Origin of the sequence: Brevundimonas sp. (assembly GCF_032055285.1) — a bacterium.
Taxonomy (GTDB): domain Bacteria; phylum Pseudomonadota; class Alphaproteobacteria; order Caulobacterales; family Caulobacteraceae; genus Brevundimonas.
Map to the genome: position 1 here is coordinate 168158 of NZ_DAMBRE010000002.1, position 55301 is coordinate 223458.

At 69.3% G+C, this 55301-nt stretch carries 56 protein-coding genes and 1 tRNA gene (1 of these 57 cut by a window edge); 19 read left to right on the forward strand and 38 right to left on the reverse strand.

Annotation, left to right across the window (positions count from 1 at the left end; all coding sequences use genetic code 11):
- The 4 genes in view from RTY13_RS06330 to RTY13_RS06345 are tightly spaced (at most 2 nt apart) and all read left to right on the forward strand, a layout consistent with a single transcriptional unit that may run on beyond the window.
- Positions 1 to 654, forward strand: partial view of an ABC transporter substrate-binding protein gene (locus RTY13_RS06330; protein ID WP_312781961.1) — the 3' end only. It extends 1926 nt beyond the left edge of the window; only the last 654 of its 2580 coding nucleotides appear in the window; its start codon lies beyond the left edge, outside the window; its stop codon occupies positions 652 to 654.
- Entirely contained in the window at positions 651 to 1508 is an 858-nt protein-coding gene (locus RTY13_RS06335; RefSeq protein WP_312781962.1) for an ABC transporter permease, read from the forward strand. The genes RTY13_RS06330 and RTY13_RS06335 overlap by 4 nt, the downstream gene beginning before the upstream one ends.
- A 2-nt stretch (positions 1509 to 1510) precedes the next feature.
- On the forward strand, positions 1511 to 3127 hold the full coding sequence (locus RTY13_RS06340) for a dipeptide ABC transporter ATP-binding protein (protein WP_312781963.1): 1617 nt from the start codon (positions 1511 to 1513) through the stop codon (positions 3125 to 3127).
- Positions 3124 to 4245, forward strand: a complete 1122-nt coding sequence (locus RTY13_RS06345) for a P1 family peptidase (protein ID WP_312781965.1) — start codon at positions 3124 to 3126, stop codon at positions 4243 to 4245. Before RTY13_RS06340 ends, RTY13_RS06345 begins: the two co-directional genes overlap by 4 nt.
- A gap of 155 nt (positions 4246 to 4400) precedes the next feature.
- Here RTY13_RS06345 and RTY13_RS06350 read toward each other — a convergent pair whose 3' ends face one another.
- The gene (locus RTY13_RS06350; protein ID WP_312781967.1) at positions 4401 to 6872 is read right to left on the reverse strand and encodes a zinc-dependent metalloprotease; all 2472 of its coding nucleotides are present in this window, start codon (positions 6870 to 6872) and stop codon (positions 4401 to 4403) included.
- 27 nt (positions 6873 to 6899) lie between these two features.
- Positions 6900 to 8639, reverse strand: a complete 1740-nt coding sequence (gene ggt, locus RTY13_RS06355) for a gamma-glutamyltransferase (protein WP_312781968.1) — start codon at positions 8637 to 8639, stop codon at positions 6900 to 6902.
- Positions 8640 to 9032: 393 nt separating this feature from the next.
- Between ggt and RTY13_RS06360 the strand changes: the two genes are divergently transcribed.
- Positions 9033 to 12014 (forward strand): TonB-dependent receptor domain-containing protein, encoded by a 2982-nt coding sequence (locus RTY13_RS06360; RefSeq protein WP_312781969.1) that lies wholly within the window; start codon positions 9033 to 9035, stop codon positions 12012 to 12014.
- Positions 12015 to 12096: 82 nt separating this feature from the next.
- Entirely contained in the window at positions 12097 to 13548 is a 1452-nt protein-coding gene (locus RTY13_RS06365; protein WP_312781971.1) for an amidohydrolase, read from the forward strand.
- Positions 13549 to 13788: 240 nt separating this feature from the next.
- On the opposite strand, the gene RTY13_RS06370 is transcribed toward RTY13_RS06365, so the two are convergent.
- Complete coding sequence (locus RTY13_RS06370) at positions 13789 to 14211, reverse strand: low affinity iron permease family protein (RefSeq protein WP_312781973.1); 423 nt, start codon at positions 14209 to 14211, stop codon at positions 13789 to 13791.
- Between the two features lie 50 nt (positions 14212 to 14261).
- Positions 14262 to 16511: a S9 family peptidase gene (locus RTY13_RS06375; RefSeq protein ID WP_312781975.1), complete on the reverse strand. Its 2250-nt coding sequence runs from the start codon at positions 16509 to 16511 to the stop codon at positions 14262 to 14264.
- 138 nt (positions 16512 to 16649) lie between these two features.
- On the opposite strand from RTY13_RS06375, the gene RTY13_RS06380 reads away from it, so the two are divergent.
- Both RTY13_RS06380 and RTY13_RS06385 read left to right on the forward strand, forming a co-directional pair.
- On the forward strand, positions 16650 to 17465 hold the full coding sequence (locus RTY13_RS06380) for a ferredoxin--NADP reductase (RefSeq protein WP_312781977.1): 816 nt from the start codon (positions 16650 to 16652) through the stop codon (positions 17463 to 17465).
- A gap of 4 nt (positions 17466 to 17469) precedes the next feature.
- Positions 17470 to 17802, forward strand: a complete 333-nt coding sequence (locus RTY13_RS06385; RefSeq protein WP_312781979.1) for a chorismate mutase — start codon at positions 17470 to 17472, stop codon at positions 17800 to 17802.
- A 130-nt stretch (positions 17803 to 17932) separates the two neighbouring features.
- Here RTY13_RS06385 and RTY13_RS06390 read toward each other — a convergent pair whose 3' ends face one another.
- Positions 17933 to 18286: an Hpt domain-containing protein gene (locus RTY13_RS06390; RefSeq protein ID WP_312781980.1), complete on the reverse strand. Its 354-nt coding sequence runs from the start codon at positions 18284 to 18286 to the stop codon at positions 17933 to 17935.
- Positions 18286 to 19695, reverse strand: a complete 1410-nt coding sequence (locus tag RTY13_RS06395) for an amino acid permease (RefSeq protein WP_312781981.1) — start codon at positions 19693 to 19695, stop codon at positions 18286 to 18288. The genes RTY13_RS06390 and RTY13_RS06395 overlap by 1 nt, the downstream gene beginning before the upstream one ends.
- A 196-nt stretch (positions 19696 to 19891) precedes the next feature.
- On the opposite strand from RTY13_RS06395, the gene RTY13_RS06400 reads away from it, so the two are divergent.
- Positions 19892 to 19967 (forward strand) — tRNA-Lys (locus RTY13_RS06400).
- A gap of 130 nt (positions 19968 to 20097) precedes the next feature.
- Here the strand turns inward: RTY13_RS06400 and RTY13_RS06405 are convergent.
- The 25 genes from RTY13_RS06405 to RTY13_RS06525 all read right to left on the reverse strand — a co-directional run bounded on the left by RTY13_RS06405 (position 20098) and on the right by RTY13_RS06525 (position 45334).
- Entirely contained in the window at positions 20098 to 20601 is a 504-nt protein-coding gene (locus RTY13_RS06405) for a hypothetical protein (RefSeq protein ID WP_312781982.1), read from the reverse strand.
- 2 nt (positions 20602 to 20603) lie between these two features.
- Positions 20604 to 20924, reverse strand: a complete 321-nt coding sequence (locus RTY13_RS06410) for a hypothetical protein (RefSeq protein ID WP_312781983.1) — start codon at positions 20922 to 20924, stop codon at positions 20604 to 20606.
- 4 nt (positions 20925 to 20928) lie between these two features.
- Entirely contained in the window at positions 20929 to 21255 is a 327-nt protein-coding gene (locus RTY13_RS06415; protein ID WP_312781985.1) for a hypothetical protein, read from the reverse strand.
- Positions 21167 to 21646, reverse strand: coding sequence for a hypothetical protein (locus RTY13_RS06420; RefSeq protein WP_312781987.1), 480 nt, complete (start codon positions 21644 to 21646; stop codon positions 21167 to 21169). Before RTY13_RS06420 ends, RTY13_RS06415 begins: the two co-directional genes overlap by 89 nt.
- Positions 21646 to 22032 (reverse strand): M15 family metallopeptidase, encoded by a 387-nt coding sequence (locus RTY13_RS06425; protein ID WP_312781989.1) that lies wholly within the window; start codon positions 22030 to 22032, stop codon positions 21646 to 21648. The genes RTY13_RS06420 and RTY13_RS06425 overlap by 1 nt, the downstream gene beginning before the upstream one ends.
- Positions 22029 to 22220: a hypothetical protein gene (locus RTY13_RS06430; RefSeq protein ID WP_312781991.1), complete on the reverse strand. Its 192-nt coding sequence runs from the start codon at positions 22218 to 22220 to the stop codon at positions 22029 to 22031. The genes RTY13_RS06425 and RTY13_RS06430 overlap by 4 nt, the downstream gene beginning before the upstream one ends.
- Positions 22220 to 22612, reverse strand: a complete 393-nt coding sequence (locus RTY13_RS06435; protein WP_312781993.1) for a hypothetical protein — start codon at positions 22610 to 22612, stop codon at positions 22220 to 22222. Before RTY13_RS06435 ends, RTY13_RS06430 begins: the two co-directional genes overlap by 1 nt.
- Entirely contained in the window at positions 22612 to 23433 is an 822-nt protein-coding gene (locus RTY13_RS06440; protein WP_312781995.1) for a hypothetical protein, read from the reverse strand. The genes RTY13_RS06435 and RTY13_RS06440 overlap by 1 nt, the downstream gene beginning before the upstream one ends.
- A gap of 8 nt (positions 23434 to 23441) precedes the next feature.
- Positions 23442 to 25481, reverse strand: coding sequence for a hypothetical protein (locus RTY13_RS06445; protein WP_312781997.1), 2040 nt, complete (start codon positions 25479 to 25481; stop codon positions 23442 to 23444).
- Complete coding sequence (locus tag RTY13_RS06450) at positions 25481 to 26071, reverse strand: hypothetical protein (protein ID WP_312781999.1); 591 nt, start codon at positions 26069 to 26071, stop codon at positions 25481 to 25483. The genes RTY13_RS06445 and RTY13_RS06450 overlap by 1 nt, the downstream gene beginning before the upstream one ends.
- A 48-nt stretch (positions 26072 to 26119) precedes the next feature.
- A complete protein-coding gene (locus RTY13_RS06455; RefSeq protein ID WP_312782001.1) occupies positions 26120 to 28786 on the reverse strand; it encodes a hypothetical protein in 2667 nt (888 codons plus the stop codon).
- Positions 28783 to 31323, reverse strand: a complete 2541-nt coding sequence (locus RTY13_RS06460; RefSeq protein WP_312782002.1) for a hypothetical protein — start codon at positions 31321 to 31323, stop codon at positions 28783 to 28785. The genes RTY13_RS06455 and RTY13_RS06460 overlap by 4 nt, the downstream gene beginning before the upstream one ends.
- Positions 31320 to 34151, reverse strand: a complete 2832-nt coding sequence (locus RTY13_RS06465) for a hypothetical protein (protein ID WP_312782003.1) — start codon at positions 34149 to 34151, stop codon at positions 31320 to 31322. Before RTY13_RS06465 ends, RTY13_RS06460 begins: the two co-directional genes overlap by 4 nt.
- Positions 34148 to 34657: a hypothetical protein gene (locus RTY13_RS06470; RefSeq protein WP_312782004.1), complete on the reverse strand. Its 510-nt coding sequence runs from the start codon at positions 34655 to 34657 to the stop codon at positions 34148 to 34150. The genes RTY13_RS06465 and RTY13_RS06470 overlap by 4 nt, the downstream gene beginning before the upstream one ends.
- Entirely contained in the window at positions 34658 to 35095 is a 438-nt protein-coding gene (locus tag RTY13_RS06475) for a hypothetical protein (protein ID WP_312782006.1), read from the reverse strand.
- Positions 35092 to 37263 (reverse strand): hypothetical protein, encoded by a 2172-nt coding sequence (locus RTY13_RS06480; protein ID WP_312782008.1) that lies wholly within the window; start codon positions 37261 to 37263, stop codon positions 35092 to 35094. The genes RTY13_RS06475 and RTY13_RS06480 overlap by 4 nt, the downstream gene beginning before the upstream one ends.
- Positions 37264 to 37306: 43 nt before the next feature.
- The gene (locus tag RTY13_RS06485) at positions 37307 to 37924 is read right to left on the reverse strand and encodes a hypothetical protein (RefSeq protein WP_312782009.1); all 618 of its coding nucleotides are present in this window, start codon (positions 37922 to 37924) and stop codon (positions 37307 to 37309) included.
- Between the two features lie 150 nt (positions 37925 to 38074).
- On the reverse strand, positions 38075 to 38542 hold the full coding sequence (locus RTY13_RS06490; RefSeq protein ID WP_312782011.1) for a hypothetical protein: 468 nt from the start codon (positions 38540 to 38542) through the stop codon (positions 38075 to 38077).
- Positions 38543 to 38608: 66 nt separating this feature from the next.
- Entirely contained in the window at positions 38609 to 39550 is a 942-nt protein-coding gene (locus tag RTY13_RS06495; protein ID WP_312782013.1) for a phage capsid protein, read from the reverse strand.
- Between the two features lie 248 nt (positions 39551 to 39798).
- Positions 39799 to 40755 carry a hypothetical protein gene (locus RTY13_RS06500; RefSeq protein WP_312782014.1) on the reverse strand — a complete coding sequence of 319 codons (957 nt, stop codon included), beginning with the start codon at positions 40753 to 40755 and terminating at the stop codon, positions 39799 to 39801.
- A complete protein-coding gene (locus tag RTY13_RS06505; protein WP_312782015.1) occupies positions 40673 to 41059 on the reverse strand; it encodes a hypothetical protein in 387 nt (128 codons plus the stop codon). Before RTY13_RS06505 ends, RTY13_RS06500 begins: the two co-directional genes overlap by 83 nt.
- Entirely contained in the window at positions 41056 to 42741 is a 1686-nt protein-coding gene (locus RTY13_RS06510; protein ID WP_312782016.1) for a portal protein, read from the reverse strand. Before RTY13_RS06510 ends, RTY13_RS06505 begins: the two co-directional genes overlap by 4 nt.
- 3 nt (positions 42742 to 42744) lie before the next feature.
- Positions 42745 to 42930, reverse strand: coding sequence for a hypothetical protein (locus RTY13_RS06515; RefSeq protein ID WP_312782018.1), 186 nt, complete (start codon positions 42928 to 42930; stop codon positions 42745 to 42747).
- A gap of 10 nt (positions 42931 to 42940) precedes the next feature.
- A complete protein-coding gene (locus RTY13_RS06520) occupies positions 42941 to 44461 on the reverse strand; it encodes a hypothetical protein (RefSeq protein WP_312782020.1) in 1521 nt (506 codons plus the stop codon).
- A gap of 246 nt (positions 44462 to 44707) precedes the next feature.
- A complete protein-coding gene (locus RTY13_RS06525; protein WP_312782022.1) occupies positions 44708 to 45334 on the reverse strand; it encodes a hypothetical protein in 627 nt (208 codons plus the stop codon).
- Between the two features lie 338 nt (positions 45335 to 45672).
- Here RTY13_RS06525 and RTY13_RS06530 point away from each other — a divergent pair, with 338 nt between their 5' ends.
- Positions 45673 to 45870, forward strand: a complete 198-nt coding sequence (locus tag RTY13_RS06530) for a hypothetical protein (protein WP_312782024.1) — start codon at positions 45673 to 45675, stop codon at positions 45868 to 45870.
- Between the two features lie 71 nt (positions 45871 to 45941).
- Here RTY13_RS06530 and RTY13_RS06535 read toward each other — a convergent pair whose 3' ends face one another.
- The 6 genes from RTY13_RS06535 to RTY13_RS06560 are packed head-to-tail and all read right to left on the reverse strand — an operon-like array spanning position 45942 to position 50219.
- Positions 45942 to 47834, reverse strand: a complete 1893-nt coding sequence (locus tag RTY13_RS06535; protein ID WP_312782026.1) for a hypothetical protein — start codon at positions 47832 to 47834, stop codon at positions 45942 to 45944.
- Complete coding sequence (locus RTY13_RS06540) at positions 47831 to 48937, reverse strand: toprim domain-containing protein (protein WP_312782028.1); 1107 nt, start codon at positions 48935 to 48937, stop codon at positions 47831 to 47833. The genes RTY13_RS06535 and RTY13_RS06540 overlap by 4 nt, the downstream gene beginning before the upstream one ends.
- Entirely contained in the window at positions 48934 to 49326 is a 393-nt protein-coding gene (locus RTY13_RS06545; RefSeq protein WP_312782030.1) for a hypothetical protein, read from the reverse strand. The genes RTY13_RS06540 and RTY13_RS06545 overlap by 4 nt, the downstream gene beginning before the upstream one ends.
- Positions 49327 to 49330: 4 nt before the next feature.
- Positions 49331 to 49732 carry a hypothetical protein gene (locus RTY13_RS06550; protein WP_312782032.1) on the reverse strand — a complete coding sequence of 134 codons (402 nt, stop codon included), beginning with the start codon at positions 49730 to 49732 and terminating at the stop codon, positions 49331 to 49333.
- Positions 49729 to 50067: a hypothetical protein gene (locus tag RTY13_RS06555; RefSeq protein WP_312782034.1), complete on the reverse strand. Its 339-nt coding sequence runs from the start codon at positions 50065 to 50067 to the stop codon at positions 49729 to 49731. The genes RTY13_RS06550 and RTY13_RS06555 overlap by 4 nt, the downstream gene beginning before the upstream one ends.
- Positions 50064 to 50219 (reverse strand): hypothetical protein, encoded by a 156-nt coding sequence (locus RTY13_RS06560; protein ID WP_312782036.1) that lies wholly within the window; start codon positions 50217 to 50219, stop codon positions 50064 to 50066. Before RTY13_RS06560 ends, RTY13_RS06555 begins: the two co-directional genes overlap by 4 nt.
- A gap of 298 nt (positions 50220 to 50517) precedes the next feature.
- On the opposite strand from RTY13_RS06560, the gene RTY13_RS06565 reads away from it, so the two are divergent.
- On the forward strand, positions 50518 to 51204 hold the full coding sequence (locus RTY13_RS06565; RefSeq protein ID WP_312782039.1) for a helix-turn-helix domain-containing protein: 687 nt from the start codon (positions 50518 to 50520) through the stop codon (positions 51202 to 51204).
- Here RTY13_RS06565 and RTY13_RS06570 read toward each other — a convergent pair.
- Entirely contained in the window at positions 51201 to 51554 is a 354-nt protein-coding gene (locus RTY13_RS06570; protein WP_312782040.1) for a hypothetical protein, read from the reverse strand. The genes RTY13_RS06565 and RTY13_RS06570 overlap by 4 nt on opposite strands.
- A 168-nt stretch (positions 51555 to 51722) precedes the next feature.
- On the opposite strand from RTY13_RS06570, the gene RTY13_RS06575 reads away from it, so the two are divergent.
- The 8 genes from RTY13_RS06575 (at position 51723) to RTY13_RS06610 (ending at position 55183) form a co-directional block, all read left to right on the forward strand.
- Complete coding sequence (locus tag RTY13_RS06575) at positions 51723 to 52085, forward strand: hypothetical protein (RefSeq protein WP_312782042.1); 363 nt, start codon at positions 51723 to 51725, stop codon at positions 52083 to 52085.
- Entirely contained in the window at positions 52085 to 52354 is a 270-nt protein-coding gene (locus RTY13_RS06580) for a DUF2312 domain-containing protein (RefSeq protein WP_312782044.1), read from the forward strand. The genes RTY13_RS06575 and RTY13_RS06580 overlap by 1 nt, the downstream gene beginning before the upstream one ends.
- A gap of 3 nt (positions 52355 to 52357) precedes the next feature.
- Positions 52358 to 52777: a helix-turn-helix domain-containing protein gene (locus RTY13_RS06585; protein ID WP_312782046.1), complete on the forward strand. Its 420-nt coding sequence runs from the start codon at positions 52358 to 52360 to the stop codon at positions 52775 to 52777.
- 1 nt (position 52778) lies between these two features.
- Positions 52779 to 53117 carry a hypothetical protein gene (locus RTY13_RS06590; protein ID WP_312782048.1) on the forward strand — a complete coding sequence of 113 codons (339 nt, stop codon included), beginning with the start codon at positions 52779 to 52781 and terminating at the stop codon, positions 53115 to 53117.
- Positions 53114 to 53242: a hypothetical protein gene (locus RTY13_RS06595; protein ID WP_312782050.1), complete on the forward strand. Its 129-nt coding sequence runs from the start codon at positions 53114 to 53116 to the stop codon at positions 53240 to 53242. Before RTY13_RS06590 ends, RTY13_RS06595 begins: the two co-directional genes overlap by 4 nt.
- Complete coding sequence (locus tag RTY13_RS06600) at positions 53239 to 53463, forward strand: hypothetical protein (RefSeq protein WP_312782052.1); 225 nt, start codon at positions 53239 to 53241, stop codon at positions 53461 to 53463. Before RTY13_RS06595 ends, RTY13_RS06600 begins: the two co-directional genes overlap by 4 nt.
- A gap of 14 nt (positions 53464 to 53477) precedes the next feature.
- The gene (locus RTY13_RS06605) at positions 53478 to 53813 is read left to right on the forward strand and encodes a hypothetical protein (RefSeq protein WP_312782054.1); all 336 of its coding nucleotides are present in this window, start codon (positions 53478 to 53480) and stop codon (positions 53811 to 53813) included.
- 179 nt (positions 53814 to 53992) lie between these two features.
- Positions 53993 to 55183 (forward strand): hypothetical protein, encoded by a 1191-nt coding sequence (locus RTY13_RS06610; RefSeq protein ID WP_312782056.1) that lies wholly within the window; start codon positions 53993 to 53995, stop codon positions 55181 to 55183.
- The last annotated feature ends 118 nt before the right edge of the window (positions 55184 to 55301 follow it).

The window sequence follows — 55301 nt, forward strand, 5'->3', positions numbered from 1 at the left end:
CCGCTGGCCCTGATGGCCACCGTCCTGTCGCTGCTGGTCGCCCTGCCCATCGGCGTCACCGCCGCCAGCCGCAGGGGAACCGCCGTCGACACCGGCCTGATCGGCGTCACTCAAGTGGGCGTCGCCCTGCCCAACTTCTGGATCGCCATGCTGCTGATCCTGCTGTTCTCGGTGAACCTCGGCTGGTTCTCGGCCGGCGGCTTCCCCGGCTGGAGCAGCGGCTTCTGGCCCGCCTTCAAGGCCCTGATCCTGCCCGCCGTGGCCCTGGCCGCGCCACAGGCCGCCATTCTCGCCCGCGTCCTGCGCACCGCCCTCTTGGACACCATGAACGAGGACTATGTCCGCACCGCCCGCGCCAAGGGCCTGTCGGTCAATCAGGCTCTGTGGCGTCACGCCCTGAGGAACGCCTGGATCCCGGTCCTGACCATTCTGGGCCTGCAGTTCCCCTTCCTGCTGGCGGGCGGCATCATCATCGAGAACGTCTTCTCACTGCCCGGCCTCGGGCGACTGGTCTTCCAGGCCATCACCCAGCGCGACCTGATAGTGGTGCAGAGCGTGGTGGTGGTCCTGGTCTTCGCCGTGGTTCTGGTCAGCTTCCTGATCGACCTGGCCTATCTGTTCGCTGATCCGCGCCTGAGGGGACGCCGCGCATGACCGACGCCCCCGCTATCACCGCCCCCGCCAAACCGCGCGTGCGCTGGCCCCTGTCGCTGATCGTCGGCGCAGGTCTGACCGCCGTCGTCCTTCTGACCGCCCTGCTCGCCCTCATCTGGACGCCCTATGACGTCGAGGCGGTCGACATCGCCGCCAAGCTGGCCGCCCCCTCGGCCGCCCACCCGTTCGGCACCGACCACTTCGGCCGCGACGTCCTGTCGATGATCATGGCGGGGGCGCAGAACTCCCTCGTCGTGGCCTTCGTCGCCGTCGGCATCGGCGTCGCGATCGGCACGCCTCTGGGCCTGACCGCGGCGGCGCGCGGCGGCTGGATCGACGAACTGGTGATGCGCGGCAACGACCTGATCTTCGCCTTCCCCGCCCTGCTGCTGGCCGTGATGATCACCGCCGTCATGGGACCGGGCGCGATCAATGCGATCATCGCCATCGGCGTCTTCAACATCCCCGTCTTCACCCGCGTGGCGCGCGGCGCAGCGCAGGGCCTGTGGACCCGCGAATACGTCCTGGCCGCCCGCACCGCGGGCAAGTCGAAAGCCCTGATCTCGGTTCAGCACATCCTGCCCAATCTGATGAGCCTTCTGGTCGTGCAGGCGGCGATCCAGTTCGCCGTCGGCATCGTAGCCGAGGCGGGCCTGTCCTACGTCGGTCTCGGCGCCCAGCCGCCCGCGCCCAGCTGGGGCCGGATGCTGGCCGAGGCCCAGACCATGATCGGCTTCGCGCCCTGGCTGGCGATCATGCCGGGCCTGGCCATCTTCGTGACCGTGCTGGGCCTCAGCCTGACCGGCGACGGTCTGCGCGACCTGTTCGACCCGCGCGTGCGGCGGGAGCGTTGACCATGACCGTCCTCGACATCCGCGACCTCAGCCTGTCGATCGGCTCGACCCCGATCCTCAAAAACGTGTCCCTGTCCGTCGCCCCCGGCGAGATCCTCGGCCTTGTCGGCGAGAGCGGCTCGGGCAAGTCCATGACCTCGCTGGCCGTGCTGGGCCTGACGCCGCCGCGCGCGCCCCTGACCGGCGAGATCCGTCTGAACGGCCAGTTGGTCTCGAACGCCCCCGACGCCGTGATGCAGCAGGTGCGCGGCCGCGACGTGGGCATCATCTTCCAGGAGCCGATGACGGCCCTGAATCCCGTCATGACCATCGGCGATCAGGTCGCCGAGACCGTGCGCCTGCACAAAAAAGCCTCGCGCAAAGAGGCCCTCGCCGTCGCCCGTTCCGTGCTGGATCGGGTCGGCCTGCCCCCCGAACGCTTCCCCCTGAGCCGCTATCCGCACGAGTTGTCGGGCGGCCAAAGGCAGCGCGTCGCCATCGCCATCGCCATCGCCCTGACGCCCAAGCTGCTGATCGCAGACGAGGCGACGACGGCGCTCGACGTCACGACCCAGGCTCAGGTGCTGGACCTGCTGAAGCGGCTGGTGCGCGAGGACGGCATGGGCCTGATCCTCATCACCCACGACCTCGCCGTCGTGGCCGAAACCGCCGACCGCGTGGCGGTGATGAAGGACGGCGAACTGGTCGAGGAAGCGCCGGTCAAACGCATCCGCACCGGCATGGCCCACCCCTATTCCCGGCGCCTGCTGGCCAACGCCACCCACGCCCCGACGCGTCACAGCGTCCCGCAGGCCGACGCCGCCCCCGTGCTTCAGGTCGAGGGTCTGGTGCGCGAGTACGGCGGCGCGCCCGCCCTGTTCGGCAAGTCGAAGACCTTCCGCGCCGTCGATCAGGTCAGCCTGTCGATCCAGCCGGGCGAGAGCGTCGGTCTGGTCGGCGAAAGCGGCTGCGGCAAGTCCACCCTGCTGCGCGCCATCCTGGCGCTGGAGACGCCGCAAGGCGGCCGCGTCCGGGTCAAGGGTCGCGACATCACCGCCGCGCGCGGCGCCGCGCTGAAGTCCATCCGCCGCGACATTCAGGTGGTGTTCCAGGACCCCTACGGCAGCTTTGATCCGCGTTGGAAGGTCAGCGATCTGGTCGCCGAGAACTTCCACCTGCTGGACGCCCGCCCCAGCCCCGCCGAGGCCCGCCGCCGCGTCGATGAAATGCTGGAGCGCGTGGGCCTGACCAGCGCCGCCGCCGACCGCTATCCGCACGAGTTCTCGGGCGGCCAGCGCCAGCGTATCGCCATCGCCCGCGCCCTGATCACCGAACCCTCGGTCATCTGTCTGGACGAGGCGGTGTCGGCCCTGGACGTCTCGGTCCGCGCCCAGGTGCTGGACCTGCTGGCCGACCTGTCGGATCGCCTCGGCCTGTCCTACCTCTTCGTCACCCACGACCTCAGCGTGGTGCGCACGGTGACGGATCGCCTGCTGGTCATGCAGGCCGGAAGGATCGTCGAACAAGGCGCGACCGCCGCCGTCTTCGCCGCCCCGTCCCACCCCTATACGCAGAAACTTCTGGCGGCGACGCCGGATCTGGTCCGCAATCACGCTCTGGAAAAGGAAACCGCCGGATGAACCGCAGAACCGTCCTCGGCTCAGCCCTGATCGGCGCCGCCGCCTCCGCCGCCGGCGTCGCAAACGCCAAGCCCGCCGCCCAGAGCGCCGCCCGCGCCTCAGGCCGCACCGGTCCGCTCAACCTGATCACCGACGTCGAGGGCATCAAGGTCGGACAGGCCCACGACGCGGGCGTCCGCACCGGCGTCACCGTCATCCTGGCCGAGAAGCCCGCTGTGGCCGCCGTGGACGTGCGCGGCGGCGGTCCCGCCGGGCGCGAGACCGACGTCCTGCGCGCCGAAAACCTGGTGCAGGAAGTGGACGCCATCATCCTGTCGGGCGGGTCGGTCTATGGCCTGGGCTCGGCCGACAGCGTCGCCGCCTGGATGGGGATGCGCGGGCGCGGCTACGGCATGGGCGGGGCGCCGGGCGTGCCTCCCTCGCCCATCATCCCGACCGCCTGCCTCTATGACCTGGCCAACGGCGGGAACAAGCGCTGGGAGATGGAGCCGCCCTATCGCCGCCTGTCGGTTCAGGCGCTGGAGGCCGCCAGCGACCGCTTCGACCTGGGCACCGCAGGCGCCGGCTATGGCGCCGAGGCCGGCGCGCTGAAGGGCGGGATCGGCTCGGCTTCGGCCGTCATGGCCTCCGGCTGGACGGTGGGCGCCATCGTGGCGGTCAACAGCGTCGGCTCGGTCGTGGCGCCGGGCGGCAAGAGCTTCTGGGCCGCCCCCTATGAGATCGGCGACGAGTTCGGCGGCCTCGGCTCATCCGGCCTGCACGCCTCGGCCGAGGACTGGGGCCTGTCCAAGTTCGGCGCCCGTCCGCGCGAGAACACCACCATCGCCTGCATCGCCACCGACGTGGCCCTGACCCGCGTCGAGCTTCAGCGCATGGCCATCATGGCCCAGGACGGCATGGCCCGCGCCATCCGCCCCGCCCACGCCCCCTTCGACGGCGACACCCTGTTCTGCCTGTCCACCGGCAAGAAGGTCATTGAGAACCCGGCCATGCGTCAGGTCGCGGTGGCCCAGCTCGGCAACGTCGCCGCCGACGTTCTGGCCCGCGCCGTGGCGCGCGGCGTCTATCACGCCACCAACTATGAGGGCGTCACCGGCAAGACCTGGCGAGAGATGTGAGCATTCTTTCCTCCCCATTCTATGGGGAGGGGGACCGCGAAGCGGTGGAGGGGGCGGCGCGAACGGTTGACGTGGAGTCGCCCCCTCCGTCTCATCGGCTGCGCCGCCGATCCACCTCCCCATTCGCTACGCGAACAGGGAGGAAAGAGATCTCGTCAATGCCACTCGCCGCCGCCAATCGGGGCGCCCGGCGGCACAGGCTGAGCGACCGGCAGGGTCTCGCTGAGCGCCTTCAGCCCGTCGACCGGCCCGGTCAGAGCCTCGGCCAGCCAGGCGCACTGGGCCGTCTCCAGCCGGTCGCCGCGGCAGCGCTTCAACTGCTCGCCAAAGCGCCGCGCGCTGTCGCGCACCGTCCCTTGCGCCGTGGACGACAGGTCATTGCCCTGGATCAGGGCGGCCAAATAGGCGGCGTAGCGCGCCCGCGTCACGCGGCGCAGTTCAGCCTGACGCCGGCTCAGCCCCGCGCCCGGCCCGACCGCCGTCGCCACCCGGTCAAGCACCTCGGTCAGACCCAGCTGCCCCGCGTCTCGACGCTGCTGCTCGACCAGACGGTTCAGACGCTCGGGCGCCAGCAGGGTCTCGAACACGACTTCCGAGGCCGCCGCCGCCGCCGATGACGGGTCGAACACGGCGTCGGTCTTGCCCTCGAACAGCTCGATCTGCATCTGCCGATCGGGATTGCCCGACTGGGCCGAGGACAGCAGGTCGATCAGGTCGTCGCGCAGGTCCAGCTCGGCTGGCGCCAGCGCCTGCATCAGGGCCTCCAGCGCCGCCCGCTGCCTGTCCGCCGACACGACCTCGGCCCGCTCATGGCCGTCGCCGCTGATGGCGTAGCCATAGTCCACGCCGCCGATCTGCCGCCCGACCGCCGTGGTCTGATAGCGGTGATAGAGATAGATCGGCACGATGACGCGCCGCAGGTCCGCCGCCGGCGCGCCCGCCGGCAGATTGGCCAGGCCGAAGCGCGACAGGGCGATGCGCCGCACCGCCATGACATTGGCGAATTCGGCGACCGGGTCCGTCCCGTTGTCCCACATGGCGGCGTAGGGCTGCAGACTGCCCAGGGGCCGGGTGTCCGTGTCGTTGACGAAGCGATAGCCCTTGGCCTGCGCTTCCGCCGCCAGTCCGGCGCGCCGCGCGACCGGGTCCTGCCCCGGCGCATCGCCGTACAGCCAGTCCACCACATAGCGGTCCCAGGCCCCGACCCCGGTCGTATAGGCGCGGCTGAAGTCCAGACGCTCGCCGTCGGCGATCACCCAGGGCGCCGGATAGTCCATGACCGAGGCCCGGTCCTCGAAGGTCGAGGCGGCGAAGTTGTGGGCGATGCCCAGAGCATGGCCGATCTCGTGCGCCGACAGGTGACGCAGGCGCTGATAGGCCAGACGGTCGGGATCGTCCTCGCCGCCCGTGCCGGCGCGGTCGGCGCCGACCAGCCCCTCGAAGATCATCTTGTCCTGACGGTCGCGCAGCGAGCCCAGTTGCACCACGCCGCGCACGATCTCGCCGGTGCGCGGATCGTTGACGCTGGTGCCGGTGGACCAGCCGCGTGTCTCGCGGTGAACCCAGGACACGATGTTGTAGCGCGCGTCCATCGGGTGCGCGCCCTCGGGCAGCAGCTCGACCCGGAAGGCGTCCACGTATCCTGCCTTATCAAAGGCTTGCGCCCACCAGTTGCCGCCCTCGATCAAGGCTTGGCGAATGGCGGGCGGGGCGGCGCGATCGACATAGAAGACGATCGGCTTCTTCACCGTCGAGCGCGCGGCGGTCGGATCGGTCTTCTCCAGCCGGAAACGACGCGCCAATCGGCTGACCACCGGCTGGTCCAGATCGGCGGCGAAATCCGTCACCGTCACCTGGGCCGAGGTGCCCGAGCGCGGATCGTGCAGGACGGTCTGGAAGCCGTCGTCCGGCAGACGGATGAAGGAGTGGCGCACCGTCAGGGTGACCGAACGCGATTCCGGCGAGACGCGCGACAACTCGGCCCCCGGCTCGTCGCTGGTGAAGGTCTGGACGGTTTGGAACTCGACGTTGTCCGGGAAGACCAGGGTCTGGTCCGCCTCCAGATAGCCCAGGGTCGGCGCCGCCTTGAACGTGCCCAGCCGCGCCCGCTTCAGGCGACCGACGGCGTTGACCGCGTCACGCTCAAGGAAGCCCGACAGGTCGACGCTGACCGATCCGTCCGCCCCCGTCTCGACCACCTCGCCGGACCAGACCACCGACGGGGCGAAGGAGGCGGCGACCGCGTTCACCTGATCGGCGTCGGCGTCCACGGCGCGGAACCGGGTGTTCTCGAACGCGGCGAAGACGCGATTGCCCACCTTGCGGAAGGCCACGACCTGGGCCGAGCCCAGACCCGACCGGTCCAGCCCGGCCCCGTCCATGCCCAGCCCCGCCGACAGCCCCGGCTGATAGAGGTAGCGACCCAGCACCCCGTCCGCGCCCGGCGCCGGCAGACGCACCGTCGCCTTGCCCTTCTGCCGATCCAGCTTCACCCCGAACAGGCCGTCCTGCCAGGCGGAAGCCGACGACGCGGCGGCGGCGGGGCTTCCCGTTTGCGCCAGAACCGGCGCCGCCCCGGCGGCCACGACCAGACCGGCGACGCTCGCCAGCAGAACCTTGCGCAACATGAGCCGCCCCCCGCGGTTGACTGAGATCTACTGGACGCCAAGCGCCAGGGCGTCGGGCCGACGGGTATCCGCCGCGCCCAGGAATCGATCGCCCTCGATCATGATGGACTGGGTGCTGCCCATTGTCATGGACGGGCGGACCGTGTGGCCGCGCTCGCGCAGCAGGCGCTCGACGTCGGGTGAGAAGCCGCCTTCCAGCTCCAGCGGGCTGTCGCCGCCGCCCTGATTCAGGCGCGGACGCATGGCCGCCTCGGCGATGTTCAGCTGATGGTCGATGACGTTGGAGATCAGCTGCACCATGGTGGCGATGATGTAGCCGCCGCCCGGCGTGCCGGTGACCAGCCAGGGCTTGTCGTCGTCAAACACGATCATCGGCGTGATGGTCGAGCCCAGACGCTTGCCCGGCGCCGGCGAGTTCGGCTCGTCCCGCGTGCCCCACGAGAAGTTGTCCAGCGAGTTGTTCAGCAAGATGCCCGTCCCCACCGGGGCGACATGCGCGCCGTAGGAGTTGGACAGGGTGTAGGTGTTCGACACCGCATTGCCGTGGGCGTCGGCCACCGAATAATGAGTCGTGTCCTGGCTCTCGTAGGGATAGGGATTGCCCTCGGGGATGTCGGCGGCGGCCAGGGAGCGATCCATGCGGATCAGCTTGACCCGCTCTGCGGCGAACTCCTTGCTGGCCAGCCCCTGCGCCGGCGTCGTCCACTGGGGCGCGCCGCCGATCAGGCGACGGTCCGAGGAGACGATCTTCATCGCCTCTGAAATCAGATGCAGGCTGTCGACGCTGCCCCAGCGCAGGTCGCGCATGGGGAAGTGCTCCAGCAGGTTCAGCCCCTCGGCCACGCTGACGCCCGAGGCGGTCGGCGGCATATAGGCGATGCGGTGATCGCGATAGGTGGACCAGATCGGGGCGGTCACGTCGGCGCGGTAATCGGCCAGATCCTGCGCGTCCATGATGCCGCCGCGCGCCTGCACGCCCTCGACGATCTTCTGGGCCAGCGCACCGCGATAGAAGGCGTCGGCGCCGCCCTGCTGCACCTGACGCAGGCTCCAGGCCAGTTGCGGCTGCCTGAACAGCTCGCCCGCGCGATAGGGCGTGCCATCGGGCTTCAGATAGGCCTCGCGTGCGCCGGGATCGGTGGCCAGGACCGTGGCGCGACCGGCCGTGGCGTCGGCCTCGCCGTCCGAAAGGATCACACCGTCCTCGGCCAGCTTGACCGAAGGCGCCACCACCTGGGCCCAGGTCAGGGCGCCGAACCGCTTGTGCGCCTCCCACATGCCCGCGACCGTGCCGGGCACCGAGACGTTGCGGAAGCTCGACGGCGCGCGGCGGTCGAACTTGCCGCTGTCGTCCAGCAGGAAGTCCGGCGTCACAGCGCGCGGCGCCGTGCCGTAATAGTTGATGGCGATGTCCTGGGCCGGGCGATCCGCCGTCGCCGCCATGTGGACGATCATGTAGCCGCCGCCGCCGATATTGCCCGCGCGCGGCAGGGTCACAGCCTCGGCGAAGGCCACGGCCACGGCGGCGTCCACCGCATTGCCGCCCTGCTTCAGAATGTCGACGCCGACCTGGGTCGCCAAGGCGCTCTGGCTCACCACCATGCCGCCGCGACCGATCGTCGGGCTGTGGATCTGGCCATAGTTGATGATGTCGCCGCCGCTGCCGACCGCGGGCCGGGTCTGAACCGGCGCCTGCTGCGCCATCGCGGGCGCCGCCGCCAACAGAGCCGCCGCAGCAACCGCCAGAATTTTCACGTGAGAACGCATAGCCACCCCGTCACAATTCGCGTCAAATTCATCGAAACATGAAGCCTGAAACCAGGCCGCGCTCGACGAAGAACGCCCGATCAGAGCGATAGCATTGCCGAAAGAGCGAACTCAAGGCCATTTCAAGGTGATTACCTTGCTCAAAATCTTGAACAACAGCAATATTTGACCTTGAACGGTTGACGACGCGATTGTGGCGGCTTCTAGTCCACTCTGAGACGGACCCTCCGGGCCAAGCGCAATCTCAAGCGTGCCGCCCGGCGTGCGTTTCACGCCTGCCATAAAGACGACCGCCACCGTTCGGGCCTCGGGGGGATACCGAGTCCGATGACCACTACAGGGGATAACCAGACCATGCGTGCAGCCTTCGCTCGTCGAAACTTGAAGACGGCCATGTTGGCCACCACGGCCCTGTTCGGCGCCGCGACCGGCGCCGTCGCTCAGGAAGCCCCCGAAGAACAGGCCACCCAGATTGACGAGATCGTCGTGGTCGGATCGCAGATCCGCGGCGCCAAGGTCACCGCCGCCCTGCCCGTCACGGTGGTCGGCGAAGAACAGATCCTGGCCTCGGCCGCCACCTCGGGCGATGAACTGCTGCGCTCCATCCCCCAGATGGGCGATGTGACCTTCAACGCCTCCTACCTGCCCGCCACCTCCAACTCGGCGCGCGGCGACACCGGCTCGGTCAACCTGCGCAGCCTCGGCATCGGCAACACCCTGGTGCTGCTGAACGGGCGCCGCGTCGTCGGCCACCCCACCAGCCAGGCCAACGAGCACCTGGTCCCGGTCCTCACCTACAACACCAACGCCATCCCGGTGTCGGGCCTGAAGCGGCTTGAAGTCCTGCGCGACGGCGCCGCCGCCATCTACGGTGCGGACGCCGTGGCCGGGGTCATCAACACGGTCCTGCGCGACGACATGACCGACTGGACCGTTTCGGCCCAGTACGGCTTCGCCGAAGGCACCGACATGTGGGAGACCAACTTCTCCCTCTACGGCGGCCAGGACATCGCCGAGGGACGCGGCAACGTCTCGCTCTTCTTCAACTACGACCACCGCGACGAGCTCTCGACGCAGGATCAGTCCTTCACCGCCTCGGACGACAAGCGGCCCCTGTTCGACGGCACGGGCTTCAGCGGATCGGCCCTGAACGGCCTGTCGTCGCTGACGCCCTGGGGTCAGTTCACCCTGCCCAGCGCGGCCTCCTACGGCGGCCAGAGCTTCACCACCTTCACCATCCAGCCGAACACCCTGGCGGGGTGCGCCGCCGCCCTGGCCGACGGCCTGTGCCTGAAGCGGACGACCAATGTCGACGCCTCCCTGCTGGCGGACACGGCCCAGGAAGACCTGACGGTCATGCCCGAGGTCGATCGTTTCAACCTCTTCCTGACCGGCCGCTATCAGATCAACGACGCGGTCGAGGCCTTCGGCGAACTGGGCGCCTACTACGCCCAATCCCACGCGCGTCAGGCCCCGATCAACACCCTGTCGTCGGTCGTCATGACCATAGCCGGGACCAACTACTACAACCCATTCAAGCGGGATGTGCGTCTGACCGGCTATCGCTTCAACGACATGGGGCCTATCAATGTCGAGGTGACCAACCAGCAGTATCGCGCCCTCGGCGGTCTGCGCGGCGAATGGCGCGGCTGGAACTGGGAATCGGCCCTGCTCTGGTCCGAGGCCACGGCCAAGGACGTGTCCGACAACATCTCGACGACTCGGCTGGCCGAATGGGCGGCCAAGTCCACGCCCGACGCCTACAACTTCTTCAACGGCGGCGACCCGGCCAATCCGCGTTTCGGCGACGCCACCCCGTCCAATCAGGAAGCTCTGGACGCCATCCGCGTCGACATGGTGCGCAAGACCAAGACCGAACTGGGCCTGTGGGACTTCAAGATCTCGCGGCCTGACCTCTTCACCCTGCCCGGCGGTCCGGTCGGCATGGCCGCCGGCATCGAGGCGCGCACCGAGACCCAGCTGGACGATCGCGACAGCCGGATCGACGGCACGATCCGCTACACTGACAAATCCGGCGCGACCTACAGCGACCTGATCAACTCCTCGGAAAACCCCGACACCTACGGCGAGCGCGACGTCTTCTCCGCCTATCTGGAGTTCGCCGCGCCCCTGGTGTCGCCGGAGATGAACATCCCCCTGGTTCACAATCTGGAGGTGCAGGTCGCGGGCCGCTTCGAGAACTATTCGGACTTCGGCGACGTGGCCAAGCCCAAGGTCGCCGCCGCCTGGGACATCGTCGACGGCTTCCGCGTTCGCGGCTCCTGGGCCCAGGGCTTCCGCGCGCCCAACCTGGAGCAGATCAACGCCACGGTGATCACCCGCTCCAACAGCTCGAACGACTACATCTACTGCGAGGCCCTGCTGCGTCGCGGGGCTATCACCAGCATGAGCCAGTGCGGCGCCAGCACCGTCTCCGGCATTCCCAACAGCTTCGCCGACAAGGCCAGCGCCAGCCAGACCCACGTCCGCAAGCTCACGGCCGAGCGCCGCTCCGGCAATCCCGACCTGCAGCCGGAAGAATCCGAAACCCTGTCCTTCGGCCTGGTGGTCCAGCCGCGCTTCCTGCCCGAACAGTTCGGCGACTTCACCTTCACCGCCGACTGGTGGCAGGTCGAGCAGACCGGCATGGTCGGCCTGTTCCGCGGCCAGAACGCCCTGATCCTCGACTATCTGCTGCGCAAGCAGGGCAGCTCGAACCCCAATGTCGTGCGCGCTGATGCGACCGCCGCCGATCAGACCATCTTCGCCGGCACCGGCCTGGCCGCCGTCGGCGAGGTGCAGTACATCACCGACGCCTACACCAACCAGCAGCCCCAGACCGTCGAGGGCCTGGACCTGGGCGCCATGTGGAGCCTGCGCGACACGGCTTACGGCGACTTCAGCCTGAACCTGAACGTCTCGCACCTGCTGAAATACTATCTGGAGCTGGCGCCGGGCGCTCAGGCCCTGGTGGACGCCAAGGAGAAGGGCGACATTGATCCCTCCATCTCCCTGGGCGGCAGCATGGGCGACATGATCCGCGATCTGGGTCGCCCGGAATGGAAATGGTCCCTGTCGGGCACCTGGCGCAAGGATGCCTGGACCGTCGGCGCCTTCACCCAGTACATCTCGTCCCTCTATGACGACAGCCTAACCAACTCGGCGGGCGACTACTGGACGGTGGACGCCACCATCACCGCCAACCTCTATGGCGAGTATCAGTTCGACGAGGGCCGTCTGGCCGGAACGGCCGTGCGCGTCGGCGTGCGCAACCTGACCGACGAGGAACCGCCCCTCTCGGCCGCAGGCTTCGTCGGCACCGTCTATCAGCCCTACGGACGCTACTGGTACGCCAGCTTCCGCAAGACCTTCTGATCCGGTCTTGATCCTCTCGGGCGGAAGGCGAGCCATCGCCTTCCGCCCTTCGTCTATTCGCCGTCTGTTTGTGGAGTTCCCGATGAAACCCGTCTCGATGCGCGCCCTGGCGCTCGCCGCCGCCCTGTCCGGCCTCAGCCTCCCGGCCCTCGCCGGCGAACTGTCGCCGCAGGCCCGCGCCCAGATCACCAGCACGGTCGAGCGCAACCAGCCCGCCCTCGATCACGCCGCGCTGGAAATCTGGAAGTTCGCCGAGCTGGGCTATCAGGAGACCCAGAGTTCGACCCTGCTGCAGGGCCAGCTGCGCGAGGCCGGCTTCCAGGTCACGCCGGGCATCGCCAACGAACCCACCGCCTTCCTCGCCAGTTTCAAGAATGGCGACGGCCCGGTCATCGCGGTCCTGGCCGAATACGACGCCCTGCCCGGCCTGTCGCAGACCCTGAACCCGGTGCAGGAATCGGCCGGCGGCCACGCCGGTCACGGCTGCGGCCACAACCTGTTCGGCGCCGCCTCCGTCCATGCCGCCATCGCCGTCAAGGACTGGATGGTCGCCAACAACATCAAGGGCGAGCTGCGCGTCTATGGCACGCCCGCCGAAGAGGGCGGCTCGGGCAAGGTCTACATGGTCCGCGACGGCCTGTTCAACGACGTCGACGTCGCCGTCCACTGGCACCCCGGCAACGTCAACAGCGCCCGTCAGGGCGACACCATGTCCAACGTCTCGGGCAAGTTCCGCTTCTACGGCACCGCCGCCCACGCCGCCGCCGCGCCCGATCGCGGCCGCTCGGCCCTGGACGGGGTCGAGGCCATGAACGCCATGGTCAACCTGATGCGCGAGCACGTGCCCGACCGCACCCGCATCCACTACGCCATCACCGACGGGGCCAAGGCGCCCAACGTCGTCCCGGCCTTCGCCGAGAGCTATTACTACGTCCGCCACAACGACCCGCAGATCGTCCGCGACGTGCTGGAGCGGGTGAAGAAGGCGGCCGAGGGCGCGGCGCTGGGCACCGGCACCCGCGTCGAGTTCGAGGCCATCGGCGGCGTCTATTCCATGCTGCCGAACGAGGCCCTGATGAACGTCATGGACCGCAACCTGCGCCATGTCGGCGGCATCACCTGGACGCCCGAGGAAATCGCCCTGGCCACCGAGATCCAGAAGACCCTGCCGACCAGGCCCGACCTGGCCAGCGTCGGAACGATCGAACCGGCGGTGATCGGCGGCGACTTCGGCGGCTCGACCGACGTCTCGGACGTCTCCTGGGTCGCGCCGACGGTCGGCCTGTCCACCGCCACCTTCGTCCCGGGCTCGGCGGGCCACTCCTGGCAGAACGTGGTGGCCGCCGGCTCGACCATCGGCCTGAAGGGCGCCCATCTGGCCGCCAAGACCCTGGCCCTGACCACCGCCGAACTGTTCCAGAGCCCGGACACCATCGCCACGGCCAAGGCCGAGTTCGAGCGCCGTCGCGGCCCGGACTTCAAATACGAGGCCCTGCTGGGCGACCGCGCCCCGGCGCTCAACTACCGCGACTAAGCTCCAAAGCCCCTTCTCCCCTTGTGGGAGAAGGTGGCCCGTCAGGGCCGGATGAGGGGTGTCGGCGCAATCGTGAACAGATCAACTCGCCTGGCATCCCTCTCCAACCCCGATAAAACACGGCGATTGCGCGTGTCTTGCCGCGATAAGCCCGCCGCCTCCCGTCCGTCCGCCATGATGCGCGCTTCGCCAGCGGCCCGGAGGGATTTCAGACGATTCAGACGAATTGGACTCTGTTTTTCAGGTCTCGCTCTCCGCCGCGCGCCTGGCCGGTCGGCTCCTGACCGGCCGCGCCGGCTGCCCCGCATGGATGTCGCGCCCGCGCCGCTCAACCTCCTGCAGGATGACCGCCAGCTCCTTGTCGGTCAGGTGCTCGATGCCGATGAAGCCCGCGTCGGCCTTCTTCACCGCATAGACCAGCTCGTCCAGCTTGGCGTGCATGGCCGCCGCGTCACGGTTCTGGGTGTTCTGGATCAGGAAGACCATCAGGAAGGTGATGATGGTCGTGCCGGTGTTGATCACCAACTGCCAGGTCTCGCTGAATTTGAAGACCGGGCCCGTCACGGCCCAGCCCAGCACCAGCAGCAGACACAGGATGAAGGTCCACGGACGACCCGCCACCTTGGCCGTCGTATTGGCGAAATGGTTGAACAGCTTTTCCATTCCGGCGGAACGGCGGCGCTTGCCGCTTGTTCCGCCGGAACGGGACCGGATCAGTTCGCCTTTTCAGCCGCCCGCGTTCCAATCGTGCGATCCAGGAAGTCGAGGTAGGTGCGCCACAGGTGCAACTGACGCTCGTTGCCGCGCACGCCGTGGCGCTGACCGGGATAGAGCATGGTCTCGAAGGGGATGCTCTTTTCCTGCAGCGCATTCAGCACGCGCGTGGTGTTCTCGAAGATGACGTTGTCGTCGGCCATGCCGTGCAGCAGCAGCAGGCGCCCGGTCAGGTTGTCGAGACGACCCAGCACGTCCGAGGCGGCGTAGCCTTCCACATTGGCCTGCGGCGTGGACATGTAGCGCTCGGTATAGGCGGTGTCGTAGAGGCTCCACTCGGTCGGCGGGGCGCCGGCCAGGGCCGAGGCCAGACCCATCTTCGGCTCGGTCAGGGCCATCAGGCTCATGAAGCCGCCGTAGGACCAGCCCATCATGGCGATGCGGCTGTCGTCGACATAGGGCAGCGACCGGAGATAGTCGGCGGCGATGACCTGATCCTCGATCTCGGGCTGGCCCATCTTCAGGTAAAGCGCCTGCTTGAAGGCCGCCGAACGCTCACCCTCGCCCCGGTTGTCCAGGCGGAAGACGATGTAGCCGGCCTCGGTCAGCAGTTGGTTGGTCGCGCCCTGCCAGGCGTTCTTGACCCCGCCGCCCGACGGGCCGCCGTAAACCTGCATGACGACCGGATAGGTCTTGGTCGGATCAAAGCCCGGCGGCGTCGTCATCTGCCACACCAGGGTCTCGCCGTGGCTCTGCAACGTGCCGAAGGTCGGCTTCTGCTGGCGCTCGGCATAGGGCCAGAAGGGATGGCCGGGCTGGAGCTTGTTCTCCTCGATCCAGCGCAGACGCGTGCCGTCGATGCCATAGAGAGCCGACTGCGATGGCGTGTTCACGTCGGTATAGTTGCCGACATAGGCCGTGCCGGTCCGGTTGACCGAAGCGCTCCACCAGCCGCCGCGCGGGGTGATTTCCGTCGGCGTCGTGGTCCGCTTCAGGCTGGCGCGGAACAGCTGCTGCTCGATCGGGTATTCCTTCCCATCGCGCATCGAGGCGGTGAAGAAGACCTCGCCCGTCGCTTCGTTGACGCCGTCCAGCGCCTTGACCGGATAATCGCCGCGCGTGATCGCGCGCAGACGGCGACCGTCCCTGTTGTAGAGATACAGGTGCTTCCAGCCGCTCTCTTCCGACGCCCAGATGAAGTCGCCGTTCGTCAGCGGCTTGAAGTCGTGGGTCAGCGGCACCCAGGCGTCCGAGCGCTGGGTGGAGATGACGCGGCTGGCGCCGGTCGTCGGATCGACGCTCAGCAGGTCCAGGGTCTTCTGGTCGCGAGACAGGCGCTGGACGTACATCGTCCGTCCGTCCTTGGCCCAGTTGACGCGGGCCAGATAGATGTCGGTGTCGGCGCCCAGGTCCACCTTGACCCGCTTGCCCGCCTGCACGTCCTGCACATAGAGCTCGACCACGGCGTTGGGCCGCCCGGCGCGCGGGTAGCGCTGCTCGATAACCGAAGCGCCGCCGCCGGTGATGTCGAGGCGCGGAATGACGTCGACCTGGGTCTCGTCGGTGCGTTGCAGGGCGATGAAGCGCTCGTCCGGGCTCCACCAGTAGCCGGTGTCACGATCCAGCTCTTCCTGGGCGATGAACTCGGCCGTGGCCCAGGTGATCAGGCCGTCGCCATCCGTGGTGATCGCCTGTTCGGCGCCGGAGGCCAGGTTCAGCACGACCAGATCCTGATCACGCACGAAGCTGACGAACGAGCCTTTGGGCGAGACCTTGGCGTCGATCTCGTCCGCCGTGGTTTCCGTCAGGCGACGCACGGCGCCGTCAGCGCGATTAGCCAGGAAGATGTCGCCTTCCAGCGGGGCCAGGATATAGCGGCCCTGCTCGTCCCACGAATATTCGACCACGCCGCGCGCCGAGATACGCATCCGCTCGCGGCGCGCCTTCTCGGCCTCGGACAGTTCGCCGGCGTCGGGCACCAAGGCGCGGGCGTCGATCAGCTTGAACGGCTCGCCGCCCTTCACCGGTGCGGCCCACAGGTCCAGCACATCCACATCGTCGGGACGCGAGCGCAGGAAGGCCAGCAGTTCGCCGTCGGGCGACAGGCTGACGCCCTTGGCGACGGGCCCGGCCAGGGACGGATTGGCGAAGACCCGCTCGACCGTCAGGATCGAGGACGCGGGGGCCGTGGCGGCCGGCGGCGTCGCGGGCTGCGGAGCGGATTGAGCGAAGGCCGAGGTCGCAGCCATCAGGATCGTCGAAGCAAGAAGGAATGTGCGCATGGCGGCGAAGCTAGAGGCGGATTCTTCCGCCGTCATCCGCAAATCTGCGCGGCTGCGACGCCCGCGAGCCTTTCGCATTCGCCCGCGACCGCCTAGTTAGGCCCCATGTCCGACGCCTCCCTCGCCGCGCCCCCCGTCAAGGCCAGCCCTTTCCACGACCTCGAGGTCCTGTGGGTCCGCCACTGGAACGACCAGCTGTTCAGCTTCGGCGTGAAACGGCCCGAGGATTTCCGCTTCCGCTCAGGCGAGTTCGTCATGATCGGCCTGCCCGGCGAAGACGGCAGCAAGCCCATCCTGCGCGCCTATTCCATCGCCTCGCCCTTCTGGGCCGAGGAGCTGGAGTTCTTCTCGATCAAGGTCGAGGACGGCCCGCTGACGTCCCGCCTGCAGAAGATCCAGCCGGGCGACAGCGTCCTGATGGGCAAGAAGCCGACCGGCACCCTGGTGCTGGACGCCCTGACCGGCGGCGAGCGTCTGTGGCTGATCGGCACCGGCACGGGCCTGGCGCCCTGGCTGTCGGTGGCGCGCGATCCCGAGACCTATTCGCGCTTCAAGCAGGTGATCGTCTGCCACACGGTGCGCAACGTCGCCGACCTGGCCTACCGCGACTTCTTCAGCCACGAGATCCACGACGATCCGCTGATCGGCGACGAAGCCAAGGCCCAGCTGACCTATTATCCCACCGTCACCCGCGAGCGCTTTGAGACGCCCGGCCGCATCACCGACCGCATCAAGTCGGGCGACGTCTTCGCTGACCTGCAACTGCCCATCGGCTTCTCGCCCAACAGCGACCGCGTCATGCTATGCGGCTCGATGGCGATGATCAAGGAGACCGGCGAACTGCTGGAATCCTACGGCCTGAAAGAAGGCTCGAACGCCGAACCCGGCGACTATGTTCTGGAGCGCGCCTTTGTCGGCTGACCTGATGACCGCCCCCCGCTCCGTCGCCATCGACGACCGCAAGGCCCCGGAAGACTGCGTCACCATGATCGACGTGCGTCAGGGCGTGGACGCCCTGGACCGCGCCCTGGTGACCCTGCTGGCCGAGCGTCAGCGCTACATGGACGCCGCCGCCCGCATCAAGCCGAACCGCGACGCCGTCTTCGACCAGGCCCGCATCGACGACGTGGTGGCCAAGGTCCTGACCGCCGCTGAACCCGCCGGCCTGTCGCCCGACATCGCCGAGCCGGTCTGGCGCCTGCTGATCGACCGCTGCATCGCCCACGAGTTCGCCAAGTACGACGCCACGCGGGGCTGACACCCCTTTCCTCCCCACGCGTGGGGAGGGGGACCGCGTAGCGGTGGAGGGGCTGTCGCGCCTGTGGATACGGCCCCTCCGTCTCGACCGCTGACGCGGCCGATCCACCTCCCCATTCATGGGGAGGAAATCACCCCTTCAGGCCCCTCAGCATCAATTCGTGGCGATAGGCGGCGATGTCGCCCAAGGCGACGTCCAGCGCCGTCCTGACCCGCTCCAGCCCTGCCGCGGCCAGCGCCTGCTCGCCGTGCTCGACCTCATGGCAGACCGCAGCCAGATCACGCGCGCCGATGCCGGCGCTGGCCCCGCGAATGGTGTGAACCGCATCGCGCCAGCCCTCGGACGCGGCGTCCAGCAAGGGCGACCACAGGGCCGCCTGCTGGACGAACAGGCCCAGGACCTCTTCTGTGACGTCGTCCATGCCGCCGGTCATGGTCTCGAGGACGGTGAAATCCACCGCCCCCGTCAGATCACGCGCCGCCATCAGGCTTCCGGGCTCTTGGCCAGGCGGGCGTTCTTGGACGACCACAGCAGATAGATGGCCAGGCCGAACAGGTTCCACAGCAGGAAGTAGAACTGGGTCGAGGCCTTCAGGCTGAAGAAGAAGACGATGCAGCCGATGATGGCGACGCCGCCGACCAGCCACCACAACGGCGCCTTGAACTTGCGCTCGCGGTTCGGCTCGCGCACGCGCAGGACGATCAGGCTGACGCCCACGGCCATGAAGGCCATCAGGGTGCCGGCGTTGGCCAGCGAGGCCAGTTCGTCCAGGCGCATGATGCCGGCCAGGAAGGCCACGACGATGGCGGTGAAGACGGTCACGACGACCGGGACGCCGCGCTTCGAGATCTTGGCCAGGCGGTTGGGCAGCAGGCCGTCGCGGGCCATGCCCAGGAAGATGCGGCTCTGGCCGAACAGGAAGGCCAGCAGCACGGTCGGCAGGGCGATGACGGCGGCGGCGGCGATCCACTGGGCCGCCACGCCCTGCCCCAGACCGCGCATGATCAGGGACAGGGGTTCAGGGCTGTCCGAGAAGCTGGCGACGGGCGCAGCGCCGATCGCGGCGGCGGCGACGACGATATAGAGGACGGTGCAGACCACCATCGAACCGATGATGCCGATGGCCAGATCGCGCTCGGGCTTCTTGGTCTCTTCCGCCGCCGTGGCGATGGCGTCGAAACCGTAGAAGGCGAAGAAGATGATGGCCGCCGCCGCCATGACGCCCGTCTGGACGAAGGGCGCGCCGAAGCCGTGCGGCATGAAGGGGGTGAAGTTGGCGGCGTCGAAGTGCGGCAGGGCGATGGCCACGAAGGCCACCAGAGCGGCGATCTTCACCAGCACCAGGATCGCGTTCAGCGTGGCGCTCTCCTTGGTGCCCATCAGCAGCAGGCCGGTCACCACGGCGATGATGAAGACGGCCGGCAGGTTGATCAGGCCGCCCTCGACGTGCGGGCCGACCGTCAGGGCCAGCGGCAGGTCGATGCCCAGCCCTGCCAGGAAGGGAATGGCGTAGCCCGACCAGCCCACGGCCACCGCCGAGACGACCAGAGAATATTCCAGGATCAGGCTCCAGCCCACGACCCAGGCGAAGATCTCGCCCAGCGACGCATAGGAATAGGTATAGGCGCTGCCCGAAGCCGGCATGATGGTCGACAGCTCGGCATAGGCCAGGGCCGCGCAGGCGCAGACCAGACCGGCCAGGGCGAAGCTGATCAGCACCGCCGGCCCCGCCAGCCCCGCCCCGACCCCGATCAGCGTCAGGATGCCGGTGCCGACGATGGCGCCGACGCCCAGGGCCATCAGGTGCGGCCAGCTCAGGGTCTTCTTCAGCGCCGGCCCGTCATGCGGGGCCAGCATGGCATCGATCGATCGCCGACGGTTCCAGAACGCCATGTGCTCATTATTCCCCAAGGCCGCTCTACCGGCGGCTGATTCCGGCCGCGACCTTAGCGCGCGGAACAAACTTTAGAAAATCCCGCAATCAGCCCTTGCGCCCGCTCCGCTTCCTGAGTAATAGGACGGCCCTTCGGGCAACCCAGCGGGTCGCTGCGAAGAGCCGGCGCCACACCAAGGGCGCAGACGACGGTACGGGTGATTAGCTCAGTTGGTAGAGCAGCTGACTCTTAATCAGCGGGTCCACAGTTCGAACCTGTGATCACCCACCATCGAATTCCTTGAAAACATTGAAACTTCCCCTTTCGGGGAGACGTGCGTGCCAGAACATTTCGGCAACCGTGAGACCTTGGCGAAGTCTCACGTGAGACCTTGGCGACTTTCGTTCTTCTTGCGTTCACCTCAGGGCCAGACGTATTCCATCTCGGCCGCGCCGATGCTCGGCCGGCCCCTGAACGCCTTGCCCAGCACCCGGTCCCAGCGCAGGTATTCGGTGCAGACGTAGGCGGCGTCGGCCACCCCGTCGTCCTCGGAGAGCGACACATAGCCGTTCCTGTCCGTGCTGTTCCACACCAGGACGGGCGCATCCGCGACGATCCTCATGAACACCTGCTGACCATTGGCCGCCAGGGCGTTGAAGACGACCAGCGAGGGCATGGCGTGCTGGACCGCGCGGGCCACGGCCGAAGCCGCGTAAAATCGATCCAGCCAGCTGGACCCGAACATGGCGCCCGTCGCCGCCGCCGCCGTGGTGCGAAAGGCGCCGCTGCCCACAAAGGCTCCCGCCCACGTCGCCACGCCCTGCGCCGCCAGGGTCGCGATATGGGCGTCGAACTCCGCCTCCGTCCGAGCGGGCGCCCCGCCGGCGTCCGGCGCAGCCATCAGATAGCCCGGCTGGACCAGCATGGTCAGGCCACCGGCACGATCAGCAGGAAGCCGTCCGCCGTCGCCCGCAGGGCCGCAATCTTGTCGCCGCTCTTGATCTGCAGATGGAACTTCTCGCCGGCCTTCAGAGGAATGCCGGTCGTCGCCGCCGCCGTCGGCGCGGGACCATGGTCGAAGACCAGGTCCGTGGTGGCGCACAACAGCACCTCGTCCGCCGTCACGACGGCCGAGGCGGCCGAGGCCGCGCCCACGGCCAGGCGCTGACGAACGGCCGCCACGCCATAGGCGCGCGTGGTCTGGCCCTGAATGGCGGGCGGGCGAGGATTGGGTCGGTTCGGGGCCATGGCCTCAGTCTCCTTGCGTCGGGCAGGGCTCGCCCGTGTGAAATTGGATCAGTCGGCCCAGCTGGCCGTTCACCTCGCGATAGCCGCGCGCCAGGCCGATGATGCTTTTGCGCCAGGCGGGCGGGATCGTCGCCTCGCCCTCGCGCGGCAGGCCGGACGGCGCGATGGGACAGCGCAGCAACTCGGCCGGCGGCTTCTCGATCACCGTGCGCACCACCACGACCGGCTCGGGAGGGCTCGGCTCAGCGCCGGTCGTCGCGCAGGCCGCCAAGCTCATTGACAGCAGCAGCCCAGCCAGGGCCGACCCGGTCGTCTTCCTCAACAGCCGCATCGGCCGCCTCCATCCGTGCGACGACCTGGGCCGTCCGTTTCGACATCGCCGCCGCCAGGGCGGCGTCCGCGGCTTCCCTGCCCTCGCGCCGCTCCAGATCGGCCAGCAGGGCGTCCAGCGACCCCTGCTTCAAATCCTTCTCGACCTGCGCCAGCCGCCGGATCTCGCCCAGGCAGGCCGCGCCCCACGCGCGCTTCTTCACGCCCTCGGGCCGGAACGGCGCGCCCGCCGCCTCGCAGGCCTGGTCGCCCCAGCGGGTCAGGCCGTCGCGGTCATGCGCCGCGATCTCGCCGCGCACATAGAGACCGCCCGCCACCCCCATGACGACCAGCAAGGTCAGCAGCTTGCGCCCCGCCTTCACGCCCTCGATCATGGCGGCGATCCCCGCCATCAGGGATAGGCCTTCCGGTCCAGTTCGAAGTGCGGACCGTCTCTCAGCGACGTCCAGTCGCCGCCCCAGATCAGGGCCACGCGCTTCTCCAGGGCCGCCTGTTTGAAGGCCGCCGCCACCTGGGCGTAGAGCGGCCAGTCCCAGCGCACCTGTCCGTCGACCAGGGCGGCGACGTCCACGGCGTGGCCGGTCAGGTGACGACTGTTCATCGTCCGGCTGGCCCCGGCGGCGAAAAGCTGCTTCTGCCGCGTGACCGTGCGCAGGCCTTCGGTGACCACGAAATCCAGCGGGCTCAGTTCCAGCGCCCGCGTCACGACCGCGACCAGATCGGGGTGAACGCCCTCAAGGTTGCGCTTGGATCGGGCGGAAAAACGGAACGGCTTCACTGGCCTTCCTCCTTCGGTGCTGCAGGCACCACGCCCGGTCGGCGCAGCCAGCTGCGCACGGCCCCGAAGGCAATGGCGCCCACGATGAAGCCCACGGCGTTGGCGACAGGCTGCCCCCAGTGCAGGACAGGGGCGAACCCCGGCTCCACACAGGCGGCCAAAACGACGGTAATCAGCGAGGCGGTCATCAACCCTCTCCTTCCGTCTTAGGGGGTTCAGGAACCACGCCCGGTCGGCGCAGCCAGCTGCGCACGATCTCGGGCAGGGAGCGAAAGGCCCCGGCGCCGCCCTCGATCGCCGCTTCGCGCCAGCGGCCCACGGCCTTGAAGGCGATGGTGGCCACGACGAAGCCCACGGCGTTGGTGACGGGCTGGCCCCAGTGCAGGACATGGCCGAACCCCGGCACCACATAGGCCGCGAAGACCACGCCGACCGTCCACTGGATCAGGCGGTCACGCAGGCCCAGCCCACGTTCCCACGCCTGCCCCACGGCCGCGCCCATGGCGGCCGGGATCAACGGCTGGACCCACGCCCAGACCGGGGACAGCATCTCGATCAGCGCGGGTTTCCAGCCGGCCATCAGGCGGTCACGGCCGCCCGGACGCTGGCGCACAGGTCCAGGATGGCCGTGCGCGCCGCATCATTGGTCTTGGCGTCGACGTCCGGGAAAATGGCCATTAGCGCCATGTCCCCATAGAAGGGATTGACCGTCCCGCCGCCGACCAGCACGGACCGGTCGCCGCCTGCGATCGGGCCGACCGCCATGGCCGGTCCGGTGTCCGCATGGACCCCGTTCTTCCAGTAATCCGTGTGCGACACGCCGCTGGCGCCGGCCTTGACCGACACCACGATGGACAGCCAGGCCCCGGTCCGCAGGGCGGCGGCCCAGCCAGCGACGGTGACGCCGGCCTGCTGCACGATCAGGTCGCCATTGGTCTTGTTCAGCACGTGATACCAGCTCTCGCTGGCGCACTCGAGAACCGCGCCGCCCGAGGCCCACAGTTCCGGCGGCCAGGTGCCCGTGCCTTCGGTCCCCGACGGGGGCATCCGCACCACATAGGCCGCCGTATAACTGCCCGAGGTCGGCATGACCGCCTGGCCGCCCGGCACGGCCAGACCACCCGGCGCAGACGCCGCCCCCTCCATGCCGAAACGCAGGGCGTGGGCCGAGCCGTGGGCCACCAGTCGCGGCGCGCCGCTGAAGACCGGGCGATAGCCCCGCCCTGCAGCCCGGCACAGGGTCTCGGTCACATCGCCTGACGCCTGCCGCACGCGGGCGGGCGACGGCTGTATCCACAGCGACGGCCGAAGATCCATCGCCGCCTGCTCGACGGGCGACGGCGCCGGCAGGACCGGCCCGTCCTGCTGCGTGAACTGGGATTTGCCTTTCAGGACGATCATGTCGCTTCCTAGGGTTTGCCGATTTCGAGGATGAAGGCCGGGCACCAGTTGCGGGACGGCTCCCCGCCGTAGATGGACGTGACCGAGGTGCTGTCGCGGATCAGGCCGCGCGCCCCGCTGACCGGCCCGTCAGAGGTCCCGCTGGTGCGCGCGACGGCGTATCCGATGCGCCCGCTTCGGCCGGTCGGGGCGCTGGCCAGGGTCAGCTTCAGGCTGCGGTTGGCCAGCACGGCCACGCTCGACACGGCGGGCGCCGCGCCGGAACGGTCGTCGAACACAAAGCCCGCGCTGGCCGTCAGCCCCGTCGTGTTGACCACGGCCCCCGAGGTGTCGATCACCAGGGGATAGGTCGGGGCGTCGAACTCGATCACCACCTCGGTCGTGCTGGCCCAATAGGCGTTGACCGGCTTGATCGCCCGCCCGCCGGTGCCGAACCACTCGGCCAGTTCCAGCCGCGCCAGGTCCTGCCCCAACCGGTTGTAGCCCAGGGCGTTCAGGTGAATGCTGTCGCTATAGGGGTGCTGATAGTGCGGCCCGGCCAGTCGGACCCCCTCCTGACCGTCAGCCCTCACCGCCCCCATCTGGACGTCGCGCGCCCAGATGTCCGCCGCGGGCGTATAGGCGCATTGGCAGACCAGCAGGACAGGCGGCTCGGCCTGCCCCGTCCGGGCCTGCGCATCGGCGGCGAAATGCCGGGCCATCTGTTTCAACTGGCGCTCGACGGTCGCGGGCGTGGTCTGGCCGGTGTCGGCGTCGCCCTCCGACCCCAGCCATGCGCCCGCCGTCACGACGGGGATCAGCCCCTGCGCCCGGCACAGGCGCGCCGCCTGGTCCAGGGCTTCCAGCATGGCGGTCCAGGCCGGCTGTCCGCGCTTGAGGCCCGCATAGGCCTGCGCCCCCTGCGCCGCCACGATCGTCAGGGTGGTGATGCGCCGGCCGGTCGCGGCCTCGACATCGCGGGTCAGGGTGTTGGCCCAGGCCGAGGCCGGGGTTTCCTTGGCCGGGTTGACCGCGCCATTGTTCTTTTCGACCAGGGGAACGAAGCCGGTGGCGCCCATGCCGATCAGGCGGCGCGGCCCCTCATTGGCCGAACCGTCCAGCATCAGGGCATGGTCGGGATAGAGGGGCGTCGCGGCGATGATGGCGTCGCCGCTGCTGGTCTGGCCGGTCGCCAGCGACTGCCCCATCAGGACACGGATGTAGCAGACCTCGTCCTGCGCCGTGTGGATCGCGGTCCGGTTGAACGGCGCCCAGGCCTGCGCCCGATAGGTCAGGGGCTCGCTCGCTGCGACGCCCCCGGCGCCCGCCACCAGGTCGAACACCCCGCCTTCGCCCAGCCGGTATTGCTTCTGCTCCGCCGTCCAGAAGGACAGGACGCGCCGCGTCGCCACGTCGATCACCACCTCGACCGGCGCATGACCGTCGATATAGCCGAAGCCCGGCTCGGCCATGCCGCCCAGGTCGCGGGCGGTCGGCACACGCTCCAGCTCGCCGTCCTCGGCGATCTGAACCAGGCGGCGATCCACGTCCATGATCGGGGCGAACCGCCCCTCCCGGTCCTGCAGGCCGAAGGCGATGTTCCGGGTGTCGAAATCGGCGTGCGGCTGATCCTTCAGGAACATGCCGGCCTCTTCGCGGGCGGCGGCGCTGATGCTCTGCTGCACCGACTGCGGCACCAGATCGTCCAGCCAGGCCCAGGCGGACCCGTTGTGTCGCCAGACCCCGTTGCCGCCCGGCACATCGCCCGCCGGGTCCTTGCGCACCTCGGCCCGCGCGCCCGCCGTGAACGGTCCCGGCAGGGCGGCCAGCGCCGCCGCCGTGGACACGACAATCGTCGTGCCGGCGTTCTCGACCTGATCCTTCAACAGCCCGAGTTCGGCGATGGCCGCATCCGTCTCGTCCTTGCGCGCCTGCGGCACGCCGCCCAGGGTCACCCCGTCGCCGATGCGCAGGCGATGCTCCGTCACATCCGTCGCGACCTCGCCCGCCAGCAGCAGGGCCTGATCCAGCGTATTCTTCGGGCCATAGGGCAAACGTCTGCGGGCCATCAGGCGAACGCTCCATCGTCATAGGTCAGGGGGTCCGAGGCCGCGCCCCAGGCGCCGTCGTCCTCAAAGGTCGCGCCGATGCTGTTCAGCACGTCCACGGCGGGCATGACCCTCAGGTCGCCGTTGTTGTCGAAGATCGGCATGGTCTCGATGCGCGCCGCCGTGGGCGGGAACGACTGCCCCGCCTCGCCCGGCGGAAAGGCCGCCGCCCGCGCCGCCTCGACGCGGTTTTCCTGCGCCATCCGCGTCAGCCGGTCATAGGCCTGCTCGCTTTCCAGCGGCTTGAAGTCTTCCAGGTCCCCGAACGGCTTGTCCTGCCGCACCGGCGAGCGCCGCTGACGCAGCACGCGCGCCCCGGCGGGCGGGCGACGGCCAGGCGCGAACACCAGCTCGGCCCCGTCGTTCAGCCAGTCCCCGGCGGCGACCGTGAAATCCACGCCGCGCACCTGCTCGACAAAGGCGCCCTTGTCGTCCGGCGCCACGAAGACGCGCACCTCCTCGACCTTCTCAAAGGTCCAGACGGTCGGATAGGCGTCGGTCTCGCCGCTGGCGACCGACACCTGTTCGGGATCTTCGGGCAGTTGGGCCATGGCGCATCATCACGGCCCGCCCCTGGGGGTGGATAAGTCGCGGCGGGCCTAGCGCCCGGTCACGGCCTCGGACGGATCGATCAGGAAGTCCGAGCCCTCACGGTCGCGCACCCGCTTCTCATAGCGCTCCAGATAGCCGGGGCTCATCTGCTCCTGCATCCGCCACATGACGGCGTAGTCCAGCGCCCAGCGCGTGTAGAAGAGGTTGGCCCCCGGCGCCGAGGTGATGGCGAACTTGACCGCATCACCGCCCGCGTCCGCCTTCTGGTCCTCGTCGCCCCACACCGCCTTGTTGACGATGGCGAACAGGCGCTCCGCGTCGGACACCGCCGGCCCGGCGAAGCTGGACAGGGTGGCGGGCAGGCCGTTGCGGTTCGCTTCCCCGAACAGGAAGTCGCCATAGAGGCCCAGCCCCCCGCCCTGCAGCAGGCTGGCGATGAACAGCGACCCCGCCAGGCTCTCGCCCTCCTCGTTTTCCAGCGACCGGGGCGTGCGCCCCTTCACCAACTGCTTCATCTGCAACGACAGATAGCCCATGGCCGTGGAGGCCACGATCAGGTGCGCCATCAAGGCGACCGGCGACTGCCCGGCATAACCGCGCGCGGCCGGCGCCATATGCCGCCCGATCACCGTCTGACCGAACGACAAGAACTGCGTGAAGAAGCGAAACGCCTCCCCCGCCACCGTCCCCGGCTTCAGCCCGCGCGTCAGGCTGACGGTCTCGCGCGCGCGCGGCTCGGTCAGGGCGTCGTCCAGCACGCTGGCGGTCAGGGTCTGGAACCTCAGGCGCAGATCATCGCGCGCCGCCGTCGCCGCCGCCTCGCGCGGCCCCTGCCCCTCGACCCAGCCGGACCAGGCCAGAAGGTCGGCGTCATCCACTGCATCCACGGCGTCAAACGTCAGATACCGACGCCCGTCTCCGCCGTCCGCCGCATGGCGCCGCAACAGCTCCCATTCCGGCGCGCCCAGGCCGAACCTTTGAAAATCCTCCTGCGTCCCGACTTCCAGCGCCGACCAGGCCCGGTCGCTCTGTCGCCCCCAGATGCTGGCCAGCATTTCCGCCAGGCCCGAACGCGCCCCGTCCATCCAGGCTTCCAGGCCATTGACCCGATAGAACAGCCTCTGCGCATAGCTGGCCCAGCCCATGGGTCCGTCGGACGCCGCAAACCGCGTCGTCAGGTGCGCCGCCGCGCCGCGCGCCCCGACGTCCAGCGCATCGGCCACGGCCCTGCCCTGCTCGCCCTGCATCCGGGTCACGCCCTTCAGCATGGCCTGATAGCCGTCCAGATAGGTCCCGCCCGCCCGCTTCATCCGCTGCGCCGCCAGCGACCCGTCCGACAGGGCCGACAGCACCACCCCGCCCAGCTTGGACAGGACCTCCATCAGGCGGATCGTCCGCGCCACCGCCGCCAGCCTCAGGTTCTCGGGCGCGCTGCCCGCCCCGTTCAGGGCCTCGAACTCGGCCTGCCGCATCCGGTTGTGCAGCTTGCCGACCGCGCCTGTGTCGCCGCGCGCCAACGCTGCCTGGCTCAGCCGCTCGATCTCGGCCGCCCGCGCCGCCTCGGGGCTCGGCCCCCATCGCGCCATCAGGGCGCTGTTCTTGGCTGCCCGGTCCAGATCCCCCATCAGGGCGCCGTAAAGCCCGCCCTGGCTGAACCGCTCGGCGTAATCCATCCAGGCGTCCGGCCCGTTGAACTGCAGCACCCGCGACTTGGACACGCTGCGCGCCTTGCCGGCGGGCGGGCGGAACTCACCCAGGTCCGACATGCCTTCCAGCACCTCATGACGCCCGGTCACGATGTCGGACCAGACGCGATAGAGGAAGACCTCCGAATTGTCGTAGATGTCGTCGATCAGGCCCGCCGCCTTCAGCTCGCGCGCCTGCGTCGGGTCCCATTCCACCCCCTCGAACGTCGCCTCGTCCAGCAGGGGCCTGATGAAGTCGCGCCATTCGCGAAACGCCCGGCGGCTGGCCGCCAGCCGCGCGGCGGGCCAGTCGGTCACCGCCCCGCGCAACCCCGCCGCCTTCAGCTCGCGCCAGAAGCCGCCCGCCACCCTCAGCCGGTCATGGCTCTGACGCCCGATATAGCCGGTGATCTTGCCGATCCACGCCCCCTCGGCGTTCTGCATCCGCCGCCCGGCTTCCAGGGCCTCGACGAACAGTCGGGCCGCCTTGACCGCCCCCGCGTCGCCCGTGGCGGGAATGTCCGCCCCGTTCAGCCGCGCCATCTCGCGCGCCACCATCCGCTCGAACTCGGGATCGGATCGGCCGCGGATGTTGGACACCAGCCGACTGCGCAGAACCGGATCGTCGCTCAACCCCTTCTCGACCATCGACCACAGGGCGATGGACCGCGCCCGCCCCTCGGCCTCGACGCTGGCCCCAGCCCATTCGCCCTGACGCTCCGTGCCGATGTCATAGGCCCGCAGCCTGTCCGCCTCGTCCCCCGGCAGGGCCGCCAGCCGCACCGCCCGCGTCTCGCGCGCCCGCGCCGCAAAGACCTGCAGCCGCTTCTCCATCAGGGCCGCCGTCACCTCGTCGCGGGTGATCTCGCGCGCGGCGGCGTCAAAGGCGGCGTCGTTGTGCAGCAGGGGATCGGCCTTGCGGGCGCGGTCCTTAGCCCGCTGCAGCCGCGCCAGCACATCGTCTATCTCTTCATCGGACCAGGCGTCGCCGACGACGCCCCGCACAGTCCCACGGCAACGGTCGGTCATACGCCACCCTTCAGACAAAAGGCCCCCGCCGCAACGGCGTCGGCTATGGTCTCAGGGTCCTGCGCTGCGCCGCCCCCGGTCATAAGTTCTGCTGGGTCCACCCCGGCGCGCAGCAGGGCGGCCTCCGTGTCGGCGCGCAGGGCGGCGACCTCGGGATCGGCATAGGGGTCGCCCTTGGGCGGGGCTGGCTTCTGGCCTTTGGCGACCTTCGGCTTGGCGGTTTCGCCTAGATCGCGCGCAGCTTCGTCGCGAGAATTTTGTCCCCCGACGACCCGCCCGTCATCCCCGCCATCCGGTCGAACATCCCCGCCAGCGCCTGACGGCGAAGCCGCCCCGCTGCTTCCGGGTTCAGGGCCGAAGTCAAGGCCGGGCGGCGGTCCGTCGTCGCCGGTTCGGGCGAACCAGCGGCCAAGGCCGTCGAGAAGCTGTCGTCCTGTCGCGGCATCGGCGACCTCTCCGAACAGATTGGGACCGGGATCGGCCTTCCTGATCTCCCCGGCCATCCAGCGCAGGCCGTCAGCCAGGCTCGCCGCCGACCGGGGCGACCGCCACAATGTAGCCCCTTCGGCCGAGGTGCGGAAGAAGCTGCGCACAAAGCCTTCCGTCTCGGGCGTCATCGCCGCCCCGTTGAAGGCGTCGAACTGACCGATGGTCAGGTCCATGGTCTCGGCCAGATTGGCCCCGCGCTGGCGCACATGCCGCACGAAGGCGACCGCCGCCGTCAGGGCCTCGGTCGGGTCCAGTTCAGCCGGAACCTCCCCGCGCGCGATCCCCGCCCGCATGGCCGCCCATTCGGGCGCCGCCGCCGCCAGCGCCCGCCCGATGGCCTTGATGTTGTTGTCGGTCGCCTCGAACAGGGCCTCGACCAACGCCCGGTCGCCATAGGCCCGCGCTGTCAGGGCCGCGCTGATGCGGTCCAGCCCCGCCTCCGACAACCGCCCGTCCCCGGTCGTCATCCGGTTCAGGTCATCCCCCGCCACCCTTTCCAGGAAGCCGCGCACGAAACGGCGATTGGCCGCGCCGTTCAGGTCCGACCCCTCGATCATGTCCATCAGGGCGTCGTCCAGGGCCTCGGCGTCGGCGCTGGCCCGCTCGGACGGCGAATAGGCCTCGGTCGCCTCGGCGTTCATCTCGCGCGTCAGCCGCACCCGATCCTCGCCCGACAGCGCCTCCTGGCGCACCCGCACCAGAACCGGAGCCTCCATCCCGGACACGTCCAGGCCGCGCGCTTCCAGCTCGGCCCGATAGCGGACGAAGGCGGGCGAGCCGCTGCGGGCCGAACGTCTCAGGGCTATGGTCCGCCCATTGCCGCTTTCCACCACCCCGTCGGCGCTGATGATCGGCGCCCCGGTCTCGGCCCCCGCCTCGCTGATCAGGCGGCGCGGGTTCAGCTCGGCTTCCAGCATCCGGTTGCGCGCCTGCGCCCCCGCCCGGTCGCGTTGGCGCGGCTGCAGCACCTCGGGATAGTCCACATTGCGGAACAGGTCGTCGTCGTGGCTGGTGATCAGATCCTCGGCCTCGACCAGGGCGAAGCGCACCGGCACCTCGCGCCCGCGCGGCGTCACCGCCGTCGCACCGAACCGGTCATCGACGCCCCGCATCGCGACCCCGCCCTCCATCGCCGCCGTGTCGGCCATCTGCGCGGCCTGCTCGACCGGCAGGCGCCCCGCCTCGCGCAGGCGCGCCTCCTGGGCCAGCATGGGGGCCAGGTTGACCGGACGGTCCTCGACCACGGCGTCCAGAGCCTCGGCGAAGGCCCCGGCCCGTCCGTTGTCGCTCAGCTGCTCGACCACGACAGGCGCGCGCCCCCGCGTCCGCCCTTCCCACCAGCCCCCGGTGCCGCCGATCGCCGCCCCCAGCAGGCCGCCGAACACCACATTGGCCGCCGCGTCCCCCAGGTCGTAATCCGTCGCCGCCTCATGGTGCAGCCACAGGTTCGCCCCCTCAAAGGCCAGGCCGCCGGCGATCCCTTCCAGACCGCCCGTCAGCGCACCGCGCGACACGGACCCCATCCGCGCCAGCCGCGACGCCGTCGCCGCGCCCCTCAGCGCCCGCCCCGTCGCCAGTTCGGGAACCAGCCACAAAGGCAGGCCCGCCGGGTCCAGGATCGACCCGGCGATCCCCGCCCCCATCAGTTCCAGCGCCCCCACCTCGGCGTTGCTGATCACCTCGTCGCGGAAGGCCTCGCGCTGATGGATCGTCTGCCGCCAGGCCGCCATGGCCTCGCTGATCGGCTGGTCGAACTTCAACCGCCCCTCGACGCCGAACCTTTCGGTCGCCTCCTCGGCCGACAGGGGCGCGCCCACGTCTGCGCCGAACACGCGCTGGCGTTGACGGTCGAAGGCCCTCTGACCGTCGGCGTCCAGCCAGCCGCCCAGCCGCTCCGTCAGTTGCGCGTCGCTGAACGCCTCCGACAGGGCCAGCCCGCGCGACGCCTCCATGAAGGGCGCCTCCCGGTCCACCCGCTCGCGGTCGGCCTGGGCCGCATACATGCCGGGGTCGATGGGCACTTGCGGGGTATATGCGGTGTCGCTCATCGCCTCATCCCCTGACGCGCGGCCTCGGCCACCATGGCGGGCGAATAGGGATGCACCCCGTTCTCATGACGGATGATGGCGGACATCAGCCCGGCGCGCACACGCACGTCTGACGGGTCCAGCCGCGCGGTCGGCGACACGCCCAGGGCGCGCGATACGGCGGCGACATAGGCGCGGGTGTCGTTCTCGCTGTCCGGCGCATACTCGGTCAGGATCGCCTGCACCGAGGTAAGGCCCCGCGCCATCTTGGTCCCCAGGTCTCGCGACAGGGCGCGCAATCCATGCTCGGGCGTCTCGAAGGTCACGAAGCGGCCGTCATGCCCCTTCTGCCCCTGCCAACGGATATTGTCCCTGAACTCGATATTGCCGGGGTTGTGGTTGCGGATGCCGCGCGGGTTCCGCCCGCTGGTCACGCTCTCCCCGCCCGGACGGCGAGGCCGCCCCGTATCCTGCAGCTGCGCCCAGGTCTGCTGGATCGGCCGCCCGCTGCGGTCCAGCGCCGCCGTCCAGCGCCCGTCCAGCGTCGGCTGCATCAGCACCAGCCCCTGATCGTCGGGCGTCGTCATCCATCGTCCGCGCAGGGCCACCGCGTCGGCGTAGCGCTCGCGTCTCTGCGCCTCGGTCAGGCCGCGCCCGCCGCTGTCCGCCGGCGCATAGAAGCCCGCCCCATCATTGGCGGTCAGGCTGGCCAGCAGTCGTCCCGCCCCACGCTGGACCAGGGTCTGCACGGCCTCCCGCCCCGGCCCGTCGCTCCTGCGTTCGGCCATGGCCTTCGGCATCCGCCAGCCGTTCTGGCCAACATAGGCGTAGCGCTCGGTCAGCACCGCCGCGCCCTCCGCCGCCGCCTCGCGCACCGAACCGCCGCGCGCCAGGGCGTCCGCCGCCAGCCGATGCGCCATCGCCCGCCGGCCGCCGGTCAGCACCGTCCCCGGCGACATCCCCGCAAACGACCGAAGATAGGGGGCCAGGGCCGCGTCGGTCGCGGCTTCCAGCGCGACGCGATCCTTCCGTTCCATGCCTTCCAGCGCCCCGGTTCTTGTGGCGGCCGCATACCGCCCCATCCGCACCGGATCGCCGGCCAGGTCCAGCGCCGCCGCCAGGTCGCCGTTGTCCGCCCCCGCCTTCTGCAACTCGTTCAGGATCATGGTCTGGCGATGCATCGCCCCAGCGATGGTTTCGCCGCTGGCGCCGGGCGGCGGGGCGAAGGCCTGAACCACCTGGCCCAGGCCGATCAGGCCCTGGGTCCGGTCCGGGTTGTTCTGCGCCGCCGCGACCAGGGCGCTGGCCGTCGCCTTGGGCAACAGCCTCTGTTCAGCCAGGGGAAGCCCCGCCGCCTTCTGCAACTCGATCTGCGCCAGGCCATAGGCCCCGGCCTGACGCCGCGCCGCCGCCGCATCCCCTGATCCCAGGGCCGACAGCGAGCCGGCCAGGTGCGGCGCATTGCGCACGGCCCAGGCGGCAGGGTCCTCCGTTCGCGCCTTGATCTCCGCCTCGGCCGCCCGGCTGGCCGCCTCATATCGCCCCTGCGCCTCGGCGAACCCCGCCTGCCCCGGCTCGGGTTTCAGGCTCTCGATCTGCGCCCGGATCTCGGCGGGCGTCATGGCGGCGTATCCCGACACCGCCTGGTGCGCCTCCTTCGCCTGGTTCAGCGCAATCTGGTATTCCGCCGCCTCGCGCGGCCCCAGAACGGCCGCCACCGTGGCGAGGTCCACACCGACGCCCACGCCCGTCGCCGCCGTGCTGGCCAGATCGTCCCGGATCTGCTCGTTCAGCGTCAGCCGCGCCATCCAGTCGTTGACGTCCAGCGCCTCGCTCTTTTGCTGCGCCTGGTTCAGCAGCCGCGCCTTGGTCTCCGGTTTCAGCCTTGTGTCGAACTCGCCGCTGTTCAGGCGCTGCAGCGCCGCATCCTGTTTGCCGTCGCGGATCAGCGCGCCCAGAGCGCCTTCGATCAGCCCGTCCTGCAGCCCCGACAAGGCCGCCCCGCGCGCCCCGGCGGGCAGGCCCGCCACCGCTGCCGTCGCCTGCGTCAAGGCATCGTCCAGCATGGACGGCGCGGTCTGCACCGCATTGATCAACTGGTCGCCGATGGCCCGCGACTGACTGGTCAGATAGGCCTGCTCGCTGCGCACCCCCACATCCAGCGCCTGCCCCATCAGGGCCATGCGCTGCTGTTCCATCTGCTGTTGCACGCGCGGCTGCAGGGCCGCGGGAACCCCCTCGAACACCTTGGCGGCCACCTCGGCGTGCGCCGCCATCACCTGCTCGACGTAATCCCCGGTCGAACCGTCATAGGCGTTGTCGATCGCCGCCCGCCGCTCGGCCATCTGGGTCATGTATTGCCCCATGACCCCGCCGACCGCCGCCGTCTGGCGCGCCGCCTGCTGCTCGGCCGCCACCTGGCCGCGCCGCTGCGCCTGGAACTGGATCGCCCGCTGCGCCGTGGCCTGCTTGTATTGCCCGATCCGCCGCGTCAGGGCGTCTCTCTGCCCCGGCGGCAGGTCCTCGCGCCCCATCAGGGGATCGGCGGCGGCGTCCAGCGCCCCCGTCACCCCGCGCGCAAAGCCGGGACTGACCCCGTCCCACGACGCCCCCGCCTCGCTGAAGGCCGGCTCAAAGGTCTCGGTCAGGGCGTTGAACAGGGGCTCGATCGCCTTGTCGTCCTCGAGCTTCTGGACCTCCTCTTCCAGCAGCTGCGTCTGCTGCACCTCGCCCTCCCATTCGGCCACGTCGCGCGCGACCGCGCCCAGGCCAAGGTCGGTCGGACGCACCGTCGCCATCGAGGGACGCTCGGCCCGCTGCGGGCGCTTCTGGATCTCGGGCAGGATCATCGACCGGCTCCCGACACGTAGAGCTTGCGGCGATAGTCGCGCTGCTTGGACTGCTCCGCCTGGTTCATCCGGCTTCCGGCGATGCTGGACGAGGCCTGCAACACCGACGACAGCAGGGCGAAATTGCCCTCCTGCTTGGCCACCTTGGCCTCATACAGCCGGTTCGCCGCCTCGACATTCCCCGACCATATGGCCGACCGCGCATTGAACAGGCCCGTCTGTTCCAGGTCCTGCAGCACCCCGTCGAACGATCCCTCGAACCCGCCGCCGCTGGCCGCGCCGCGCACCGCCGCCGCCGCGCCCGCGCGCTCGGCCTCGTCGGTCGCCATCTGGGCCTCCATGCTGGCGCTGCGCCGCGCCTGCCTGGCCGCCGCCTTCAGCGCCGCCGCCTGCGCCCGGCTGGCCTGAAACGCGCCGAACCCCGCCACGATATTGCCGACGGCGGCGATCGCCGCCGAGCCGCCGCCCCCACCGCCGCTGCTACCGCCCCCGCTTGATCCCGCCATCTAGTGCAACTCCCGCGTCATCACGGCGTCCCCGCCTTCCTGGCCGGTCAGGCGGAACCCGACCCGACCCATCATTCTCGCCGCGCCGGGTCGATCGCCCGCCGTCAGCACATGCACCCGACGCACGGCGTGCCGCTGCGCCCAGGCCAGCCGGTCCCGCACGGCGTCCAGCGCCGCCAGCCACTGGCGGGCGCTCAGATCGGCCGACAGGAACCACCCCAGGCTCGCCGCCGCCCCCTCCGCTTCCAGCCCGCCGATCCCCAGGACCCTCAGCTGGCGCTTGTCGCACAGGGTCCACTTCGGCCCCTCGGGCAGGCGCCGCCCCTCGGCCGTCCAGGCCTCGGCCATGTCCGCGCGCGGCGCAAACCGCGCCTCATCCCCCGAACGATAGACGTCCAGCCAGAACCGCCCGCAGGGACTGGCCCACACGGCGCTCACTTCGTCACCTCGGCTTCCAGGCGATAGGAACAGATGACCAGATCAAACGGCGCGGTGGCCTCGATCACGACCCGCCGGTCGCGGTCCGCCCCGCCGCCCAGCGCCACCCTTTGCTTGACCCGTCGCCGCCCCGGCCGCGTCAGGTCATCCGGCTTGCGCGACTGGACCCGCGCCGCGCCGTCGTCCGCATCGCTGCCGACAAAGGCTTCGACCGCATCCAGCGTCACCGTCGCATGGGTCGGCAGGATGGTCCGGCCATTGGTCGATCCCGCCCCCTGCAGGTCCAGAGGCAGGGTCTTGAACCGGCGGCGCATCGGCAGGCCCACGGTGACCTTCGACGCGGCGAAGGGCAGATCCACCACCCCGCCCACGACCGTCCGATCCTTGACCCGCGCCCCGTCGGCGACAACCGCCACCGTCTCGCCGTTCAGGTGCGCCAGCCCGGACACCGCATCCACCGGCGGCCCGTCATAGGCGGCGGCGGCGTCGACGAAGACGCCCTCGCTACGGTCCGCCAGACGCCAGACGCGCCTTTGCGGCGCCCCGTCCTTTTCCCGGACGACCGTCGCCATCACCACATCCATGCCGCTCGGCGACGGCGCGCAGGCCAGGCTCTCGACCCGGAACCCGCCCGGCAGGGGCTGACGCGTCGTCCCCACCACCTGCTGCTCCATGTCATAGACCATGACCGCCAGACCGCCGTCGTCCAGCCTCAGCCACACCAGGTTGTGCGACTGCTGATGCGCCAGCTCGGCCACGCCCCGCCCGAAGATGTGTTCCGCCAGGATCGACAGATTGCGGCTCTCGACGCTCAGGTCCGGCGCGATCTTGGTCTCGCGCAAAACCTTGCGACTGCGCAGGACATGCAGGATGGCCGGCGGCGGTCCCTCGACCAGCAAGGGCGCCACATCGGCGTTGCCGAAGGCCGAGACCGGCGGCGCACGCCGCACCTTCGGCGTCATCGGCTCGTCCTGCTGCGCCCCCGACAGCACATATTCCCCGTCCGTGCATCCCGCGACCAGAACACTGGCCGACAGCAACCACACCACCCGCGAGGTCCCGCCCACGTCCAGCCGGATCGCGTCATCATCCACCACCCGCCCGGTTCCCAGTCCCGGCTTGAAGTCGCCCCAGTCCGGCCGCCACCCGGCGGTCCGGGTCAGGTCCACCGTCCCACGACGTTCCAGGCTCGACGCAAAGGCCAGACGCTCCTCCCGCTCCTCGATCAGGGCGCGCGGAAACCCCTGCGCGGCGGAATAGGCCTGCTTGGCCCAATAGCGCGTCGCCAGGTCCGTCGGCAGGCGCCGCAGCACCGTGCCATGCACCTGCTGGGCGTTGACGAAGCTGTCGATGCGCACGACCCCCGCCCCGTCATGCAGATAGGTCCACTTCACCGCCCCGTCGCTCAGGGTGCCTGACTGATGCACCGGGGGCGTCGTCCCCGCCGTGTCCTCGCCGAAATGCTCGCGCTGATAGACCCGGCCGTCATACTGAACCTGCTGGCCGCCCACATAGTCTTCCTTGGACGTCCAGGTCTGCAGGCCGGGATTGCCGTCGCCCTCGCGAATACGGATCAGCGACCCGACGTCCTCGGACTGGAACACGCTGAGGCTGGCGTCCAGCGTGACCAGTCCGGTCAGGCCCGTCGCCGTCAGGGTGACCGCCTCATTCTGGTTTTCCGTCAGCCATGGCCCGTCGCGAAACTCGAACAGGCCGACCTCCCAGTCGTCGTCCGCCAGACGCTTGATCACCCGCGTCGGCCCGCCGTCCATGTCCGTCACATACAGAACGTCGCCCTGCTGCTTGAACCACAGCCGGAACGCCTGCGCCCCCGTCCAGGGCGTGTCGAACCCATAGGGCAGTCCGCCCGACTGGATCAGGTCGCCCGAGGTGGTCCAGACCCGCGCCGTCTCGTCGCCGAACTCGATGAACAGGGCGTCGTCCGCCGCCCGGATGAAGGCCACCATGCGCGCGGCCGTCGCCGGCGCCGTCGTCGCCCCCCGGTCCCAGAAGCCGCCCCGGCTGGCCAGCGGCCCCGTCACCAGGCCGATCAGGTTGAACGCCTCCTCGCAGCCCTTGGCGTGCTGCTGCAGGTCAGAACGTTCCCACGCCTCCTCGCCGATCTCCCCGGCGGTGAAGGCGTTCACGAAGTTGTCGGACTTGGCCATGACGCATCATCACGGCCCCGGCTGTCAGGTGGATAATCCCGCCTCAGGGCGCGCTCAGCCGCGCCGCCGCCAGCGGCCCCATGGGAATGACCGGCTCCTGCCCGCCGATCTCCGTCGCCTCGGTCGACGACGCCAGGACATAGGCCTTCTCCGCCTGCTTGGCCGCCCACTGGGCCTTGTCCTCGTTCGACTGGATCGGCCCCGCCAGCCGCGACGCCAGCTCCCACGCCAGGGCGTCGGCCAGCAGGGGCGTCAGCGCCTCGACCGGCCGCCTGACGATCAGGTCGGCCATCAGCGGGCCGGGATGATCGGCCCGGATCACCCGGCGCACATCGCCGTCCGCGCCGACCACCACCCCCGCCTGCCAGGCGAAGTCGCCCGCCACGCTCCATATCTTGATCGTTCCCGCCGGGCAGGTGAAACGCCAGCGATAGCGCCAGTCCTGCGCCGCCTCGGCGGCCGACGACAGGTCGGCGTCCAGCCTCGGGCTGATCGTGGCGCACAGCCACGGCGCCATGGCCAGGGCCGTCTCCAGAGCCTGATCCCATTGCGCCAGGGCCTTGACCACGCTCGGCAGGGGCGGATCGCCCGCCAGATCCCGCACCAGCGGCTCGCCCAGATGCGCAAAGGCCAGATTGATGATGTTCAGCTTGGTCGCCATCGCCTCAGTCCCGGATAGTCCCTGGCCTCAAGCAGCGCGAGGCGCGGTAGGCCACAAAAATAAAAAACGGCCCGGCAGGGGAAGGACCACCCGCCGGGCCGCGATCAGGCCGCCAGCATCGAGCAATGCGGAGAACGGCGGCCTGAAGGCTTATCGCGACTGACCTTTGAGCGACCAGACGACCGTGCCGGTCGCGGCGGCGCCCTTGATGGTCAGCAGCAGTTCGATGTTGCCGCCCGGATCGGCCGCCAGGCCCAGCACCTGCCACAAAGGCTTGAACCAGTTGGCGATGTCCACGCTCTTGAACAGGCTGACATTGCCGGCGCTCGAGGCCGCATGGGCCGAGAACAGGGCCGCGTCCGAACCGGCGATCCCGGCGTTCAGCGTCACGCTGGCGCCCAGGGCGTCGTAGTGGACGGCGCATTCCAGCGGGTCCAGCACCGTGTTGGACGGCACGACCAGCAGCGACACCTGGTCGTTGACCGGCGCGGCCGTCAGTTCGATGCGGTCACGCCGCAGGATGTGGTCCGTGCCGCGCTCATGGGCCGAGCTGGTGGCCTTGGCGACCGCGCCCCCGGCATAGGCTGCGCCGACCAGAGTTCCGAAAAGTTTCGCCATCTCGATGGCTCCCTGAATGAAGGATGGAAGGGTCGGCCGAGGCGTCGCGCCCCGGCCGGTTCAGCCTCAGATCTTGGCCTGGATCTCGACCACGGCCTCGTCGTAGCGACGGCCGGCGGCGTGGCTCGTCTTGTAGAAGGCCTGCGGCGTGTCCGACTTGTCGTTGCGGATCGAGATGCGGGCGTTGGTGACCGGGCGACCGCGATAGGCGATGGCCCCCTTCACCCAGGCCATCAGGCGACGGTTGCCGCCGATGATGGGGATGCGCTTCTTCGACAGGCGCTTGACCTTAAAACCGAGCAGGTGGTCGATGCTCCCCGAATGGAGCGCCTTGATCTCCGCGTAGTTGGCGTTCGTGGTCGGGGTCCGCTGCAACAGGCTCGCGATTTCATCCGACGTCAAAACAACGAAACGATCACCTTCCAGCTCACTTTCATCCAGCAAAGCATTGGCTTCGATCAGCTTGCCAATCGACATTCCATAGTCAGAGTTGTCGGACGGAACCGTCTCATCATCGTGCGCACGCTTGACGCTGTTGGCCGCAACGATCTGGGACGCGGGCAGGCTGACCGGCAGCAGGGCGCCGGTCGCGGCGTCCTTCTCGAACGTCAGGCCCAGGCCCGCCTCGATGATCTTGGTGTCCACCTTGCGCCAGCGGCCGGCCATCAGGGCCGCCATCTTGGTGTTGGTCGGGTCTTCCAGCAGCTTGGCCTTGTCCACATTGTCCAGCCAGGCGCTGTCCTGGAACTCGGTGAAGTTGGCGACGCGGCGGCGGCCCTCGATGTGCTTGTCGGGCGTGTCGGCCACGCGGGTGGCCACGTCCTCGGGCTCGCTCTCGCCCATGTCGTCCAGGTTGAAGCCCTCGCCGGGCTCCGAATAGTTCATGTCCGCGTCCACGGCGTCCAGCAGGTGGGTGCGGGTCTGTTGCGGCGACAGCGCCAGGTTGGCCTTGAAGCCCGGCACATAGCGGGCCAGCACGGCATTGGAGTCGTTCGACATCTGGGTCATGGTTCGTCTCGCTGCACGGCCACGCACACGCGTGGCGTCGATCAATGGGGATCGGGCTCAGGCCCGTTTCATGATCGGCAGCGACCCCCGGCTTCGAGGCCGGACGCGAACCTTCGCTTTACGCCCGCCGGCGTCCCCCCGTGCCCGTTCCTCGTGTCGAGGGCGCCGTGCCGTGGAAGAGATGGGGCTGTTTGACCGGACAGCCCCGAACCGGAAGACTTATTCGAAGACCTGATTTGCGCGCGCCGTCAACCCTGCTCGGCTTCCAGCAGCTTGCGGCGCTCGTCCATGACCGACTGGTGCATCGGATGGCTGTTGTCGCGCAGGGCCGCGCCCTTGACCGGATCATTCTCCAGGTTCAGGCGCGCCGCCTTGGCCTGCCCCGGCGTGATCCCGCCCTGCGCGCCCGAGCCGGTGCCCTGGCCGTGAACCCCGCCGCTCTCGCCCAGACGCTCGACCACCTTGTGCAGGGCCAGCATCAGCCGCGGATTGTCGCCCGCTTCCGAGGCGTTCAGTTCGGCCGCCAGTTCCTCGCCGCCCAGGTCGGTCAGCAGCTTGCCGACCGCCTTCATGTCGGGATCATAGGCCTGTCCCAGCTCGGCCTTCAGCAGGGCGACGCCCTCGGCCTGACGGGCCTCCGCCTCCGCCTTCAGCGCCGCATCGGCGCTCAACGTCTCGCCATTGATGAACTCGACGGCGGCCTTGACCATCTGCGGCGGGAACGGCCCCTTGTCGAACATGGTCTGGGCGAAGCGCTGCGCCAGAGCCTTGTCGTCATCGGTGGCGTTGTCAGGCAGGCCGAGGCCGTAATCCTCGGGCTTCTCCGGGGCGCCCAGGGCGCGATAGACGTCCGCGAACTCCTCGTCCTTCGTCGGCTTGCGGATCAGCTGGTCGGCCGGCACGCCGAGCCGCTTCTCGGCCCCGATCAGGGCGCGCACCGCGTCCTCGACCGTGGCGTGGCGCGTCACATGCCCCTGCCCCTTCAGGTCGTCGGGCAAGCCGTCATACCAGGGGGCCGCCGCACCCTCTCCGCCCGCCCCGGCGTCCGCGCCAGCGCCTGCCGGGGCCTGGGCCTTACCGCCCTTGCCCTCGACACCCGCCGCTGGCGTCTTCGCCCCGCCCTCAGTCGAACCGGGGGTCGGGGTCTGAACCGCCCCAGCCGCCGCTTCCGCCCCCGTCGTGGTCGCGCCCGTCGTGTCCGTCATGGTCCTGTCCTTCCAGAACATCGGCGGCCACGGCATGAGCGGCGCTCATGGCGCCGAAGCCCGCCAGGTTGAGAAGCGTCAGGGCGTGATCCGCCCTGCCGTCGTGATAGCGGCTGTCCTCAGCCGACATGCCCGGCCCGCGCGGCGAGCCGACGCCGGCTTCCGCCAGCTGATGCGTCAGGACCAGGCGCCCGACCTGCGAACTGAAGACCTGGGCATAGGCCCAGGCCACCGCCCGGCCGTCCTCGGCCTTCAGGTCCGTGACCAGCCGCGCGTGATCGACAAAGACATAGGCCTGGCTCATGCGGCGGCCGCCATCTCGGCTTCATCGCCGCCGCCCATGGCCCCGGCCAGACTGGCCATGCCCTGAGCGCCGTCGCGCAGGGCCGTGGCGCCCTGCTGCATCTGTTCCATCTGCGCCGCCTGCTCGGCCTGCGCCTGCTGTTCCTCGACCATGGCCGCGACCTCGCCGCGCGGGCGCAGGGTGCCGATCGGCAAGCCCTCCGCCTCGGCGCAGGCGCGCAGCCCCTCCATGACGTTCAGGACGAAGGGCGCGGACGGGTCCAGTTCGCGCGCCGTCATGGCGCGCTGGAACATCCGGTCGAAGGCCTCGGCCTGGCGCTGGCGCTGCGCCCGCGCCAGAGGCCCGGCATAGTCCCAATCGACCCGCGCGCCCGACAGCTCGGACGGCGGATCGCCAAGGTCGCCCTCGGCCATCATGATTTCAGCCGACCGGTCCGCCACCACGCCCATCCAGTCGCGGTCAATGCCGGGAACGTGGGCGCTCATGATGCCGACGCGCAGGTTGCGGCGCTCGACGATCTCTTCGGCCGTGACGTTGCCGGTCTCGCGCAGCCGCATCCAGTCGACCAGCATGGCGCTCTCGACGTTCTGGGCCAGTTTGTCGTGATAGGTCAGGCCGACCCCGATGTCCCCGGCGATGTCCAGCGTCTGGAAGGCCTCGCGCGCGGCCATGAAACCCAACTGACCGCTGTCATAGAGGTTGGTCGCCCCCGGCCGGCGGTCCAGCGGCTTGCCGAACATGCGGCGCGGCATCATCGTCGGCGGCGAGACCTTCAGATCCACCGCGTTTTCCACGCCCTGCTGCAGCACCGACAGGCCGATGGCGTCCGGCAGGGCATACCAGCACCGCCCCGTGCCGTAATCCGACCCGTCCTCGACCTCCAGGCGCGGCACCGCATAGGGGAAGCTGTCATAGCCGCCCTCCTGCAGCACGACCCGCTCCTCAAGGCACAGATAGCGCTCCGAGAAGGGCTTGCGCTCCTTCGGCCCGCCCTTCTGCCCGTTCCGGCGCGGCTCGACCGCGTGCAGGATGGTGATGGGCTCGTTCAGCTTGGTTTCGTCGTCGGCCTTGGCCCGCCACTTGTCGACATATCGCGCGTCGGGGAAGGTCTCGAACACCCGCCACAGGGGCATGGTGAACTCGTAATAGACCGTGTCCACGATCCCGTCGCCGTTCGAGGCGATCCAGCTGCTGCGCAGGGGCCTTGTCAGGTAGATGGGGCCGAAACCGCGCTTGTGGCCGATCCACTGGATGCCCGTGCCGAAGGCCCAAAGCTCGATCGACAGGCGCGCCGCGCTGGTCAGGAAGCCCGACTTGGGCCGCATCATCCGGTCGAAGATGCCCCAGCCCATGTTGTCCAGGAAGTCGCTGGCCTCGGCGCCCATCCGCGCCAGACGCCCCGCCGCGACCATCGAACCCTCGGCGTTGGGCTGGATGAAGGGCTGGGTCGGGTCGATCAGGTAGCTGACCAGCATGGCGGCAGAGTTGCGCAGGGCCACGGCGGGCGTCGATGTCGTCAGACGCCGCTTGCGCAGTTCGCCGGGACGCCCGGCGCAGCTGAAATCCTTGCGCGGCGTGAAATGGTCGGCGATGGCCTGCCATTCGGGCTCACGCGTCAGCCGCTGCGCCTTCATCTCGTCGAAGCGCCGGCCGACCAGCTTGACGGGATCGGTCGTGATCATCGGCTATCGGTTGATCCCGGTCAGTGTGGCCGAGGGCGCCGACGACGACCGTTCCATCGCCTGGGCCAGCAGGGTGGACTGACGACCACCGCTCAGCAGACGCCCGCGTCGCTCGCTATTGGCGCGGTTCGCCGTGTCCGACGGGTCCGGCATCGGCCCCGCGCTCTCGATCTTGGGTCGTCTGAACATGATTTCCGGCTCAGTCCGGCAGGATCGCCGCCATGTCAGCATCTTCCGCCCATCCCGAGCGGGCGGAGTTATCGCCCCCCAGCGGCCCGCAGCCGTTCAGGCCCATGGCGCCGTAATGCCCCGCCTCGGCCACGTGGCTGGCCGGCCCCTTGTCGGGGATTTCGGACACCTTGTCGCCGCTGCGCTTGAAACGATACTCACCGGACATGGCGGCCATGTATTTCGGGCAATGCGGGGCCGAGATCATGAAGGCCGGCACGCCTGGCGCGGCCTGTTTCTTCAGCAGCTGGTCCACCGCGCCGCGCCGCAGCGACGGATCGTTCGACGGCGCGGGCCGAACCGGAAACCCCGTCATCTGCTGGATCATCTGCACCCAGCTGATGCCCCGCTTCGCCGCTGACTGCCCCCGCGCCGCCGGATCGACCACGATTTCAAAGCTGCTGCAGGCCGCGAACCGCGTCTCGGCGATAGCCTTGATGGCCGCCGAGGCCTCAACGATGTCGGTCTGCTCATCGGGCGCGAACTCACCCAGACAACGCGTCTGGCCGCCCCAGGTCCGCTGCAGGAAGACCGCCGCGTGGCGCAGGGTGTTCGACCCGGCGTCCATGCCGATGACCACCGGCAGGTGCGGATCAGGCTCGAACCCCTCCGCCGACGCCATGGTCAGGGCGTTGAACAGCGGATGCACCGGCTTGCCGTGACGGCTGTAGCCCGGCCGGTTCTTCAACAGGCGCTCGACGTCGTGTTCCTCATGCGTCGCTGCGCGGTCGCGGTAATAGGTCCGGCTGATCTTGCGCAGGTTCACCTGGTTCTCGGCCTGCGGGTGGAAACCGTCCGGCGATCCCTCGTCGAAGCCGGGCGGCTGCAGATACAGGCTGTCGGACGGCCGACGCTTCAGGAAGAAGCGCGTATGGAACCACGACCCGATGCGCGGGGCGTTGGCGTCGCCGTAGATCCCGGCATAGGCGGTCGGCAGGTTGGGGTCGTCAGGCCGGTCGTCGGGCTCGGGGTAACGTCCCACGCGGTTGGACGCCAGCGACAGCATGTCCTCGGTCTCATGGGTGTCCATTTCCGGGAACCAGAAGGCCGTGGCCTCAAGCCCCCGGAAGAACTCCTCCAGATCGCCGTCCCCCGGTGCCCTGAACAGCACCTCGACATGGCACTTGAACGCGTTCCCGGTCAGCGGGTCCCGATACTCGAAGTCATAGATGTGTTCAGCGGGCTCGCCGGTGCCGCCCTTCCAGCCCGGCTTCCACCAGGTGATGACCTTCTTGTAGCTGGGGATCACCTGGTCCCAGAGCTTGCGATAGGTCGGCGCCAGAACGACGATCCGGGCCTTGCGTATCCCGTCGCGCGGGCTAGGGTGCTGCCATAGAGCAATGCGGACAGTTCGACGGGCGCTTTCCGTCGTCTTTCCCCCACCAGTCGGCCCCACGCAGACGACGATCGGCCCCCGACCGTCGCCATAGGCCCCCGCTACCGGACCCGCCTGGGTCCAACCGAAGGCGTTCTGCGTCGTGTCCAGGCTCATGCCATCCCCTCACCCCGACCCTGAGCCGGTCCAGTGAGTTTCGCCGCTACCCACTTGCGGGGTATAAGATCGGCCAGACATGCAATGCGTGTCGGTGTCGGCCCCCCTGAGTGAGAGGCCCCGGCCTCGAAAGGGGGGTGGGGGGTCTGACCCCCCTGGGGGGTCTGGCGCGGTCCAGGGGGAAACCGGCCAGCCGCGCCGCTGATATTTCATCAGCGGGACCACGGCGACAGCCGCTTGAAATCCCTAGGCTTCTTGGTCGTTGTGAGACCCTGACGGTAAGACCTTGAACGCGGGCGCTTCGATAACCCCTTGATTTTGCTCAATTGGGGCCGATCCGACTGCGCCCATGATCACCACCGCCGGCGCGAAGCCTTCGCCCTTGGCGTGGACCACCTGAGGCTGACGCTGATCGGTGTAGGGCATGAGCGCCCGGCGCTCCTCGGCGATGGCCTCGACCGCCGCGCGCAACGGCAGGCGGCCCGCGTGGACCTTCAGCCGATCCACGGCCTGCCCGACCAGGCGCAGCACGTCCTTGGCCTTGGCCTCCTCGGTCTCGTCCAGCAGCAGCCGCAGCTCCTGCCGGATCAGGTCCCGCACGCCCTGGTCCAGCCGCGCCGCCTCGGCCTCATAGGCCGCCACGTGCTGGGCCGCCTTCGCCAGCACCGCCTTGGCGTGGTCGCCGCCCGCCGCCTTCAGCTCCTTGACGGTGACCAGGCACAGCTGGGCCGACTGCATCGCCGCCGTCGATCCGGTCTGGACCTTGATCCAGCCCGCCAGGTCCGCCGCCCGCTTGTTGGTCGAGCCCGGCGGCCGCCCCCTCTTGCGAGGTGCAGCCGGAACGCCGCCCAGAAGGTCGGTCCCGCCTGTCATTAAACGCCCCTTTTTTATTCGCCTTCCACGCCTTCCACGGCGCATTCCATGATTATCGGCGGATTTTCAGGGCCTTGGGTAAGGTGGAATGATGGAATGTATGGAATGTGGGGTTCTTCACATTGCGCGAGAGATCAGCCGCTTTCTCTACGCGTATGAGGCCCAAGGCACATTCCACGCATTCCACGCTTCCACGCGCGGCAAGTCGCTGACGCTATTCAACTTTCGATGGAATGAAGGATGGAAGGCGGTGGAATGTCCCCCGGACCCCGCCGCGAGGCTCCCCCGCGCCCCATGCATGTTATCGGCGGGAGGGGTGGGGGTGAGGGTAAGAGGCTGTGGAACAGCGTCAGGCGCGGCTCTATCCGGCGTCCGGCGTCTGGGGTCAGGGTCAGGGTCAGGGCAGAGAGGCGGCAGTCCGCGCGCACCGCGCCCTGCGGGCGCTGCGCGGCCACATCACGCCCGCCGTCGCCATGGGCGACGACGTTCAAGCGGAGCGACGCCTGGTCGGCGTCGCCGCCAGCCCCGCCAGCTGATCGCTGGCGAGGCCGTCTCATTTGCGATTGGCGGCCGCCAAGGCGGCCTCGGCAGGCAGAACGGGGCGCGCCTAGGCCGCCTCCCGCGTTTCATCCTCGTCCAGATCGGGGAAGGCCTTCGCCAGCCCCACGAACAGGCCCCAGCGCTTCTTGTCCAACCCTGCCCCGCTGGCGCCGGTCCAGATCATGTCCTGCGGCGCCCGCTGCAGGGTGGTGGCCCAGACGCCGGTCGCGCCGGCCACGCCCTCCCAGGTGGTGCCGATGAACTGCTTGCGCGTCTCGGGGTGCGATCCGGGAATGAACAGCCGCGCATTCTCCCACGTCGGCAGCACCCCCTTGGGGAAGGACAGCCCCAGCCCCATCATGGTGCAGATGTCCCGCAGCTCGTCCAGCGGCGGCCCTGACGCGCAGTCCTTGCGGAACGCCGCCAGCCGCATCCCCAGGGTCGGCAGCTTGTGGCTCTTGTTCTTCAGCCCCTCGGGGATGACGTCGCACAGGTGGTTCAGGCACTCGCGCCAGTCCTCGGTCTTGTTCGCCGTCTCGCTCATCTGCGACGCCTTCAACCGCACCGCCCACAGGCTCAGCTGCTCCGGGGTCGGGGCGGCGTCATGCTCGGCGATGTGCGCGGCGGCCAGCAAGGCCCCGAACTGCTCCGCACCCCGCGCGTCATGCCCGCCCTGCTTGATCAGGGCCTCCTTGAACGTCACCAGCGTCTTCTGATAGCGCGGAAACCCGTCCAGCATCCGCCGCAGCAACTGCCGGCCGATCGTCTCCATGGTGTCCCACGGGATCTTGGGATCGGCCTCGGCCTCGGCGAACTGGTCCAGGTTCAGGATCGCGAACCGGCTCTGGTCCTGGCCGCGCATCGCCGGGATGTTGATGGACGTGCAAACGAAGGCCGACCGGCACTCGAACTCCTTGGCCTGGCCTTCGCTGGACCCCCGCCCGACCTTGTCGCCCGACGACGCCATGCGGATCAGCTCGATCACCTTCTGCGCCGACGCCCCGCCGTTCGACGGCTGGGCTTCCAGTTCGTCGATCACCACGGGAATGCAGTCATGCGCCAGCTTTTGATAGAGGTAAGCCCCCGTCGTATTGCCGGTCTTCAGCAACCCGCGCCCGAACACGTATTTCAGCAACTGCAACAGCGTGGACTTGCCCGATCCCTTCTCGGCCGTGATGAACACCATGGCCCGCCAATCCAGCGCCCCCGCGATCATCGCCATACAGGCCCACCCCGCCAGCAGGTGCGGATCAACCTCTTTGCGACGCCAGTTCCACGTTTCCAGCACATCTTTCAACTGCTCGAACGGCCCATGGCGGCCGTCCTTCACCTCGGTCGGCCACGGCGCCCCGATGCGCGGCCGGGTGGGATAGACCCAGCCCTCATGCCGCCCCGGCGTCTTCCACGCCCCGTCGACGAACACCCGGTCGCCGGCGTGATAGGTCAGGCCGCCGCGATCGTCGCGCCACGCCCCCCGCCCATGCATCAGGTCGGGATCATAGGCGCCGGAAAACGCACAGGCGTCCACCAGGGCCTGACGCGCATTGTCCGCCTCCCAGCCGACTACCCGCCCGCGCGGGTTGGCCTTGGACGGCTTGGAAAACCGGGGCCACGCCCATTCCAGATACCGCGACCGCCCGGCGAACAGGCCGCCGATCGGTCCCTTGCCGCTGCTGCTGTCCTTCAACTCGGCCAGATCGCCCATGGCGTCCAGGAAATGGCTCATGCCCTTGGTCCGCCCCAACGGCACCACGGGACACAGCGGCGGCAGGCCCGTCCACTTGTCGGCCAGCCCGCCCCACGCCCCCGGCTCAATGTCCTCGCCGTTCACCTCCAACGGCGTGTCGGGCAAGGGGTCCAGCCGCGACCGCTCGCGCAGGTCCATCATCTGCCAGTCGTCTGACGACGGCTCCGCCGGCGCCAGCGCCGCGCCGATGGCGTCGAAAGGATCATTACTCACGCTGTCGCCCCTCGCGCCCAATCGTTCAGGTCCTTGCCGACGTCGGCCCGGACCACCTTCAGCGGACGGCCCTCGGCCATCGCCTTCCATTTCGCCTCGACCGCCTCAAAGGCGGATATGGCCGCAGGCTTCAGCCAGTCGTTGTCCGCCACCAGCACCACGGACGATGCGCATTTCGGCCACGCCAGTTCGCCCAGCAGGCTCAGCGACCCCGCCGCCCAGCACCGGTCGGACGGCCGCGCCAGCGCCGCCGTCAAGGCGTCCTCGATCCCTTCGGTGATGATCAGCGGTCCCGTCACGCCCCGGCGCGCCGCCTCTTCCGGCGTCAGGCCCGTCTCGCCCTTGCTCAGGCGGATCGCCGCGCCCTTGGCCACGCCGCGCATCTTCTTCGGCTTCTCGACCGGCGCCTTGTCCGACCCGTCCGGCCTCAGCCAGGTATAGTGAACCGCCGTCACCGCCCCGTCCGGTCCCGACATGGCCGTGGTCATGCACGGCCACTCGGTCACCTCGCCGGTCGCCTTGTCGAAATGCTCGACCTCGGGCCGCCAGCGGATGGCGCCCGGCAGGTGATCCATCCGTTCCAACGGCAAGCCTCGCGCCTCGGTCAAATAGGTCCAGACCGGCGACGGGGCTGACCAGTCCGGTGCGCACTCGTTCAGCCAGAAGGCCCGCTGCCGCGCCGCCTTGGCCGCCTGATCCGCCTTCTCCCGTGCCAGCGCCGCCCGGCGCTCGCGCTCGGCGTCCTCGCGGTCCTGCTTCACCTGGTCCGCCGTGCGGACCTCATGCCGCCCCCAGCCGAGGAAGTTCAGCGACCACCAATAGGCGTCGATCCACCGGTCCAGCCGCTCGACATACTGGATCAGGCCGAACACATCCCCCTTCTCATTGGTGGCGTAATCCTTCCACGACCCGGCCGACCGCGCGATCCAGATGACGAACGACCCCGGCCGCCGGTCCTTGCGGCGCGGGTTCAACGGCGTGATCACCCCCTGACGCGGCAACTCCCTGAACCCCAGCTGCAGACAGACGCCCTCGATCCGCGCCTGCAGCGCGGCCTTCACCACCTGTTCGTCATGGGGCAGCGGCTGACGCTCACGCCTCACGCCGCCACCCCCATTTCCACCCCGCCCAGGCTGGCCATCACCAGGCTGCACGCCCGCCGGATCATCCGCTCGCGCAGATCGTCCAGCAGCCGGTCCATCCCCGGTTCGTCGCGCATGTCCTCGACGTCCTGCAGATGGCTGTGCACCGTCTTGCGGTTCAGGTTCGCCGCCCGCGCCAGCGCCGCCGGCTGGCAATCCGCCACCGTCACCGCCAGGTAACAGGCCACCTTGCGCGCCAGCGCCGTGCGCGCGTCCGACCCCCGTCCGACCTTGCCCGGCGTGTCATAGATCCGCAGGAACACCGCCCCCTGCGACGCCTCCTCGGCCAGGTCGGCCGCCAACAGCCAGGCCGTCCGCGCCGCCTCGTTTTCCGATGATCTCGGCACCATGGCTCTATCCGTAAATGTCCAGCCGCGGCTGACGCGGCGGGGTGTCGGGGTCCGGCATGGGGACAGGCATGGCCTGGGCTGCGGGTGCGGGCGGGTGCGGATCGCTCGCCGTCCCGCCGACATGCGGCGCCAGCGCATCCGCGAACCGCGACAGCGTCTCGGCCGCCGCCGCCCGGCACGGGTTCCCCAGCGTCGGCCAGGTCTCGGCCAACCGGATGAAGGGCGAACACACCGACAGCTGCAGCTCGCGGGTCGGGGCCACGGCCTTCCTCGCCGTCGCCGCCGCCGCCCTCAGGTCGCCGCCCGCCCCGCGGCGATCCTTGACCGCCGCCCGCGTCGCGCGGATCAGCCGCCGCCACTTGCGGAAATCGGCGGCGGTGGGCTGGAGGGGGCGCAGGGCGGTCATGCGAACACCCCCACACGCTGGCTGAACCGCTCAAGACGCCCTTCATGGGTCAGGGCATAGAGCGGACTGTCACCGGTCCACCCCACCTGATCGAGCAGGCCCAGCGTCACCAGTGTCTGAAAATGGCGACGATGCGCCTGGCTCTTCCATGACCTCGCCAACAAGGCCTTTGCGGCCCGAATATCCACGGCGACACCGTCGAGCCCGAGCGCCAGAATATGAATGGCCTCAAGGATCATCACCTGGGAACGGGTCAGCGCGCCTTCGTCAGGGCTTGCCAGATCAGGAATGATCAGCAAATCCCGACGGATCTCGGCATGGGCGAAATCCCTCATGCCGCCATCCCCCGCAGGATGTCCGCAACCGGCGGGCTGAAATCTTCCGGCCGGACAAAGCCGCCCGTCTGACGCACGATCCGCGTCAGCAGATCGCGGCCGGGCCGCTTGCGTTTTGGATCGGCGAACGGCCGCCGCATGGCGTTGACCATCTGCTTGGTGCAGCCGAACAGCGCACCGGCCGCTGCATCATCCAGATCATGGTCACGGCACCAACGATCCAGCGCCGGACGCGGTCTTGCGACCGGAACTGACGGAACGCCGTTTAATGAAGTCTCTCGCACCTTGTCGGTCCATTCCAGGGTTCTGACCGGTGCAGTTCGCCCCTGATTTGGTTTCCTCCGTCAACCCGTTTCGTATCTATTTTGTGGACTTTCGCTACAGCTTCGCTTTTACATCGTGGCCATGTTGTCGCTGGCCGCCCGCTCCGAGCCGTGGATACCGCTTCGTATGGTCGATACGACGGAACACGACAGGCTTGCCCGCGAACGCGCCGGCGCCGCGCTCAAGATCCTGCGCAAGCGCGCCGGCATGACCCAGGAAGATGCGGCAGGCGCGGCCGAGCGCATCAGCCTGCCCAGCTGGAAGAACTACGAGCGCGGCCTGCGCTTCATGGACAACCCCACCCTGGCCCGCGCCCTTCGCGCCATCGGATCGACCCCCGATGAACATGCGCTCGAGATGCAGCGCCTGGTCGGCCCCGTCGCCTTCCCCGACCGCCCCGACAGCTTCCGCGCCGGGATGGAGGAACGTGGGCGCGTCATGGCTCTACCTGTCGGCGGCATCGCACACGGCGGCGCCCTGCGCCCCAACATCTACGACGACGGCGGCGAGGCCGAGGTGATCGACTTCGCCCAGTTCTTCGCCCCCGGCACCCGCGTTCTGCGCCTGGGCGGCATGTCCATGGTTCCCTATGCGGAACCCGGCGGCTTCGTGACCTACAACCCGCGCCAGCCCGCACGGCGCGGTCAGGGCTGCGTCATCGAAATGAAAGACGGCTCCTACGCCGTAAAACGGTTCGAGCGGACAGACGAGGAAACCCTCTACGTCACCGAACTCTACCCCGAGGAACGCGAACTACAGTTCCCGCTTCGCGACGTGCATGGGGTTTATGCCATCGGCCTGCGCGGCGACTAAGGCAACGGATCACCGCGAGGCTCGCCACAACTGCGCGCCTGAACAAATCCCGCCCACATATGGATCAGCGCCAGGTCGTCGTTCTCCTCGCCGACCAGCTCGGCCAAGGCTGGCAACCGCGACTGGATAAAGGCCGCTTGCCGACAAGTCGCCTGACGATCCTCAAGCACTCGACGAACCTTGTCCGCCACCGCGAACGGCTCACCGGACAAGAAGGCGACTGGCGCTTCCCATCTGCTCGGCCCCGCATCGGCCGCCGCCGCCTCCGCGATCGCGGCACGCTCCTCAGCGGTCGGCAGATCGCTCGCCTGCGCCTGAACCAGAACCATGAGCGCCAATAAGGTTTTCATTGAGCCATGTTCGCCAGAAAGTTCGCAACACACCAGCGACGCTTTCGCGCCGTCAGATACGTCATGTCGTATCTTTTTTGTATTCTTTGTTGACGGCAGAAACCAAATCAGCTTCGTATTGCAACGTTCGCGTTTACGCCGCGTCTCGTTTCCACACGGAGCCACCCCATGCCCTCGACCGCCACGGTCATCCCCCTGCGGCCTGCTGATCCGACGCCGCCGCGCCCCGCGCCGATCATCGCCCTGTGCGAACCGGACATCGCCCAGCGCCTGACGGCGGCCCTGTTCCGCCCGCGCGCCCTGGACCGCCTCGAAACCTGCCCCGCCGCGGTCAAGCGCGTCGGTCAGGCCTACCGCCCCACCGTCATCGTCATGGTCGATGACCGCGAACTGATCTTCTCGGCCGACGCGGCCCGCCGCATCGCCCTGACCATCGACGCCGCCGGCAAGCGCGGCGCCGCCCTCGACCTGCTGCAGGTCGCCGACACCGCCGAGGCCCTGGCCCGCAAGCTGGAAGGCGGGCTGCACTGATGGCCGACGATCAAACCATCACCGCCGACGTCCTGACGGCCACGGCCCAGGGCCGCCTGCGCTCCATCATCGAACGCGTCGAGCGCCTGGAAGAGGACAAGCAGGCCGTCCTGACCGACATCAAGGAGGTCTTCGCCGAAGCCAAGGGCGAGGGCTACGACGTCAAGGTCCTGAAAAAGGTCATCGCCCGTCGCAAGCAGGACAAGGCCAAGGCTCAGGAAGAAGAGGCCATCTTCGACCTCTACCTGTCCGCCCTGGGCGAGGTCTGATCCATGACCGCCGCCGCCGAAACCCCCGTCCGCTTCCCGCGCCGCGCCGCCGCCAAGGCGCGCACCCGCGAACGCATCCTGACCGCCGCCCGGACCTTGTTCAAACACTACCCCTATGCGGACGTGACGATCCGGGGCGTCGCCGCGACCGCCGGCATGTCCACGGGGGCCATCTTCGCCACCGTCAAGGACAAGGCCGACCTGTGGCGGGCCGCGATGGAATGCGAACCCCCGCTGGACCGCGCCGAAACCCGCGCCGCCCCGCTCATGCTGGACGCCCTGCGCGGCCTGATCCGCGTCCGCCCACGCGACTGGAATGAGGGCGACGACCCCGAGTTCACAGCCGCCTGGGCCGCCGCAGAAGCCGCTCTCGCCCTGGCCGAAGGCCAGAACGCCGCCGACGACCAGCAGAAGGCCGCCTGACATGGCCAAACCCATCATCGCCTGGGCCGTCGTCCGCCCCGTCTTCCCCTGCAGCGCCCGCGAGCTGGAGATCATCGGCGTGACCTCCCGCGCCGGCCGCCGCCTCTATGGCCGCGACAGGGACGGCGCCCCCACCAACCGCGCCGAACGCGACGTCTTCCACACCTATGAGATCGAGGCCGAGGCCGAGGCCGCGCGTCAGCGCATCGCCGACGCCCGCGCCCACTGGGCTCCCGTCGTGGCCCAGGCCGAAACCGCCGCCCGCGACCTGCGCGATCGCATGGCCGCGGCGATCCAGGCGGCGGCCATGCCGCCGGTCCAGCAAGGGGCGGCGGCATGAACCGCCCCACCCCTCCTGTGCCGGGCCGCCCCGTCCCCGGCCGCCTCATGCAGCTGACGCGTGCGGTCATCCTAGTCTTCGTCGCGGCCTTCGCCCTGGCGCAACTGCTGGATCTCCTCGCATGACCGCCGCCGAGGTCACCCAGGCCGCGCGCGACCACGGCCTGCCCGGCTGGAAGGCGGGCGTTCACGCCCACCCCGAGATCGCCGGCCGCCGCGTCGCCGTCCTCACCAGCCCCGACTACAACCCCGTCACCGGCGCCGGACGCATGATCGCCGCCGCCGGCCGCGACGACGCCGACGCCTTCGCCCGCGCCCTGGAAAGGGCGCGCGGGGCGCTGGACTGACTTCAGGACCCGCCATGACCTTTTTCGACGCCGCCGCCCTCGACACCGTGGACATGAAGACCGCCGCCCGCGCGCGCGGCGTGGTCTACGAGGTCTTCCGCAAGCGCTGGCGCGCCTATGTCCGGCTTGAGGGCTTCCCCGCCCCCGTCTCCTCGACCGCCCCCTATCGCTGGCGGCCCCAGCCCCTGCTGGACTGGCAGACCCGGCGCGAGGCTGAAAACCGCGCCACCCTCCTGCGCCCGCCCGAACCGGACCGCCCCGCCAACCAGAACCAGGCCGAACCCCGCGCACCCGTCCGCACCGCCGACCGGCAACGCAACGCCGTCCTCGCCCTCATGACGGGCGGCTGACCATGTTCCAGCGCCCCACGCGCCCCGCCCGCCGCCTGCTCACCCCGCGCGGCCAGGCCCTCGCCCTGTTCGCCGCCGTCGCCATCGTCGCCGCCGCCCTCCTGTTCGGCTGACATGACGACCCTCCTCATCCTCGCGCACCGCCTGCTGCTGCGCCTCGCCCGCAAGGAACGCCTGCTGTGACCGACATCTTCGCCCCCTACACCCTGCCGCTGCGCCGCGAGGGCGACGCCGCCATCGTGGACGCCGCCGGCGAAACGGTTCTGGTCATCGACCCGGATCGCCACCTTGAAGACGACCAGGCCACCGCGATCGCCGATTATGTCTTCGCCCTGTCCGCCCCCGCCGCTCCCCAAGCCGCCGGGGTGGGGGAGCGCGAGCGACCGTTGTGCGTGATTACCTTCCGTGAAGGTAAGCGCGAGCCTGAGTTGATCAGTTGGGACCGTATGCCTGTCGGAGAGCACTGGCTATACAGTGAAGCTCAGAACCTTGGTTTCCTGATCGACACCGACGACGGGACGGAGTGGGTTGACGAAGACCCGCGTCGTTGCGGCATTCCCGAGCATTTCGAGAACGTTCGTCCCCTCACGCTGCAAGTCGCCAAAGACGAAATGCTTTCGGCCTGGGAGGTTCGATCTGAACTGGAGGCAGCCCTCCGCGCCCCATCGCGCGAGCCGGAAGGCGGGGCGCGCCGTTTCCGTCACTGGGCACGAGGCACGATTTACACCGAAGTCGGAGAGGCCCGCCTTCAGCAATCCGGTCAGTTCGGACCCTGCGAAGGTGATGCGATCACCGTCTATCGAGGAGAAGACGGGCAGCTTTGGGCGAGGGCGTCTTCTGAGTTCCACGACGGTCGTTTCGAGGAACTGCCCACCCTCGCCACCCACGAGGAAGCCCCGGCAGAGGCGGGGGAGGTCGAGTGTGATGGATGCGATGGCGACCGCTGCGTCTATGTCGGATCGCTGTGCAATCCCAGCGCCCAGCCGCCAGCCCGCGAGGACGCGCAGCCGGTGGCGTGGCGGCGTCGAGCGCCGAGCAATCTATACTGGACGCTGTTCGACAATCCGAAGGACGCGCAGTTCTATCTCAACTGCGACGCGGACGGACGATACACCGTCCAGCCCCTCTATACCCACCCCGCCCCCGACGCGCTGCGGGCCGCGGTGGAGGAGTTGGGGCGGGTGCTTGATGCGGTCGATGAACCCGCGCCGAAACCCCTCCCTGAACAGCCCTCACGCGCCGCTGAGGCGATGGCGGGAAAGGCTGATGATGAAGCACGCAGCCGATGGGAGAAGCGCGTCTATGCGGCGAAGAATGACCTTGTGTTCAAGGTCCGCCAAGTCCTCGCCGCCCTGCAAGGGGCGAAGTGATGGCTGACTGGGATGACATCAACGAGTGCGATTGTGCTGACCGTGTTCCGGCCGACTTGGCCGAGGACGACGTTTGGCAGTGTCCGAAGTGTGACGCTCAATGGTTCGGTGGACCCTC

Excerpts from the sequence above, each read along its gene's own strand:
- RTY13_RS06335 (WP_312781962.1), top strand. The coding sequence starts at position 651 with ATGACCGACGCCCCCGCTATCACCGCCCCCGCCAAACCGCGCGTGCGC.
- RTY13_RS06340 (WP_312781963.1), top strand. The coding sequence starts at position 1,511 with ATGACCGTCCTCGACATCCGCGACCTCAGCCTGTCGATCGGCTCGACC.
- RTY13_RS06345 (WP_312781965.1), top strand. The coding sequence starts at position 3,124 with ATGAACCGCAGAACCGTCCTCGGCTCAGCCCTGATCGGCGCCGCCGCC.
- RTY13_RS06350 (WP_312781967.1), bottom strand. The coding sequence starts at position 6,872 with ATGTTGCGCAAGGTTCTGCTGGCGAGCGTCGCCGGTCTGGTCGTGGCC.
- ggt (WP_312781968.1), bottom strand. The coding sequence starts at position 8,639 with ATGCGTTCTCACGTGAAAATTCTGGCGGTTGCTGCGGCGGCTCTGTTG.
- RTY13_RS06360 (WP_312781969.1), top strand. The coding sequence starts at position 9,033 with ATGTTGGCCACCACGGCCCTGTTCGGCGCCGCGACCGGCGCCGTCGCT.
- RTY13_RS06365 (WP_312781971.1), top strand. The coding sequence starts at position 12,097 with ATGAAACCCGTCTCGATGCGCGCCCTGGCGCTCGCCGCCGCCCTGTCC.
- RTY13_RS06370 (WP_312781973.1), bottom strand. The coding sequence starts at position 14,211 with ATGGAAAAGCTGTTCAACCATTTCGCCAATACGACGGCCAAGGTGGCG.
- RTY13_RS06375 (WP_312781975.1), bottom strand. The coding sequence starts at position 16,511 with ATGGCTGCGACCTCGGCCTTCGCTCAATCCGCTCCGCAGCCCGCGACG.
- RTY13_RS06380 (WP_312781977.1), top strand. The coding sequence starts at position 16,650 with ATGTCCGACGCCTCCCTCGCCGCGCCCCCCGTCAAGGCCAGCCCTTTC.
- RTY13_RS06385 (WP_312781979.1), top strand. The coding sequence starts at position 17,470 with ATGACCGCCCCCCGCTCCGTCGCCATCGACGACCGCAAGGCCCCGGAA.
- RTY13_RS06390 (WP_312781980.1), bottom strand. The coding sequence starts at position 18,286 with ATGGCGGCGCGTGATCTGACGGGGGCGGTGGATTTCACCGTCCTCGAG.
- RTY13_RS06395 (WP_312781981.1), bottom strand. The coding sequence starts at position 19,695 with ATGGCGTTCTGGAACCGTCGGCGATCGATCGATGCCATGCTGGCCCCG.
- RTY13_RS06405 (WP_312781982.1), bottom strand. The coding sequence starts at position 20,601 with ATGCTGGTCCAGCCGGGCTATCTGATGGCTGCGCCGGACGCCGGCGGG.
- RTY13_RS06410 (WP_312781983.1), bottom strand. The coding sequence starts at position 20,924 with ATGGCCCCGAACCGACCCAATCCTCGCCCGCCCGCCATTCAGGGCCAG.
- RTY13_RS06415 (WP_312781985.1), bottom strand. The coding sequence starts at position 21,255 with ATGCGGCTGTTGAGGAAGACGACCGGGTCGGCCCTGGCTGGGCTGCTG.
- RTY13_RS06420 (WP_312781987.1), bottom strand. The coding sequence starts at position 21,646 with ATGGCGGGGATCGCCGCCATGATCGAGGGCGTGAAGGCGGGGCGCAAG.
- RTY13_RS06430 (WP_312781991.1), bottom strand. The coding sequence starts at position 22,220 with ATGACCGCCTCGCTGATTACCGTCGTTTTGGCCGCCTGTGTGGAGCCG.
- RTY13_RS06435 (WP_312781993.1), bottom strand. The coding sequence starts at position 22,612 with ATGGCCGGCTGGAAACCCGCGCTGATCGAGATGCTGTCCCCGGTCTGG.
- RTY13_RS06440 (WP_312781995.1), bottom strand. The coding sequence starts at position 23,433 with ATGATCGTCCTGAAAGGCAAATCCCAGTTCACGCAGCAGGACGGGCCG.
- RTY13_RS06445 (WP_312781997.1), bottom strand. The coding sequence starts at position 25,481 with ATGGCCCGCAGACGTTTGCCCTATGGCCCGAAGAATACGCTGGATCAG.
- RTY13_RS06450 (WP_312781999.1), bottom strand. The coding sequence starts at position 26,071 with ATGGCCCAACTGCCCGAAGATCCCGAACAGGTGTCGGTCGCCAGCGGC.
- RTY13_RS06455 (WP_312782001.1), bottom strand. The coding sequence starts at position 28,786 with ATGACCGACCGTTGCCGTGGGACTGTGCGGGGCGTCGTCGGCGACGCC.
- RTY13_RS06460 (WP_312782002.1), bottom strand. The coding sequence starts at position 31,323 with ATGAGCGACACCGCATATACCCCGCAAGTGCCCATCGACCCCGGCATG.
- RTY13_RS06465 (WP_312782003.1), bottom strand. The coding sequence starts at position 34,151 with ATGATCCTGCCCGAGATCCAGAAGCGCCCGCAGCGGGCCGAGCGTCCC.
- RTY13_RS06470 (WP_312782004.1), bottom strand. The coding sequence starts at position 34,657 with ATGGCGGGATCAAGCGGGGGCGGTAGCAGCGGCGGTGGGGGCGGCGGC.
- RTY13_RS06480 (WP_312782008.1), bottom strand. The coding sequence starts at position 37,263 with ATGGCCAAGTCCGACAACTTCGTGAACGCCTTCACCGCCGGGGAGATC.
- RTY13_RS06485 (WP_312782009.1), bottom strand. The coding sequence starts at position 37,924 with ATGGCGACCAAGCTGAACATCATCAATCTGGCCTTTGCGCATCTGGGC.
- RTY13_RS06490 (WP_312782011.1), bottom strand. The coding sequence starts at position 38,542 with ATGGCGAAACTTTTCGGAACTCTGGTCGGCGCAGCCTATGCCGGGGGC.
- RTY13_RS06495 (WP_312782013.1), bottom strand. The coding sequence starts at position 39,550 with ATGACCCAGATGTCGAACGACTCCAATGCCGTGCTGGCCCGCTATGTG.
- RTY13_RS06500 (WP_312782014.1), bottom strand. The coding sequence starts at position 40,755 with ATGACGGACACGACGGGCGCGACCACGACGGGGGCGGAAGCGGCGGCT.
- RTY13_RS06505 (WP_312782015.1), bottom strand. The coding sequence starts at position 41,059 with ATGAGCCAGGCCTATGTCTTTGTCGATCACGCGCGGCTGGTCACGGAC.
- RTY13_RS06510 (WP_312782016.1), bottom strand. The coding sequence starts at position 42,741 with ATGATCACGACCGATCCCGTCAAGCTGGTCGGCCGGCGCTTCGACGAG.
- RTY13_RS06515 (WP_312782018.1), bottom strand. The coding sequence starts at position 42,930 with ATGTTCAGACGACCCAAGATCGAGAGCGCGGGGCCGATGCCGGACCCG.
- RTY13_RS06520 (WP_312782020.1), bottom strand. The coding sequence starts at position 44,461 with ATGAGCCTGGACACGACGCAGAACGCCTTCGGTTGGACCCAGGCGGGT.
- RTY13_RS06525 (WP_312782022.1), bottom strand. The coding sequence starts at position 45,334 with ATGACAGGCGGGACCGACCTTCTGGGCGGCGTTCCGGCTGCACCTCGC.
- RTY13_RS06545 (WP_312782030.1), bottom strand. The coding sequence starts at position 49,326 with ATGGTGCCGAGATCATCGGAAAACGAGGCGGCGCGGACGGCCTGGCTG.
- RTY13_RS06550 (WP_312782032.1), bottom strand. The coding sequence starts at position 49,732 with ATGACCGCCCTGCGCCCCCTCCAGCCCACCGCCGCCGATTTCCGCAAG.
- RTY13_RS06555 (WP_312782034.1), bottom strand. The coding sequence starts at position 50,067 with ATGAGGGATTTCGCCCATGCCGAGATCCGTCGGGATTTGCTGATCATT.
- RTY13_RS06560 (WP_312782036.1), bottom strand. The coding sequence starts at position 50,219 with ATGGTCAACGCCATGCGGCGGCCGTTCGCCGATCCAAAACGCAAGCGG.
- RTY13_RS06565 (WP_312782039.1), top strand. The coding sequence starts at position 50,518 with ATGGTCGATACGACGGAACACGACAGGCTTGCCCGCGAACGCGCCGGC.
- RTY13_RS06570 (WP_312782040.1), bottom strand. The coding sequence starts at position 51,554 with ATGAAAACCTTATTGGCGCTCATGGTTCTGGTTCAGGCGCAGGCGAGC.
- RTY13_RS06575 (WP_312782042.1), top strand. The coding sequence starts at position 51,723 with ATGCCCTCGACCGCCACGGTCATCCCCCTGCGGCCTGCTGATCCGACG.
- RTY13_RS06580 (WP_312782044.1), top strand. The coding sequence starts at position 52,085 with ATGGCCGACGATCAAACCATCACCGCCGACGTCCTGACGGCCACGGCC.
- RTY13_RS06585 (WP_312782046.1), top strand. The coding sequence starts at position 52,358 with ATGACCGCCGCCGCCGAAACCCCCGTCCGCTTCCCGCGCCGCGCCGCC.
- RTY13_RS06590 (WP_312782048.1), top strand. The coding sequence starts at position 52,779 with ATGGCCAAACCCATCATCGCCTGGGCCGTCGTCCGCCCCGTCTTCCCC.
- RTY13_RS06595 (WP_312782050.1), top strand. The coding sequence starts at position 53,114 with ATGAACCGCCCCACCCCTCCTGTGCCGGGCCGCCCCGTCCCCGGCCGC.
- RTY13_RS06600 (WP_312782052.1), top strand. The coding sequence starts at position 53,239 with ATGACCGCCGCCGAGGTCACCCAGGCCGCGCGCGACCACGGCCTGCCC.
- RTY13_RS06605 (WP_312782054.1), top strand. The coding sequence starts at position 53,478 with ATGACCTTTTTCGACGCCGCCGCCCTCGACACCGTGGACATGAAGACC.